This window comes from Pseudomonas putida, from assembly GCF_001636055.1.
Classification (GTDB): domain Bacteria; phylum Pseudomonadota; class Gammaproteobacteria; order Pseudomonadales; family Pseudomonadaceae; genus Aquipseudomonas; species Aquipseudomonas machongensis.
Genome location: NZ_CP011789.1, coordinates 3,654,226 through 3,708,635, shown reverse-complemented (window position 1 = coordinate 3,708,635; position 54,410 = coordinate 3,654,226). Strand labels below are relative to the sequence as shown.

Sequence of the window (54,410 nt, the reverse complement as noted above, 5' to 3'; positions counted from 1 at the left end):
GTTGCGGCTGCCGTTGGCGACATAGTCGTCGGCCGAGGTCACCACGCTGGAGTAGGTGGTGCCGTTGCTGGTGCCGCGGCCAGGCCAGGCGGGGCGTCCGTAGAGACCCAGTTGCAGGTTCCAGTCGCCTTGCTGGTGGATGTACTTGGCGCCCACCGCCTCGACGTCCTCCAGGCCAATCACGTTGCCGAGGGTCTCGTAGAAGGTGCTGCCGAAGTACGGCTGCAGGCCGAAGGGGATCTTGTTCAGGCCGACCTGGACCTGGCGGTTCTCGTCGAACTTGTAGCCGACCCAGGCGTACTCGGCGAACTGGATGTCGCCGATTTTGTCGGTGTACTGGTAGGGGTAGGCCTTGCCATAGAAGCGGTAGCGCACGGCGCCGATCCAGCTGTCCGAATCGTAGTTGGCGCGCAGCATGATGGTGTCCAGGCCGGCCTTGTCGATCTTGCGGTCGGGGTCGTGGTCGAAGCGTGCGCGGATCGCACCGCCGACGTCGAGGTTCTCGGTGATCGGCACGGCGTGGGCGGCGGCGCTGAGGGTCAGCAGGGCGGGAAGCAGGGTGTGACGCAACGGAAGTGCGGGCATGGGTGGAGGCACCTTTGGTGGTTTCTTGTCGTTATTGGGGCCGCTGTGCAGCCCAATCGCGGGGCAAGTCGCAGCGGCGAACCGCCCCTCCCACAGATACAGCGGTGCGCTTAGGAACGGCGCGGTACATGTGGGAGCGGGCTTGTCCCGCGATTGGGGCGACCCTATCCAACCCCCGTGCCCCGGCACAAACGAGCATTACGCAGCGGTAACCCGAGAAAAACGCATGTTTGCAGGCAGTCGCACGCCTGTAGAATCGCCCTACAAAAACAACGATCAGCAGAGCCCCACCATGCGCACCCTGCCGCCTTTGAACATGCTCAAGGTCTTCGAGGAAGTTGCCCGCCACCGCAGCTTCAATCGCGCCGCCGATGCGCTGAACGTCACCCAGGGCGCCATCAGCCGACAGATCAAGCAGCTGGAGGATTACCTGGGCGTGGTGCTGTTCGTTCGGGGGCCGCGCGGCTTGACCCTGACCGACGCCGGCAACGCCCTGGCCCCGCACCTGGGCGAGGCCTTCGATCGCATCGAGCGGGCACTGGAGGCGGTGCGCGTGCCCAATCTGCGCCAGCGTCTGCGCATCCTCGCGCCACCGACCTGGGCCACCCGCTGGCTGTCGCCACGCCTGCGCGGTTTCATGCAGCGCTACCCGGACATCAGCCTCAGCGTCACCAGCCAGCGTGACGACGAACACCCCGGCGAGCTCGATTGCCGCATCCTGTTCAGCCGCGAAGGCGAGGGCACGGGCAATCGCCGTTTGCTGGTGATGGAACGGCACATCGCCGTGGCCAGCCCCGAGCTGTTCCAGGACGGCAGCGAGCCGTGCCTGCGCGATCACCCGCTGCTGCACATTCTCCATGAAGGCCGCCGCCTGCGGGTGTGGGAGAACTGGCTGGCGGCCACCGGGCGCAGCGATGTCGATGCCGACAGCGGTATCGAGTTCAGCACCCTGGACCAGGTGATCCATACCGCGCTGGCCGGCGGCGGCCTGGCGGTGATCGACCGGCAGATGATCGAGCGCGAACTGGCCAGCGGCAGCCTTGTGCCGATCACCCCGGTGGAGGTGATCGGGCCTTATGGCTACTGGCTGGAGGTGCCGGGCGACAAGCGCGGGTTGTCCAAGGTGGAGCGCTTTGCCGATTGGCTGGCAGTGGTGAGCAATCCTTGAGACTGCGGCGTCCGATCAGACCGACGCCACCTTGCCCGCAGGCGCCGGGTTCTCCTCGCCGCGACAGGCCTCGGCCAACGACAGGCTCTTGGTCTCCGGTGCCCAGGCCATCGACACCAGCGCCCCGAACAGCAGGATCCCGGCGAGGATCGCCATGGTCGGGTTCAGGCCGATCCCAGCCACGCTCACCGGTAGCAGGAAGGTACTGATCGCCGATCCCAGCCGGCTTGCGGCGGTGGCCAAGCCGATGCCGCTGGCGCGCACTTCGGTGGGGAAGCTCTCGGCGGGGTACACCCCGACCAGGTTGCTCACCGCCGACAGCACCAGGGTGAACAGCCCGAACAGCGCCACCATCGCCCAGGCCATGCTGCTCGGCATCAGCACCAGCAGGAACAGCGCCGCCGCCAGGATCAGGAAGCTGTTGATCAAAAAGCCTCGGCGGCTGAACTTGATGGTGCACCAGATCCCCAGCAGCGCGCCGATGATCAGCAGGGCATTGAGCATCATCTCGGTGCCGAAGCCTTCGGCCAGCCCCATCTTCTGCAGGATCGCCGGCAGGAAGGTGTAGATGGCGAAGTAAGGCATGACGATGCAGATGAAGAACAGGCAGTTGAACGCTGTGCGCTTGCGGTACTCACGGCTGAACAGCGCGGCGAAACCGCTGTGGCTGGGGCGGGCGATTTCGTCGTCGAGCACCACGTTGGCACCCAGGTGCTTGCGCACGATCGCCCGGGCTTCCTCGGCGCGGCCCTGGTGCATCAGCCAGCGTGGCGATTCCGGCGTGCCGATGCGGGCGATGAGGATCATGGCTGCCGGAATGGCCGAGGACGCCAGCATCCAGCGCCAGGCGTCGTCGCCCAGCGGCAGCAGGGCGGTGCCGACGAAGGTCGCGGCGACATAGCCGAAGGTCCAGATCACGCTGAACGAGCCCAGCAGCACGCCACGGTGCTTGCGTGGCGAGAACTCGGCGAGCATGGCGTGGCCGACGCTGAAGTCGCCGCCAAGCCCGATGCCGATCAATACCCTGCAGAGGAACAGTTGCGTCGCCGTCTCGACGAAGAACTGCATCACCGAGGCGAGGGTGATCAGCACGAAACTGATCAGGAAAATTTTCTGCCGCCCCAATCGGTCGGAGATCCAGCCGAAGAACAGGCTGCCCAGAAACAGCCCGAGCAGCGCCGAGGCGCCGATCAGTCCTTGCCAGAAAGGGCTCAACTGCATCTGCGGATTGATCAGGGTAAAGGCGATGCCGATCAGGCCGAGGATATAGCCGTCGGTGAAATGCGCGCCGAAGGTCAGACCGGCGATCTTGATATGAAAACGTCCGATCGGCAGGTCGTCGATCTTGATTGTCTGTCCCGTCATGTTGACACCTCGTTGTTATTGTTTGGGTCAGGGGCGTTGCTCTGAGTCGCGCGCGATACGTGTAGACGCGGCACAAGGCCGCGTCTACAGGGCTGGATCAGCTGTTCAGCCCACCCATCAGCACGTACTTGATCTCCAGGTAATCCTCCAGGCCGTACTTGGAGCCTTCGCGGCCCATGCCCGACTCCTTGATGCCACCAAACGGCGCCACCTCGGTGGAGATGATCCCTTCGTTGACGCCGACGATCCCGGCCTCCAGGCCCTCGGCCATGCGCCAGACACGGCCGATGTCGCGGCTGTAGAAGTACGCCGACAGTCCATAGGGCGTGTCGTTGGCCAGGCGCAGGACCTGGGCTTCATCCTGGAAACGGAAGCAGGCAGCCACCGGGCCGAAGGTCTCCTCGTTGGCGATCAGCATCTCTGTAGTGGCTTCGGCCAGCACCGTCGGCTCGTAGAAGGTGCCGCCCAGCGCATGCCGACGGCCACCACAGAGCAGGCGTGCGCCGTGCTCCAGGGCATCGCCCACGTGCTGCTCGACCTTGGCCAGGGCCGCAGCGTTGATCAGCGGCCCTTGCTCGGTCTCGCCCTGCAGCGCCTCACCGACGCGCAAGGCCTGCACGGCTTCGGCGAGCTTGTGGGTGAAGGCTTCGTACACACCGTCCTGGATATAGAAGCGGTTGACGCATACGCAGGTCTGCCCGGTATTGCGGAACTTCGAGGCCATCGCTCCGCGCACGGCGGCGTCGAGGTCGGCATCGTCGAAGACGATGAACGGGGCATTGCCGCCCAGTTCCAGCGACACCTTTTTCAAAGTGTCGGCGGCCTGGCGCATCAGCAGCTTGCCAGTGCGGGTGGAGCCGGTGAACGACAGCTTGCGCACCACCGTGGAGGCCTGCAGGGCGCCACCGATGGCCGGGGCGTCGCCGGAAACGATGTTGAACACACCTGCCGGTACGCCGGCCTGTTCGGCCAGCAGCGCCAGGGCGAAGGCCGACAGTGGCGTCTCTTCGGAGGGCTTGAGGATCAGCGTGCAGCCGGCCGCCAGGGCCGGGCCGACCTTGCGGGTGACCATCGCCAGCGGGAAGTTCCATGGCGTGATCGCCGCCACCACACCGATTGGCTCCTTGGTCACCAGCACCCGCGCGTCGGCCTTGGGCGTAGGAATGACGTCGCCGTACACGCGTCGGCCTTCCTCGGCGAACCATTCGAGAAAGCTTGCTGCATAGGCCACTTCGCCCTTGGCTTCGGCCAGCGGCTTGCCTTGCTCGCGGCTTAGCAGGGTGGCGAGGGCGTCGCGCTGCTCGAGCATCAGCTCAGACCAACGGCGCAGGATCTGCGCACGCTCCTTGGCCAGCTTGCCACGCCAGGCGGGCAGGGCGCGTTCGGCGGCAGCGATGGCCGCCTGTGTTTCCTCGGCGCCGCCGCGCGGCACCTGGGCGAGGGTTTCACCGGTGGCCGGGTTGAGCACTGGATAGGTGGCAGCGCCACTGAGCCATTGCCCGTCGATGTAGTGACCCGCCTTGAGCAACGTACTCATGCCACCGCCTCCTGGATCGCGAAGTCGCCACGTGGCGGACGACCGATGCGCAGGATGCGCTTGCCGGCGGTGTAGTCGTTGATCAGGTCGCAGGGCGTGTAGTTGCGCTCCAGTTCGTACAAGTCTTCTTCGTCCAGGCGCATGTCCAGGGCCGCGAGGGCGCTGTCGAATTGCGCGGTGGAGTCGGCGCCGACCAGCATGCTGTCCACGCCCGGGTGTTGCAGGACCCAGGCCTGGGCCACCTGGGCGTTGGACACGCCGTGACGCTGGGCCACGCGCTGTACCGAACGGGCGATGGCGAACGAGGCTTCGTCGCTGTACATCTGCTGGGTGAAGAAGTCGGTCTGGTTGCGGGTCGACTGGGCGTCCCCAGTCAGCAGGCCGCGGGCCAGCGGGCTGAACACCGAGACGCCCAGGCCCTGATCGCGGCAGAACGGGATCATCTCGCGTTCTTCTTCGCGGTAGGCGCAGTTGAGCTGCAACTGCATGTTGATCGGTTTGGCCCAACCATGGCGCTCGCAGGCCAGGAGGATTTTCGCCAGTTGCCCGGTGAGCATGGTCGAGACCCCGATGTAACGGGCCTTGCCGGCGCGGACGATATCGTTGAGCGCTTCCATGGTTTCTTCGACGGGGGTGTTCACGTCGAAGAAATGCAGCATGTAGACGTCGAAGTAATCCATGCCGGCGCGCTGCAGCGAGGCGTCGATGCCGTCGAGGATGTGCTTGCGCGAATGGCCACTGGCGTTGATGCCGCTGCGTGTGCCGTAACCGACCTTCGTCGTCACTACCACGTCGTCACGCCGTACCAGACGCTTGAGGATACGCCCGACCACTTCCTCGCCGACGCCGGCGGAATAGAAGTCGGCCAGGTCGATGAAATTGACCCCTTTGTCCAGCGCGTGGCGCACGATCGGCTCGCTGGCCGCCTCGTCGAAGATCCACGGCTTCCACTGCGGGGTGCCCATGTTCATGGTGCCGAGGCACAGTTTGGAAACCTGCAGGCCGGAGTTGCCCAGACGAATGTATTGCATGATCGGACCTCAGGCTTTCGGGGTGTAGAAGGGGTTGGCGATCTGATTGACTACATCGGCCAACTGCGCACGCGCCGGCAGGCCCTGGAGGGCGGCGCGGATCGCGGTGCGGCAGGCGTTGTAGTTGTTCAGGTAGACGGCATCGAGATCGTCGCAGGCCGGGTTGACCCAGTTGGCGGTAACGATGGCCCATTCATCCTCGGCGTCGGCTGGCAGGGTGCCATCGAGCAAGGCTTCGGTGACCGCCTTGGCGATACCGGCCTGGGACGCCCCCCACGTGGCGTTGGCGTGCAGGTCGCCGGCGATCACCGCCTTGTTGACGTACAGGGTCATGGGTTTGACCGGGATGTTCGGCTGGGCGATGACCATGAACGGGCAGTGACCCTGGCTGGGAGACGCCAGGCTGTTGGCGAAGGCCTGGCCGGCCGGACCGTTGCGTGGCCCCATCATGATGTTGATGTGCGCGGCGTTGACGCCGGGACCTTCGAAACCTTCGCCGATGTACAGGGCAAGTTGCTTCATGACAAAACCTCGATCACTCACGGGATGAACGAAGCCTCGGCGGCGCCTGCCGCGCGAGGCGCGAAATCAGGTGCTCGGCACGCAACAAGGGCGAAGGGATAGCTGCAATGCAGGCATGGCGCGACGCTCTTTGTTGTTTTTGGGCGAGCAGTGCTGGCGGTCGCCAGTCGTGAGGATTTTTATCAGGCCGGCGCGGGGAGGCAGTAGGGAGAAGAAATCAAGAGGGTATGAGGGCAGGTCATAGCTGTGCAGCGGGCCTTGTACGAGCCATTGCCTTGAAGACCAGCGCAGGCCATTGGAGCTCCCACATGAGCTCCACATGGATTGCGCTGGTTTGCGGTTTTCGAGCTGCAGGCGGCGAAAGCGCTAGCTGCCGCTGCCGCCCGATCCGGAACCTCCAGATCCACCGGAACCCCCTCCGCCGATGCCGCCGCCGGTACCGCCACTGGTCGAGCCGCTGCGAGTGCCGTCGCCGCCAGTGCCATTGGTATCGTTGCGATCGGTTCCACCGCTGCCGGAGCCCATGCCGTCACCCGGCGTGCGGGAGCCACTGCCGGTGCCGGTGCCAGTGCCACTGCCGTTGTCCTGCATGGTGCCGCTGCCGTGGGGCTGTTGACCCGGTGCGCGCTGGTCGTTCATGTCGGTGGCTGCCAGGGCCAATGGGGCGGCCGTGGCCAGACACAGTGCGAAGAGACTTGCGTGTATGCGTTTGCCGATCATGGTCGATCTCCTGTCCAAAGGTTTACCCTTGTTAAGGCTTTGGCGCAGTGTCGATGTGCGGATGGATCGACCGGAGGTCGCAGTCACTGGGGTGCTTGAATATAGCGCTCGAAGAAATCCAGCGTGGCCAGGTTCTTGTGCTTGGCCTCGAACATGATGTCGAAGCGCTCGATGAACTGCAGAGCATAGCGATTGGTCCAGTCGTTCCACATACGTTCGCTGTGCTGGTAAAGATCGCGCTTGCTGACCTGCTTGAGCAGCAGGTTGATCGTCAGTTTTTCCCCGGCGCAAAAGCCCAGTTCCTGCAGGCGCTCGGGTGGTTGCGAGTAGTGCATGGTCGGCCGCACGCCGCGCCAGCTGTCGATGATCCGCGCAACCCGCGGGTCGTGCGGGTCGATGTAGTCATTTTCATGGATCCAGCAGTGATGGATGTCGAGCACCACAGGCGCAAGGTCGGCCAGGGCCAGGCAATCGTCCACGCCATAGGTCTTTTCGTCGTTCTCGAACGTGATGACATTACGCGCCTCCTGCGACAGTCGCGGCCAGGCGGCGCGCACGCCTGCTGCACCCAGGCGACCGGCGATATGGATATTGCACTTGAAGTCCTGGAAGCGCCGACCGTAGCCCATCATGCGGATCATGTCGGCGTGGTACTCGAACTCGGCCAGGCTGTTCTCGACCACTTCGGGGCGGTCCGAGCCGAGCACGCAGTACTGGCCAGGATGGAACGACAGTCGGATGTCGTGCGCTCGGGCGAAATCGCCGATGCGCGCGAAGCGTTGCTCCAGCATCGCCTGGACGGGGGGCTCGCGGTAGAAGGCGGCCACCTCGGGGTGGCTGTACAGCGGCAGCAGGTCGCTGGACAGGCGCACCATGTGCAACATCGGCGGCAGCTCGGCCACATAGTCGAGCAGGCGCAGTTGGGCATCGAGGTTGTGCTCCACCAACTCCAGCAACTTGGCACGTGCCGCTTCCTGGCTCGCGCCAGACAGCCACCGCAGCGTGGTGGTGCGCGGATTGAAGGCGCGTTCAATGGCCTCCAGCGTCTTGATCGATTGGTCGCGGTGAGGATGGCGGTACTGGCAAGCGAAACCGAGGCGCGGCATGGGACATTTCCTGAGGGGGTACGGTCAGCTTGGACAGCGGCATGGCGGCAAGCGATCCGCGCGATCAGGCCTGGCTCGCTTCCACGCGGTTGCGGCCGCTGCGCTTGGCGACGTAGAGGGCGCGGTCGGCCTGGTTCAGGGCCAGCGCCGGATCTTGTTCGTCGCTTGCACAATGCGCGACCCCCAGCGAGATGGTCACCGTACCCACCGGGGCGATCGGTGTTTCGGCGACGATCCGGCGCAGGCGTTCGGCGACATTCATTGCCACGTCCAGGCTGGCACCGGGCAGCAGCATGAGGAACTCCTCGCCGCCGATGCGGCACAGCACATCGCCTTCGCGGCAACAGGTGCGCATCAGCTCGGCCAGCGAGCGCAGTACCTGGTCGCCGATGTCGTGGCCATGCTGGTCGTTGATTCGCTTGAAATGATCGATATCCAGGACGATGACGCAGAAGCTGAGGTGATCGGCCTGCAGCAGCGACAAGCTCAGGTCCAGGTGGCGACGGTTGCCAAGGCCGGTGAGCGGGTCGGTCTGTACATCCCGGTTCAGGCGCCCGATGCGCTCCTGCAACAGGTTCAAACCGAACAGCAGGGCACGCTTGAGCTCGGCGGCCTCGAAATACCAGGCACGCACGGCATGGATGCGTTCGTGGGTGTCGGCCTTGTCCAGGCTGCGGGCGCCGGCAGCCAGTTGCCAGAGTGGCCGGGTGATGGTCAGCGCGAGCCACCACAGGGCAAGGCCGCCGAGCAGGGCAAGCGGTACGGAAATGCCGACCACGTTGAGGATCAGCCGCTGCGACGGTTGCACGGTCTGTGCCAGCGGCTGCTGGGCGACGATGCCCCAGCCGCTGATCGGCACCGTGGCGAAGCCTGCGATCATTTCCTTGCCCAGGCTGTTGGTGAACTGTTGGGTGCCGCTGCGCTTTTGGTGCAATTGATTGATCAGCGGGTTGTCATTCACCACCGTGCCCACCCGTTCGGCGTCGGGATGATAGAGCAGGCGGCGGTTGTGATCGACCACGTAGAGGTAGGAGCCATCCTGATAGAAATGTTCACCCAGCAGGCTGTTGAAGATGTTGTGCTGGCGTAGATAGAGGCTGCCGCCGACATAACCCAGGTAGCGCCCGTCCTTGGCGAAGATCGGCTGCGAGGCGACTACCACCAGGTTGTTGGCCTTGGAAATGAACGGCGTCGAGATCAGCGCCCGGCGCTCACGCAGCGCTTCCAGTGACCCCGGCGTTTCCAGGTGTTGTCCGAGCATGGTGCGCAGGGGCGCGGGCGAGATCGCTCGCAGGACACCTTCGCTGTCGACGAAGAAGGTGGAGTTGAAGGCATTGCTCTGGGCCAGCAGGCGTTCACTTTCGCGTTGCAGGCGGGCCGTGTCGTCAAGCGTCCCTCCACTGGTGTCGGCACTGAACGCGAGCTGCTTGAGCGCGCCTTCCAGGAACAGTTCGGTGAGCGAGGCCAGCTTGGCTGCATATACCAGGTTCGATTCCAGGGAGTGATCGATCAGCAATTGTCGCTGCACCCGATAGCTGGCGAAGTAGCTGGTCAGCAACATCACCACGGCGGTGAGTGTCGACAACAGAAGGATGAGCGTGCGCAGGTCCAGGCGCAGGCCTTTCTTGGCGTGTGGCAATCCGGAACTCACTGGCAAGTCGATTTGCGCAACATTACTCGGAATGCGTGCAGTCAGCTACGGGGCGAAACGAACGGGCCGCCAGCGGGTTTCATTTGCCGGGTGCGCTCAGCTCCGACAGCTCGTCTTCCACCTGCTGCATGCGCTCTTCAGCCAATGCCTGTACGTGTTTGTCCTGCGCTGTGGCGCGCATCAAACCGGTCAGTTTCTCGCTCAGGCGCTTGCCTTCCTCGCTCTCGCCCAGCTGCCGGGCTTTCTGCGGGTCCTGGGTGGCGGCAACGATGGTGTCGAACTCGGCATCGCTGAAGTTCTTCTCGCTGTAGAGCTTGAACAGGTCCTTGCGTTGGTCCTCGACGGTCAGGTGCTTGCGCAGCACGTCCTTGATCTTGTCCTGCGGCACCTGCGGGTGGGTCATCGCCAGCAGTTGGGCCATGCGCTCGATGTTGTGGTCGTAGGCTTCCTGCAACGGCAGGTTGGCCAGGATCCGCTCTTCGCGGGTGGGTTTCTGGTCGCAGGCGGCGAGGGTGGCGAGCAACAGCAAGGGCAGCAGCAGTTTCGGCAGGCGAGGCATGGGGGTGGCTCTGGAGGTTCGAGGGAAGTGAGTTTACTGCAAGGCCCGCAGGCGCGGCAGTGTGGGAAAGGTCGTGGGCAAGTGTCCTGCGCTGCCAGGTAGCGGCTCAACACCGCGTTTTTGACGTGGGGCCTGTTGCGCTCGGTTAATACGGGCCGTACCGACCAAGGAGACCTCCATGCATATCGACCACTTGATTGGTGGCATCGTGCCAGTTCTGCCCTTCGCTTCGTCCGAAGACGCCCAGGCGTTTCTATCGAACCTGGAGGCCGAGGATCAGATTGCCCTGATCTCGGCGCTGTACTTCGGCCGCTCGCATCTTCACAGCGATACCGTCAACGAAGACTACCTGCCCTACCTGCTTTCCGGTGACATGAACCGGTCCTGGGAACAGGGCAATGTCGCACCGAGCGACTTTGCCACCGTCCTTTATGAAAAGGGCAGCAACCTGGTCAGTTACTACGACGCGTTCATCCGCGCAACCGACGGATCGGGCTACGACCGTTCGAACTACTGAACCCTGGGTCGCCCGGGATCAGTCCTTCATCGGATTGCGCAAGCGCACCCAGACGATCGCGGGCAGCGCCATCAGCAGCCATTTGAGGTACTGGTTCACGCCAAAGTGTTCGCAGAGCGTGCCGATGGCCGTGCAGAGCACGACCACCACCACGAACTGAATCATCCTGTTCATCTCGGGGTTTCCGTCGTTGGGAGCGGCGATGGTAAACGATTCGGGCGCTTTCGCTCACAGATACTTGAGCCAGCGAATGTCTCGGCGGCGGGCCTTGAATCCGGCGAACTGCCGCACTGGCCAGTACAGGGCGGCGGCCAGCAACGCTGCAACCAGCCACACTGCGGCCACGCTATCGAAACCGAAGTACTCGCCCTGGTTGTGCCCGAACAGGCCGACGCTTGCCAGGTAGAGGGCTTTCAGCGCGTAAAGGTGCAGCAGGTAGAAGAACATCGGTGCACTGCCGAACACGGTCAGCACGCTGATCCAGCGTGCCTGGCCGGCGCGTTCGAAGGCTCGCAGCAGCAACAGGCCGACACCTAGTGTCAGCAGCAGGAACAGCAGCGACGGTGGGTACTTGGTGATGTTGAACAGGCTCATCAGGGTCTGCGTCAGAGCGGGGTAGAGCTGCCACTGGGCCTCGCCGTAGCCGTTGAGCAGACGCAGCGCGACGAAACCCACCAGCGCAGCGCTACCGGCGAACAGCAACTGACGCTGGCGCTTGGCGGTATCGCTGCCACGCGCGAACCATGGCCCCAATGCATAGCCCACTGCGATCACGCCGATCCAGGGCAGCAGTGGATAGGAGGTCCGCAGGCGCAGGTTCTGCGACACCTCGAGCCAGCCGCGATCATGCAGAATCGCCCAGGGTGCGTGCAGCAGCGTACCGGGGGCAAAGTGCAGGCCGTCGAGCAGGTTGTGGCCGGCGATGATGATTACACCCAGGGCCATTAGCAACGGGCGCGGCAGCCACACCAGCAGCGACAGGACGATCATGCTCAGGCCGATGGCCCAGATCACTTGCAGGTAGATCACGCTGGGCGGCAGCTGGAAGGTCCAGGCGAAGTTGACCAGGGTGAACTCCAGCACCACCAGGAACAGCCCGCGCTTGAACAGGAACGCCGAGACATCGCTCAGGCCCTGGTGCTTTTCGCCGTAGAGCCAGGCGCTCAAGCCGGTCAGCAGGACGAACACCGGGGCACACAGATGAGCGAGGGTGCGGCTGGCGAACAGTGCGGGCTCGGTGGCGTCGATGCTCATCGGGTCGCTGACCTGGCGATGCAGGAAGAAGGTTTCGCGCACGTGGTCCAGTAGCATGAACAAGATGACCAGGCCGCGCAGGGCGTCGATGCTGTGCAGGCGGGAAGAGGGTGGAGTGGATGGCATGGGGCTTTAGCTGAAGTTGAGTTGATTTTGGAATGTTATCTTATATCTCTATTGTTGGGGTGATTTGCCGGGCCCTATCGCGGGACGAGCCCGCTCCCACAGGTGCTCTACCAGTCTTTAGGAGGGTGGTTACCTGTGGGAGCGGGCTGGTCCCGCGATAGGGCCGGCGAGGCCTACGGCATCAGAAGCTGTAGTCCACCGTTGCGAAGTACGAGCGTGGCGCGCCCAACAGCCATTGTTCGCCACTGTGCGCGGCAACCACGTAGTCGCGGTTGAACAGGTTGTTCAACTGCAGGCCCAGGCGTACGTCAGGCAGTATGTGCCAGCCGAGATTGGCATCGACCACGGTGTAGCCGGGGACGCTGTAGGCGTTGGCGGTGTCGGCATAGCGCTGGTCGACGTAGCGCAGGCCGATGCCGGCGTCGACGGTCTGGCCGAAGCCCTTGTTGAGCCAGAGGTTGGCGGTGCGGCGCGGAACGTTGGCGGGGCGGTTGCCGGCGCGGTCCTGGGCGATGCCGCCGACGATCTCGTCGAAGTCATCGTACTTGGCGCGGACCACCGAGGCGTTGGCCGATACCTGCCATTGATGGCCCAGATCCAGCTCAAGCGCGGCTTCCAGGCCGTCGGAGGTCTGCTGGCCGGCCTGCTGTTTCTCATGGCTGATCGGGTCGTCGACCAACAGCTTCTTCTTGACGATGTGATACGCCGCCAGGGTCCATTCACCACGCCCATCCCAGAAGCGCTGCTTGAGCCCCAGCTCGGTCTGCTTCGATTCGGTCAGGTCGTAGTTGATCTGGCTCGGGCTGAGGCTGATCAGGTTGCTCACCCCGTCTTCGCTGGTGGAGTACTGGCCGTACAGCGACAGGTTGTCGGTTACCGCGAATACCAGGCCGGCGCGCCAGTTGCCGCCTTGCAGGCTGCGGTCGACTCGCGTGTCGTTGGTCAGGTTGTCACGGTCTATGTGGTTCTGGTCGCGGCGGATACCGGTCACCAGCGACAGGCGATCAGTCAGTTGGGTACGGTTCTCGGCGAACAGGGCGAAGGTGTGGGTGGTCGAGAGGGTCTGTGGACGTGTGACGTTCTGGCTCTGGAACCCGCCCGGTGCCGGACTCCAAGGATCGACGTAATCGCCGCCGACATCGTTGTACGGCGAGTTGCTGTCGACATTGAAACGGATCTTGTTGTACTCGGCACCGACCACGGTCTTGCTGTTCAGCCCGAATAGCGAATGATCGAAGGTGAAGCTCTGGCGGTCGCCGATCTGCTCCTGGTTGTGCTTGATCTCCAGGTAGCTTGCCCGCTCCAGCTGCTCGCGGGTCGGATCCCAGGTGTAGTCCTCGGCATTGCGCCAGTGCCGACGGCTCTTGATGTAGTACAGCTGGTTGCTGGCCGTGACGCTGTCGCTGAGGGTCCAGTCGGTGTTGAAGCGGGTCCATTCGTCGTGGTAGCGCTGCACGTCGTTCTGGATGTTGTAGTTCTTCTTGCGCAGGCTGTCGCGCAGGTGGCCGTCGATCAGCGGCGTGCCAAAGTAGTTCGAGGGCTGTGCGTCGCCACGCTCATGGGCGAGGGTGAAGCTCAGGTCGTCGGTGGCATCGAAGCGCAAGGCTGCACTCAAGGCCAGGCTGCGCGAATCGGTGCGGTCGACCCAGCCATTGCCTTCCTGCTTGTTCACGGTCACGCGGTAGCTGAGGCGCTCGCTGAGGCTGCCGCCGCTGTCCAGCCCCAGTTGCTGGCGATCCCATGAGCCATAGCCCAGGCGCAGGTGGTTGCGGATCTCGCCGGCGAAGGGTTTTTTCGGGATCACGTTGATCACAGCGCCCGTGGCGCCTTCGCCATAAAGCACCGAGGCGGGGCCGCGGATCACATCGATGCGCTCGACCATCCACGGGTCGACCGGAAAGGTCTGGGTGCCGGCGCCGGTGTACAGGCGCGAGCCGTCGAACAGGGTCATCACCGAGGCGTGTCCGGTGAAACCACGGGCGGAGAGGGCGGTGTTGCCGTTGCCCGGGGTGCCGACGGAGGTGATGCCGGGCGATCGGGTCACTGCATCCTGCACCGTGAGGTTGGCGCGCTGCTGGATCTGCTCGGCGGTGATGCTGGTGGTGCTGGCCGGGGTTTCCAGGGCGCTGAGGTTCAGGCGCGAACCGGCTTGGGTAGGGGTTGCCAGGTCGACGATCTGCTCGTCGCGGGTCTCGGTGATCGCCGTCGAGGGCAGGTCGAGGACCTTGCCTTGCGGCTGCTCGGCCAGCGCCGGCAGGGACACGGCCATGCAGGCGGCCAGGGTGTGAAGCTTGAAGTGTCGGGACATGTCGTTCCACGGGTTCAGGAATGAATGGATCCCGGTGGAAACAACGCAAAGACGAGCAGACACGCACGCAGGCGCGCACGCGAACACCGGCCTGCGCCCGCCCACCGCGGGTTTGCCAACAGAAGCGTCAGGCCGGTCTCCGGGCTTGCGAGGGTCGTGAAGCCTTCACCTTCCCATGCATGAGCACAGTGGTGTGTCGAAGGATTCGCTCGCTTACCGTTGCGGGGGCAGCGCCGGACTTGTCTGCAAAGACGCACCGGCTTCCCGTTTCACCCTGCGCACGGCGGCGCAGGACACCTGAAACTGGCGGCATCTGACCATCGAACGCAGGGGGAGTCAATCGTTTGGATAGGCGAAAAAACGTGATGGGCTGCAGGGTTGCGCGTTTTTATTAGATTTTTTTCGAACTTTTCCGACTGACGTTGTCTCGAACCGCTCGTTCGCCCTTTTTATTCAACGTCATGGAGACTTTTGCGAATGTTTACTGGAAAACTGCTGCGTCACACTTGCGCCCTGGCCCTCCTCGGCGCGCCGTTGGCAGCGATGGCAGCCCCCAGCACCGAGCCCCTGTTCACCTTCGGCCTGCTCGGTTCCTACGACAAGTTCAAGTTCGAAGGCGGCGGCGACTCCGACAAGGAGCACCTGGGCCAAGGCGGTGTGTTCGCCAACTTCGGCAACAAGATGACGGCCGAGTCCGGTTTCATCTACCAGATCGGTGCCGAAGCCAAGTATGGCAAGAAGAACGACAACAAGCTCAAGGAGGCGCAGGCCGACCTCGACCTTGGCTGGCGTGCCGCGCTGGATGCGCGCAACTTCGTCGACGTGATCGTCGGTGGCGGTTACAGCTGGACCCGTTTTGAGCCCGAGATCAACGACCTGGACACCAAGCTGACCTACAAGTCGCCGTTCGCCAAGGCCGCGCTGGGTTACAACCACCAGTTCGATGCCTCGACCCTGCGTGTCGAAGTCGGTGCTCGTCACACCATCGATGGCCGTGCGCGCTTGAAGGTCGACGACTTCGGCAGCGACAGTGTCGACATGAAGGACCGCACCAACCCGTATGCCGAAGTCACCCTGCTGATGAACCAGCAAGGCAGCATGCCGATCCAGGCGGGCGTGTACTACACCCGTACCGAGTACAAGATCGACGAGGACTCGCCGGTTGCCGACAACAACAAGCTCAAGCGTGACGAGTTTGGCGTGAAGGTCGGCCTGGCGTTCTGATGCCTTCGATGGTTGTACGCCGTTTGTAAGGGCAGCCTCGTGCCGCAATCTCGGCACGAGGATTCCCCTGCAGGCTCAAGGGCGCCTAGCGGCCCCGGCGCCGCGATACCCGCGCCTCGATGTTCTTGCGTCCGATCAGCAGCGCCGGTTTCTCGGTCACCGGCTCATCGGCCAGCCACTTGTACATCACCAGGCAATCCACCAGCCCCAGTGCTGCATGACGAAAAGCCTTGGGCAGGCGCCCGACGGTCTCGAAACCGAGCTTGTGCCACAGCCCCACGGCCACCTCGTTGCTCGCCACTACCGAATTGAACTGCAAGGCCAGAAAACCCTCCTGGCGCGCCAGCTTCTGCGAGTGCTCGCACATCAGCCGTGCCACGCCACGTCCGCGTGAACGGGGTGTGACCATGTATCCGCAATTGCCCACGTGCGCGCCCGGGCCGGCGGCATTGGCCTTGAGGTAGTAGGAACCGAGCAGCTCGCCATCCTCTTCGGCCACCAGGGTGTGCAACGGAAACTCCAGCCACAGCGTGCGCGCCTGCTCCTGCGACATCTGCGGGTCGTATGCGTAGGTTTCGCGCGCCTGGACGATGGCCTGGAAGGTCGGCCAGAAACGCTCGAAGTCTTCCGGGGTCATTGGGCGAATGTGGATCATGTCGGTTCCTGCTCGGGCTGGGCCGGCAAGTCTGGGTGGATGGGCGCCGTCATGCAAGGGCTGTGGCGCCCAAAAGCGTCAACTGCCGGCCTTGCCGACCGTATCCAGCGCCCGTGCCGAATACACCAGGGCAGCGCCCGCGTTCATGGCCACGGCCACGCCGAGGGCTTCGGCGATTTCCTCGCGGGTCGCACCGTGCTTGACCGCCTGCTGCGAATGCACGGCGATGCAGCCGTCGCAGCGAGTGGTCACCGCCACGGCCAGGGAAATCAGCTCGCGGGTCTTGGCGTCGAGGTGGTTGGTCTTGGCGCCGGCAGCGCTGGCGGTGGCGTAGCCGGCCACGGTGTCGGGGGACAGCTGCTTGAGATCGCCGATGCCGGCCATCAACTGCTTACGGTAGGCGTCCCAGTCCATCATGCTCATCGTCTTCACCTTGTCAGGTTGGCAACAGGAGCTTTCAGGCTAGTCGAAGATGGGGGGAAGGGCAGGCCTCGTCACCGAGGGGCAAGGAGGCCGCAGGACGTGTCAGATGTAGATGAACAGCAGCACCAGTGCCGCCACCACGGCCCATTTCTCGAGGTAGTAGCGGGTGCGGTTGCGCTTCTTCATGGCCTTGCCACGTTCACGGATCTTGTAGATGCGCGTGAACAGTCGATTGATGCCGCCAGTCTTGTCGTTGGCATCGTTGGGCGCGGCTGCCGCGGCCATGACGTTGCGGCTGAACCAACGGTTGAAGGCGCTTGCCCAGCGGTACTTCAACGGGCGCTCGACGTCGCAGAACAGGATGATACGGTTGTGCTCGGTGGTATTGGCCGCGTAGTGGATGTACGTCTCGTCGAAGATCACCGCCTCGCCGTCGCGCCAGGAATACTTCTCGCCGTCCACATCGATGTAGCAACCATCGTCGTTCGGTGTGTCCAGGCCCAGGTGGTAACGGTAGGAGCCGGCATAGGGGTCACGGTGACGAACCAGCTTGGCTCCCGGCGGCAGGGTGGCGAACATCGCCGCCTTGACCGTGCCGATACCTTGCAGCAGTTCGGTCGTGCGTGGGCACAGGGTCATCGCCGAAGGGTGGCTCTCGCCGTACCACTTCAGATAGAAGCGCTTCCAGCCGGTCTTGAAGAACGAGTTGAAGCCAACGTCATCATAGTTGTCGGATTTCTTGATCTCGCCGGCGTGCAGCAATTGCTGGGCTTCTTCGCGGATTTCCTGCCAGTGGTCCTTGAGCGGCTGCAGCTCAGGGAACGACTCGACGGGCAAATAGGGCTTGGCCGGGTGCTTGGAGAACAGGTACAGGAAACTGTTGACCGGGGCGAGGAAGCTCGAGTGGTCGCCCAGCTGGCGAGTCAGCTTGTGGCGAACGCGACCGCGCAGGTGAACATAGGCGATCGAGAGGACGAAGATCAGTACGAGTGCAATTTTCATGGACGGTTACTTGTCGAATAAAAATGGCCATGCGCCATGGCTGTAGCCCGCCAGCATAAACAATCGTGTCGCCAGTTTGTACTTATTGTTAAGTCATCGCTGATGGACGAAGGTGGAATACCCTGCAAGCTGCGCAAACGATTCAACCCTGGCAGCGTTTGAACCTGCATGCCCTTCAGCCCTCGAGGAGTTTCCGATGGTCCAGGATGTACGCCCAAGCGGCGCGCCCTTCAAGCGCCTGTTTTTCGCCCTGGCTTTGCCCGAAACCCAGCGCCGGGCCGTTGCCCAGTGGCGTCGTGAATTGGGGTTGCGGGCCGGCAAGCCGGTACCCGCCGAGAATTTTCATGTGACGTTGCTGTTTCTGGGCGATGTGGATGCCGCCCAGGTACCGGCACTGTGCGCGGCGGTAGACGGCATGACGCGCCCAGGGGCGCCGATACGCCTGTTGCTCGACCGTCTGCAGGTGTGGCGACGTGCCGGCGCGCTGGTACTCGAACCTGGCGATACCCCTGCCAGCCTGCGCCAACTGGTCTACGGACTGGAGCAGCGGCTACTGCCACTGGGCATCGCCGAGCAGGCCCGTGAATACCGTCCGCACCTGACGCTGTCACGGGATTTCCAGGGACAGCCACCAGAGGCGGCGCAGGCTCCGGAGTTCTTCCTCAATGCCCGCCGGTTCGGTCTCTATGAATCGCGCAAGGGCCGTTACTGTCCGCTGGCCGAGTGGACGCTGGACGAAGCCTGAGCGGCGAACAGACGTTGTCCGAGGGTGTAGGCGGTGGGTAAGTGCCTGGCGGTATCCGGGCCTTCGCTCTCGTCCAGAAGGATCGAGCTCGAGACCTGGGCGCCGCACCAGTCGAAAATGCCATGCTCGATCTGTACGCGCATTGCAGCGCCGTAGCCATGGCGGTCGAACAGGGCAGCGTCGGCGCCGCCGACCGCCACCAGGTGGACCTTCAGGTGGTTGAGCAGCTTGGTGGTCTTGCCGTCTTCGTAGCTGAAGGCCCAGCCATTGCTGAACACACGGTCGATCCAGCCCTTGAGCAGTGCGGGGAACGACCACCAGTACACTGGGTAGACCAGCACCAGGGTATCAGCCCGTTCGATGCGTGCCTGCTCGGCAAGGACGTCCGCCGGCGGCTTGGCCAGGTGACGATGGACATTGAGGTCGGGCAACTCGAAGCGCGGATCGAAGCCCTCTGCGGCCAGGTCGGCGATTTCGCTGGTATGGCCTGCTTGGGCCAGGCCGTCGGCGATCTGCCTGGACAATGCGTGGGTGAGTGATTGGGCGTCGGGGTGGGCGAGTACGATCAGGGCGTGCATGAATGCGTTCCTTATGGGATGCGGGAAGAGGCCGGGCGCTATATACTCGGCGTAAGTTACGGTTGGTAAGTTACTTTTGGTAGGTAAGCTATGTCAAGCGATGAGACGCGCCCTGTACGTAAACGCCTGTCCCGTGAGGATCGTCGGCGGCAATTGATAGCGGTGGCCTGGCAGATGGTTCGCGAGGAGGGCACCGATGCGCTGAGCCTGGGGCGCCTGAGTGAGCTGGCAGGGGTGACCAAGCCGGTGGTGTACGACCACTTCGAAACCCGCAACGGCTTGCTGGTGGCGCTTTACGAGGAATACGACGCGCGCCAGACCGCCATGCTCGAGGTCGTGCTGGCGGGCTGTCCTGTGGACCTTGAGGCGCGTGCGGCGGTAATCGCCGCAGCCTATGTCGATTGTGTGATGACCCAGGGGCGTGAGATACCGGGCGTCAGTGCGGCGTTGGCCGGTTCGCCGGAGCTCGAGGCGCTCAAGCGGGGGTACGAGGATCCGTTCCTGGACCGGTGCCGCCAGGCGCTGGCGCCGTTTGCGCCGGGCGGGGATATCGGATTGGCCGGCTTGCGTCTGCTGGTCGGCGCCGCCGAGGCATTGTCACAGGCGGCGGCGTCGGGGGAAATCGAACCAGGGCAGGCCAAGGCGGAACTGAGCGCCGGCATCGTGGCGATGGTCCGGCGCCAGGGCTGAGGGCTGGGTCATACCGGTAGGCTGCGGTAGGGCAGTTCGTCTCCCGGGCTGCGGGCGAATTCGCGCTTGTATTCGCGGCTGAACTGCGAGGTGCTCTGGTAGCCTACCCGGTGCGCCACCTGGGCCACGCCCAGGCTCTCGCCGATCAGCATCTGCTGCGCCTTGAGCAGGCGCAGGCGTTTGAGGTATTGCATCGGCGCCAGTTCGGTGCAGCGCTTGAAGTGTTCGTGGAAGGTCGAAACGCTCATGTTGGCACGGCTGGCCAGCGCTTCGACACTCAACGGCTCGGCGAAATGATCGCGCAGGTAGGCGAGCGCGACGCCGATCCGGGCAAAGTGCCCCTGCTGTTCGACCAGCGCCCGCAACACACCGGCTTGAGGGCCGCGCAGGGCCGTATACAGCACCTCCCGCACCCGTGCGGCTCCCAGCATTTTCGCATCCAGCGGGTCCTGCAGGCATTCGAGCAGACGCTCGACGCTGGCGCGCATTGGAGCACCCAGCGCCGCCGAGCTCATCGACTGCGGCGTCTGCGCCTGTACTGCCGGGTCCGGCGGCAGGGCCATGTTCTGCACCAGTTCGCTCAGCACGGTACGGTCGATGCTCACGGCCACGCCGAGCATGGGCGCCTGGGGCGTGGCGAAGGTTTCGCACATGAAGGGCACTGAAAGCGCCTGGATCAGGTAGTGCCCGGCACCGTATTCCAGCGTGCGCGGCCCCAGGCGCGCGAGCTTGCTGCCCTGGGCGATGATGATCAGGCTCGGTTCGTAGATCTGTGGGCTGCTCGCCACATAGTGGTCCCACGACAACACCTGGACCTGGGGCAGGTAGGTGTCGACGAATCCGGGGCGCGAGGCGAGGGCGCGGATCAGCGAGCAGAGAGGGGCATTGGCGTCGACGTGTTGGGTCAGGTGCATGGCAAACCAGGGACAGAGAATCAGACACTGGCATCTTCGCAGATTGACAGTCCAGCGCCAGATCGCTGCGGCCAATTCCGGAGAATCAGGCACGAATGCCGGAGGATCGGCTGTGGGCCGGGCCCGTTTCGATGCGCAGAATGCGTGGCCTGAATCGTTTCAATATTGCGAGGTCCAGAGCATGTACACCGCCATCGGTTATGCCGCCCAGTCTTCCACCGCGCCCCTGGCGCCCATGACCTTCCAGCGCCGTGGCCTGCGCCCGGGCGATGTCGCCATCGACATCCTCTACTGCGGCGTGTGCCACTCCGATATTCACCAGGCCCGCAATGAGTGGGGCATAGCCGTCTACCCACTGATGCCCGGCCACGAGATCGTCGGTCGTGTCACCGCTGTAGGTGAAAAGGCCGGCAAGTACCAGGTCGGTGACCTGGTCGGCGTCGGCTGCATGGTCGATTCCTGCCGCCATTGCGAGGCTTGCCGGCAGGACCTGGAGCAGTATTGCCTGGAAGGGCCGACCCAGACCTACGCCAGTCCCGACCGTATCGACGGCAGCAATACCCTGGGTGGCTATTCCAGCAACATCGTGGTCAGCGAGCACTTCGTCCTGCGTATTCCCCAAGGGATGGACCTGCCCAGTGCAGCACCGATTCTCTGCGCGGGCATCACCACTTACTCACCGCTCAAGCACCACGGCGTGGGGCCTGGGCACAAGGTCGGCGTGCTGGGCATGGGCGGCCTGGGCCACATGGGCATCAAGTTCGCCAAGGCCCTGGGCGCCGAGGTGACGCTGTTCACCCGCTCCCCGGCCAAGGCCGAGGAAGCCCGTCGCCAGGGCGCCGATCATGTCATCGTCTCCACCGACGAGGCGCAGATGCGCGAGGCGGCGGGTCGCTTCGACTTCCTGCTCGACACCATCCCGGTGCAACACGACCTGAATCCCTACCTCGAAACCCTGAAGTTCGACGGCGTGCACATCCTGGTCGGCCTGATCGAGCCGGTCGATCCGCCCGTGCATGCGGCCAACCTGGTGCTCAAGCGGCGGGTGCTGGCCGGCTCCTTGATCGGCGGGATCGCCGAAACCCAGGAAGTGCTGGATTTCTGCGCCGAGCACGGCATCAGCTGCGATATCGAGATGCTGGATATCCGCCACATCAACGAGGCGTACGAGCGGATGATCAAGGGTGATGTGAAGTACCGCTTCGTAATCGACATGGCGACCTTGAAGGCCTGATCCGGGCGTTGAACGCAATCGCGGGGCGAGTCCCGCGATTGCGGCCAGTACAGGCGCTACCAGACCATTGCTTTCTTCCACCCTTTCCAGAACAACCAGCGCCGCACCTCGGCGTGCTCGCCAGTACCGATCTGCCAGGCAGGCCGCTTGCTGTCCAAGGCGATCAGCGAGATGAATCCGGCATGGCTGGCTGCGACCAGGGTGCGGCCGTCGGCGCTGATGTCCATGGCGCTGATGGCCGACCCCAGATAATGCTGCCAGTGCGCGCGACCGTCTTCGCCGAAGCCACGCAGGTAACCTTGGGCATCGCCGACGATGTACTCGCCTTGACGTGCGACGCCGGCATGGATCTGCACGCCGTCCTGCAGCATCGAGATCTGAGGATCGGTTGCCAGATTGGCGAGCGTTACGCCAAGGCTGGCGCCGCCGTCGCCCTGGCAGGCATTGAGCAGCAACTGGTCGCCGCAGTGGTTGAACAGGGCGAAGTGCGGATGTTCCCCCGCCGGGACGATCTCGGCCAGCGGCTCCAGGTGCTCGTCGAGTACCTGGTGGTTGCCGCGCTGCTCGCCCAGCACGATCCGTCGGCCGTCCGGCGACAGTGCGGCATGGGCTTGGGTCAGGGTCAGCGCGATGTCGTCAGGGTCGGTGCCGTCGGCCAGTTGCGCGAGGATGTCCGCTTCGCGGCGCAGCAGGCGGGTGGCACCTTGAGGTGTGAGCAGGAAGATGCCCTCGCGGCTGACCAGCAGTACCCGTCGGCCATCCGGCAGGGGGAGCAGGCGGGTTGGGGTGGGTGGCAGGTCGAAGGGATCGAACGGGTAGCCAGGCGGCAGGCCTTCCAGGCCATGGGGCCAGGACAGCCGAGCGACCTGAGGGCCGCCCCAGCCGTCGGTGACCCTTACGCCCTCCGCATTGGCCAGGGCGAAGTAGCGTCGTCGCGGGCAGCGGCCGAAGTGCTCGACAGCGATAATCGGGGTCACCCCGTTGCGGTCGATCTGCACCACCTGGCCGTTGTCATGGGGCATGCCGATGCGTGCCAGCAAGCGGCCGTCATCGAGCAGCAGCACCTGGGCGATACCCTGGCCATGGCTAGGGAGCAGTGGCAGCAAGGGATCATGGGCGGGCGGCCAGGCTTCGCGAAACAACTGACGCTGGTGCTCGTCGATGCCAGGTCGGTTGATTGCGTGCAGGGCGAGCTGCCAGGCGTCGAGCAGGTGATCGATGGCCGGTGGGCAGGGCGCTTGTGCTGTGTCGTGTCCTTGTGCGCAACCTTGCGCAACATGGCGGTTGACGGCCTCGGCGTAGGCGGTGACCGCCTGTTGCCACTGCTGCTGAGGGTGTTGCGTGTCCATGAGCGGATCGGACTCCTTGTTCCGCATGTTGCTACAGTGCGTCATGGTACTCCGTGCGCGCGCGGTTGTGAGGCCTGGCCTTGACGCGTACCATGCCGAGTATTCCTACCAATAACAAACGTGCATCCGCGACCCGAACCTGGGCACGTGGGGCGCGTCCTATCGCTTTGCCTGCGGAGATTGCATTGGCCTCGATGAATGGACCCCTACCTGATTCCCTACCTGCACCGGCAGGCGGCGGCAGTTGGCTGAGCGTGATCGCGCTGGCGCTGGCGGCGTTCATCTTCAACACCACCGAGTTCGTGCCGGTGGCACTGCTCAGCGACATCGGTCGCAGCTTCGACATGACCACCGCGCAGGTGGGCCTGATGTTGACCATCTACGCCTGGGTGGTGGCACTGGCTTCGCTGCCGATGATGCTGATGACCCGTAACATCGAGCGGCGGCGCCTGTTGCTGTTCGTGTTCCTGGTATTCATCGTCAGCCACTTGCTGTCGTGGATGGCGCAGAGTTTCGCCATGCTGCTGGTCAGCCGCATCGGCATCGCCTTGTCGCACGCGGTGTTCTGGGCGATCACCGCGTCGCTGGCGGTGCGCGTGGCGCCGGCTGGCAAGCAGGCCAAGGCGCTCGGGTTGCTGGCCACCGGCACTACCCTGGCGATGGTCCTGGGCATCCCGCTCGGGCGTGTGGTGGGCGAGGCGCTGGGTTGGCGCATCACCTTCCTCAGCATTGCGGGCGTGGCGCTGGCGACCATGCTTTGCCTGATGAAGTCGCTGCCCTTGCTGCCGAGCCAGAACTCCGGTTCGCTGCGCAGCCTGCCGATCCTGTTCCGCAGGCCTGCCCTGGTCATCACCTATCTTCTGGTCACGCTGGTGATCACCGCACAGTTCACCGCCTACAGCTACATCGAACCGTTCGCCCTGCATGTGGCGCAGATCAGCGGTGAGCACACGACCCTGATCCTGTTGCTGTTCGGTGGGGCGGGTGTGCTCGGCTCGGTGCTGTTCAGCCGTTACAGCGATCGCTTCCCGCACGGTTTCCTGGTCGGCTCGATCGGTTGTCTGGCCGCGTGCCTGTTGCTGCTGTTGCCGCTGTCGGGGAACTTCGCCGCGTTCGCCGTGCTGAGCATGTTCTGGGGCGTGGCGATCCTGAGCTTCAGCCTGTCGCTGCAGTCGAAGACGCTCAAGTTGGCGTCCGACGCTACCGATGTGGCCATGGCACTGTTCTCGGGGATCTACAACATCGGTATCGGTGGCGGTGCATTGCTGGGCAGTATCGTCAGCAGCCAGATCGGTGTGGCCGATATCGGCCTGGTCGGCGGTGTGGTGGCGGTGCTGGGGTTGGGCCTGGCCTTGGCCAGCAGCCAGCGCTTTCGCGATGCCCTGGCCGCGCCCCCCGCGCCTTGAGCTTCACGCCAGTAAAGCCGACCACGCCGACACCAGCAGCAACACTGCCAGAAACTGATTGAAGCGCTGCAGGTGCCGGGGCGAACGCAACCAGCGGGCACTGCCGATCCCGAGCAGGGCCCAGGCGCCCATGCAGGGCAGGGCGATGATCAGAAATACCAGCGCCAGGTGCCACACCGGCAATCCTGGCGTGGCAAACACCCCGATCACTGCCACCGCCATCAGCCAGACCTTGGGGTTGACCAGTTGCAGCGAGGCCGCGCTGCCGACTCCGAAGCGCTGCCGCGCCGTGGCATGCAAGGGCTCGCCAGCGGCGCGGAACAACTGCCAGGCCAGGCGACTCAACCACAGCACGCCCACCCAGCTCATCACTTGCTGCGCCAGCGGGTGGCGCAGCAGCACCTCTCCCAGCCCTAGGCCTACCACCCAGACGATCGCCGCGGCCGCCGCACAGGCCGCGAAGATCGGCGCCAGGCTGGCACGCAAGCCGTTGTGCGCGCCGTGGACGAGAATCAGCAGGTTGGTCGGCCCGGGGCTGATGCTGGCGGCCAAGGCGAAAAGGATGAAGGGCAACAGCGATGACGACATGGTGAGGCTCCTGTGGTTCGGAACACCATGGTCAGGCGTGGGGGCGGTTCAGTCTGGAAGCTTTGAGCAGCGTCGGCGGTAGTCGGCCGGTGTCAGCCGGTAGGCACGACGGAACCAGCGCCCCAGGTGGCTCTGGTCGGCAAAGCCCAAGGCCATGGCCACTTCGCTGGGTGTGTCGCCGCGAGCCAGCAGGCGCCGGGCGCGGGCCAGGCGCAACTGGATCAGGTAGGCGTGTGGGGCCAGGCCGAAGGCGGCCTTGAAGGCGCGGGTCAGGCGAAAGCGATCGACGCCGCAGGCCTGCGCTACTTCGTTCAGGCCGATGTCCTGGTCGATATGGGCGTGCAGGTAGTCGCGCGCTCGCTGGGCGCACAGCGGCAGGCGTGGATCGGGGTCGAGGCGCTTGCGCCAGTGCAGGTGCCGGGTCAGGCAGGCCAGCAGGTCGTCCATGGCGGTCTGGCGCACGATTCTTAGTTCGCCGCCGTGCATGACCTGGAAGGCGCGCAAGGTGGTGCCCGCCAGTCGCGGGTCGGCGCACAGGGTGTCGGCGAAGGCCGGCAGGCAGCCTGCCGGGGCCTGTTCGAACAGCGCATGCAGTTCGTTTTCCAGCCACTTCGAGTCCAGGTACAGCGTGGAGTAGGTGAAGCCTTCGCGCGTGGGAGCGTCGCCATCGTGAAGGTCACCGGGTTCCAGCAGGAACACCTGGCCCGGCGTGCTCTGGTGCCGAACCCGGCGGCAATTGAACTGCTGCACACCCTGTTCGGTGACCCCGACCAGGAAGCTGTCGTGCCAGTGCGGGTCGTAGGCATGGCCGACGAAATGCGCGCGGACCGACTCGATGCCGGTGTCGGCGTCTTGCTTGAGGTCGATCCAGTTGGGCATGGGCGGGGCCTGCGGAAGGGAGTCTTCACCTTAGCCTAAAAGCGCTTCGGATTTTAGAACGGATGTGCATGGGATGGCCTGGGTAATGGCATTGAGCCGGTATACTGGGCGTTTTTGCAGGAAGCTGTTGATCTGATGAAAAAGACATCCGGAAATTGGCTGCGCGCGTTGCTGGTCACGATCGTCGCTGCGGTGATCGCTCAAGTGGTAGCGATCTTGGTACTGATTCCCTTGGTCCAGAACATGGGCGCTACGAGCACCTCGCTGTTGTTCGTCTACCTGGTGTTCGTCGGCTTGTGCTCCCTGGCGAGCGGAGCTCTATCCTTCCGAGCGCCGACGGTGGGGTTTGCCCATGACTGGAAAATCATGTCGCTGATCGCCTCCAGCAAACTCATGCTTCTGGTGACTGTGGCCCTGAGCGTCGTGCCTCTGGCGGTCGAAGGGTTCAAGCTGGCGGGATATATCAAGCAAATGCCCTTCAGCTTGTTCATGTATTGGCTGAGCGGTTTGAGCCTGCTGGTTTTTTCCGTGCTGTATCACCTGTGCGCACCCGTCGCGTATCGGTATCCGACCTTTGAAGACCTGATCAGGCGTGAAGGCAGTGCCAGGGTACTCCGTGGCGATGCCGGCAAGATCTTGGAGGGCTTGCGCGCCAGGCAAACGGCGAGCGAGGCTCCTGGTGCGGCGCCCTTCACGAGCCAGGACGAGCATGTTCTGGAAGTGCTCGCCCAAGGCCGTGTCATTGACGATGCCCAGTGTTATTTCGTCATGCGCGTGCATAGCGCCAACGCCAATTGGAAGGTGCGTTTGGTGCTGACGCTGGCGCTGCTGATTCCCGCCTATGTCATTCCAACCGTGACCGTGGGCAAGATGTTCGCGGTGGTGGACACCGCTCGACAGCAGGTGCACGAGCGGGGTGGCTGGTTGTGCGCCATCTATGGCAACGTGCTGATGCTTGGCAAGGATGCCAACGAGAGGGCCGAGTCTTCCTGCAAAGCGCACTAACCAGGGTCGGGCTGCAACTGCCCAAACTTGCCCTGCAACCACTGATGCAAGCGCGCCACCGCCGGCGACAGCTGCTTGCGGTGCGGGCACACCAGGATCAGGGGGCGCAGGTCGCCGGGGAAATCCGGCATCAGCACCTCGAGTTCGCCGGCCGCGACATTGGCGTGCACGTCCAGCCATGACTTGAAGGCGATGCCTTCGCCGGCCAGTGCCCAGCGCCGTACCACATCGGCGTCATCGCAGAACAGCGGCCCGCTGACCTGCACCGTCTGCTCACCCAGTTGCCAGCGGTCGAAGACCCGCGACTGCTGCAGGTACAGCAGGCAATCGTGCTGTTGCAGGTCTTGCGGGGTGTGCGGGCGGCCGCGGCGGGCGAGGTAGGCGGGGGCGGCGACCAGTACCCTGCGGTTCCACGGCGCCAGTGGCAGCGAGATGTAGTTGGCAGCGTCGTCGATGCCATAGCGGATGCCGACATCCACCGGGTCGCGGTACAGGTCGGCGAGTTCGTCGGAGAGAAAGAAGCGCAGGCTCAAGCCCGAGTGTTCGCGGCGAAACTCGGTGAGCCAGGGCAGCACCAGGTTGCGTCCGACATCCGAAGGCGCCGACACCTGCAGTACACCGCGCAGTTCACTGTGGTCGCCATGCAGGCTCTCGCGCCCGTGACGCAGGGTCTCCAGCACGCTGTGGGCGGTGGGCAGGTACAGTTCACCCTCGGCGGTCAGGCGCAGGCTACGGGTGGTGCGGGCAAACAGACGCACGTCCAGCTCTCGCTCCAGGCGCTTGATCGCTGCTGCGACCTGGCCCGGTAGCAGGTCGGCCTCCAGGGCGGCGGCGGTGAAGCTGCCCAAGGCGCTGGAGCGAATGAACAGTTGTAGATCGTCAAGGCGCAGCATTTTCACTCCTGGAATGAAAGTGTTGCTGCATTGTGCTGGTTTTTCTTTCCTGTGGGAAAGATAAGATACGCGCCATCACCTTCCCTGACAGGAGCAGTTCCGATGGATACCGTCACCCTGGCCAAGCGCCGCTACACCACCAAGGCCTACGACGCCAGCCGCAAGATCCCGCAGGCCACCGTCGATGCACTGCTCGAGCAATTGCGTCATAGCCCGTCCTCGGTCAACTCGCAGCCTTGGCACTTCATCGTCGCCGACAGCGCCGAAGGCAAGGCACGCCTGGCCAAGGCCACCGAAGCCTTCGCCTACAACACACCCAAGATTCTCAACGCCTCGCACGTGATCGTGTTCGCCACCCGCACCGAAATGACCGAGGCGCACCTGCACGCCGTGCTTGACCAGGAAGCGGCCGACGGCCGTTTTCGCGATGATCAGGCCCGTGCCGTCCAGGACACGACGCGCCGTGGCTATGTGAACCTGCACCGCTACGACCTCAAGGATGCGCAGCACTGGATGGAAAAGCAGACTTACCTGGCCCTGGGCACCGCTTTGCTGGGCGCTGCCGCCCACGGGCTCGATGCGACCCCGATCGAGGGCTTCGACAGCAAGGCGCTGGACGCCGAGCTGGGCCTGCGCGAGCGTGGCTTCACCAGTGTCGTGCTGCTGAGCCTGGGGTACCGCAGCGAAGATGACTTCAATGCCGGCCTGAGCAAGTCGCGGCTGCCGGCCGAGACGGTGTTCACCTTCCTCTGAAAAAAACCGGGGCAGGCCTCTACGGTCTGCCCCGGCTTTCAATCCTCCTCCAGCGCCTGCTCGACCACGTCGCGGCTGGCGTCCAGCACTTGCTGCTGTACTTCCTCGCTGGCCAACATACGCCCGACCACCAGAGCACCGACGCACTGGCTGATCAAGGCCCAGGCCCTGCGCTCGTCCCCAAGCGTTTCACTCCACGCGGCCTGCAGTTCGAGCAGCCAGTGTTCGGCCTGCTCACGGACCGGTCGCTCGGCGCGAGCGATCTCGACCCCCAGCGGCGGCAGCGGGCAGCCACCTTCGGGATTGTGCAGGTGGGCCAGGCTCAAGTACTGCTTCAGGCAGCGGCGCAGACGTTCGCGGTCGGCGCCCTGGCTGGCCAGGCGAGCGAACGGGCTATTGCACAGCTCGCGTCGCACCACCTCGCTGAACAGGTCATCCTTGGACGGGAAGTGATTGTAGAAGGCGCCACCGGTAAGGCCGATGGCCTTCATCAACTCGGCGACGCCGGTACTGGCGAAACCACCACGCTTGGCCAGGACGCCGCTGCTGGCCAGCAGCTTCTCGCGAGTCTGTTGCTTGTGATCGGTGGAGTAGCGCATCCGTGACCCTCGGTGTGCTGGCTTGACGGTGCAGCGATCATAGCATAGCGTTCGTTTACTAAATGATCGTTCATCAATGGAGGTGCCGATGACAGAACAACGAAAAGCGGTCCTGGTGATAGGGGCGGGTGATGCCACCGGCGGCGAGATCGCCAAGCGTTTTGCCCGCGAAGGTTATATCGCCTGTGTGACCCGTCGCGACGCTGACAAGCTGCAACCACTGGTGGACGAGATCCGTGCGGCTGGCGGTCAGGCCTACGGTTTCGGCTCCGATGCACGCAAGGAAGAGGCGGTGGCCGAGCTGATCGAAACCATCGAGCGTGATATCGCCCCGATCGAGGCCTTCGTGTTCAACATCGGCGCCAACGTGCCCTGCAGCATCCTCGACGAAACGCCGCGCAAATACTTCAAGATCTGGGAAATGGCCTGCTTCGCCGGCTTTCTCACTTCTCAGGCAGTGGCGCGGCGCATGGTCACCCGCGAACGCGGCACCCTGATCTTCACCGGCGCCACGGCCGGCACCCGCGGCGCCGCCGGTTTTGCTGCCTTCGCCGGTGCCAAGCACGCCTTGCGCGCCCTGGCCCAGAGCATGGCGCGCGAGCTGGGGCCGCGAAACATCCACGTGGCGCACGTGGTGGTCGACGGCGCCATCGACACGGCGTTCATTCGCGATACCTTCCCTGAGCGCTACGCCCTGAAGGACCAGGATGGCATCCTTGACCCGGCGCATATCGCCGACAGCTACTGGTACCTGCACACCCAGCCCCGGGACGCCTGGACGTTCGAACTTGACTTGCGCCCCTGGATCGAACGCTGGTGATCCGCTGTGCCCAACCACCTTCCGCCACAAGGAGTGCTGCATGAGCAAGTGCGTCGAGTTCTACTTTGATCTGGGCAGTCCGGCCAGCTACCTGGCCTGGACCCAGTTGCCCGCCCTGTGTGCCCGCCGAGGCGCCACCCTGGCGCTGCGGCCAATGCTGCTGGGCGGCGTGTTCCAGGCCACCGGCAATGCCTCGCCGGCGACGATACCGGCCAAGGGGCGCTACATGATCGGTGACCTGAAACGCTTCGCTGCCCGTTATGGCGTGCCGTTCAGCCTCCCGCCCGGGTTTCCGATCAATACCCTGAACCTGATGCGGGGCGTGCTCGGCACGCAGATGCGTTCGCCCGAGCGCCTCGAACCCTTGCTCAAGGCGTTGTTCGACGGGCTGTGGGTGCAACAGCGCAATCTGTCGGAACCTGAGGTGCTCGATGCGACGCTGCGCGAAGCAGGCATGGACCCCGAGGCGTTTCGTGCCCTGGCGGCCGACGTCGAGGTCAAGGAGCGGCTCAAGCAGGTGACCCAGGAGGCGGTCGAGCGGGGCGTGTTCGGCGCGCCGATCTGTTTTGTCGGCGGGCAGATGTTCTTCGGTCAGGACCGCTTGGACTTCATCGAAGAAGCATTAACCTAACAGCCGCTCCAGTTGCGTGCGTTCCCATACGCTGAGCAGCTCGACCGGGTCGGTGCCATAGCGCTGCCAGTGGCCGCGCTCGGCCTCGCGGCCATCGGGGGCGCGGCATTCGCTGCAATGGGCGAGGCCTTCGTCGTCGAGGGTCAGGATCAGTTGCCAGTGGCCGATCTGTACCCTGACCCGCCCGTCGCTCAGGTGCTCGTGCACGTCCAGCGCCTGGACGCCGAGGGCGGCGTCACGCAGGCACTGGTAGATCTCACGGCTGTTGGGGGCGGACATGAACGATCAGAAGTTCGCCGGGGTGTTGGCACTGATGATTTCTGCTTCGTCCGGGCCGATGTTCTTGAAGCTGTGCGGCAGCGTGGTGGGGATGTAGTAGCCGTCGCCCGAGTTGAGCACGCTGACCTGGCCATCGACCCACAACTCGACCGTCCCCCGGGTGACCAGCCCGCATTCCTCGCCTTCGGCATGCACGATCGGCTCGCCCGAGTCGGCACCCGGTGCGTAGAGCTCGCGCAGCATGCGCATCTGTCGGCCTTCGACACTGGCGCCGACCAGCAGCATGCGCAGGCCGTTGCGACCCAGGTCAGGTTGCTCGCTGCCGCGGAACACGTAGCGCTCTTCGCGTGCAGGTTCATCGAAGCTGAAGAACTCGGCGAGGCTCATGGGGATGCCTTCGAGGAGTTTTTTCAGGGAACTGACCGAGGGGCTGACGCGGTTCTGCTCGATCTGCGAAATCGTCGAGTTGGTCAGGCCGCTGCGGCGGGCCAGCTCCCGCTGGGAGAGGTTGTTGCGTTCACGCACCAGTTTGAGTCGTGTCCCCGTGTCCATAGCCGCCTTGAGTAGTGAGTGATCAGAGGTGTCAAAAATAATGGGCAGCGCATTAAAACACACTCTGACCGGCAACGCGCTGTGCTTGTCAGGTGCGCTGGACGGCGGGGGCAGGCCACAGCCCGACCAGCAGCAACAGCACGGCCACGGCCACGAACGGCAGGCGCGGATCGACGGCGTAGACCAGCGTCCCGGCCAGCGGCCCGATCACCGCTCCCATGCCTTGAGCAGCGCTGATCGACCCCGCGGTGGCCCCTTGTTCGCTGGCTTGCATGGCATTGGCGGCCAGCGCCGAGAAGGCAGGGAAGACGAAACCCATGCCGGCAGCGGCGACGAAGAAGCACGCCCACAATGCCGGAGCAGTGGTGGCCAAGGCCCCGGCGGCAAAGCCCAGCGCGCTGATGCTGGCGCCCACGCGGATCATCTTCAGCGGTGGCCACTCCAACTGGCGCAGCAGAATCTGCGAGCCAATCAGCGCCACGCCCACGGCGGTCAGGGCGATGCCTGCGGCCTGGGCGGCATCGGCACTGTTCAGTTGCAAGCGATCGAGGGCGAAAAAGCCCACGGTGATCTGCGACACGGTCACGCTGAGCATGGCGCTGAAGGCCACGATCAACGGTCGGCGCAGGCGCGGGTCACCCAGGCGCACAGGGCTTGGCGCATGGTTGTGGGGCAGCGGCTGAGGCTTGAGCTTGAACAGCAGCACGAGGAATGCGCTGGCCGGCAGCAGCGACATGATGAAGAACGGGGCGCTCAGGCTATGGCGCGCCAGCAACGCGGCCAGTGCCGGGCCGAGCACCAGCCCTACGGCATTGGCTGCGCCGAGCAAGGCCATGGCGCGGGCGCGGCGCTCGGGCTCGACATGGTCGGCGATCAGCGCATTGCCGCCCACCGGCAGCGCGGCATAGAAGGCGCCGATCAGGCCGCGGGTCAGCATCAGGCCGAGAAAGGCCAGGGTCGCGCCCGGCAGCCAGCGCAAGGCGCCATCGATGAACAGGCACAGCAGCCAATAGGCGACGGTGAAGCCGGCACTGCCCATCAGCAGGATGCGTCGCCGGCCCAGACGGTCGGCGGCCCGGCCCCATGGGCGTGCAAGAATGACCCAGACCACGCCTGCCACGGTGACCGCCGCACCGGCTTGCCAGGTGGCCATCCCCAGCAGGCGGGCGATGGGGCCGATCAAGGCGACGAACGCCATCATCGACATGGTGCAGGCCATGTTCACCAGCAGCAGCGGGCGCAGGTCCAGGGCGGGGGCTTGGGGCGGGGTGGGAGATGCAGTGTCCTTCGCGGTGGTCATTGAAACATCCATGGCAGGCGGAAAGGTATCGGCCCCATTCCGCCTGCAGGCGTTTTTCAGTCGCTGCGGCGCAAGGGCCCTGGCCACATGCTACGCAATACGCCATCGCGACGCACGAGTGCATGGAACAGCGCTGCGCCGAGGTGGGCCAGGATGGTGACGAACAGCAGGTAGCCCGCCCAGCCGTGCGCTTGGCGCAGCACGGCATACAACTGCAGGTCGTGAGGCATGATTGCTGGCAGTTGCAAGGGCCGTGGGTAGCCGCCGGCCGAGAGCATCGCCCAGCCGAGCAACGGCATGGCCAGCATCAGCCCGTACAGCGCCAGGTGCGAGGCGCCGGCAGCGAAACGCTGCAGCGGTGGCAGGTCGGCGGGCAGTGGCGGGTGCGGCAGGGTCAGGCGCAGGATGATGCGCAGCACCACCAGTGCCAGCAGCGCCAGGCCCGTAGCCTTGTGCAGCTCCACCAGCCAGGGGTGACGTGGCGACAGGTCGCCGACCATGCTCACGCCGATGAACAGCATCGCCAGGATCAGTATCGCCATGAGCCAGTGCACCAGGCGGGCCACGGGGTGGAAGGCGGACGGTTTCATGGGCGGGCTCCTGCGCCGAGGCTTTCACGGCTGCGGCGGTTGAACGATTCCGAGTAGGCGGCCGAACGCGCGGCGAGGATCGGATCGGCGGAGGCTTCGATGCCGCTGGGCAGAATCAGCGGGTCGAAGTTGAGGTCGCGGCAGGCGCCTTGTTCCGGTGCATCGACGTGGTCGATCACCAGGGTGCCGGCATCGATGGTGCGGCGCGAGTCGGGCCATTGGCTGGCCGGGTCGTCGATGGCGTCGCCGGGTTCGGCGAGGGTCAGGCGCAGTGTCCAGCGCAACGGCGCCTGGCTCAGGCGTTGTTGCAGGTCGTGTTGAAGGTACAGGTTGTCCTCGACCTGGGCGGGCAGAGGGGCAAAGGGTGTTTGCGCGACCATGCGCCAGCGCACGGCTTGCGCCTTGCCGCTGGCATCGATCAGGCGAAAGGCGTTGATGCTGTTGTAGTCGGTGTTGGCGAAGCTGTCGCTGGGCTTGGCGCTGGCGGCCCATTGGCGAAAGGCTGCGCTCTCCGGGTGGGCGGCGAAGAACTCCTGCAGCTTGGCCGGGTCCGGTTTGCCGGTGGCCGGGCTCGGGCCGCTGGCCACGACCAGTTCATAGAAACCTTGCGGGGTGCTTACCGCCAACACGGGTGGATTGTTCATGCCGGTACGCCAGACCTGGCCGTCGTCGGTACTCAGCTGGACCGCCAGGCTGCGGGTCGGTACGCCGGCGTCGGGGCTGTAGGGGTTGGCACCGCCGATGGCGAAGCGGCCGATCACCGGCACCCGTGCCTGGCTGAATACCCGCGCACTCGACAGCGCCTGCGCCTGGCCGCTGCTTTCGAAGTAGCCGCTGACGCACAGGCCCTTGGCGTGGTTCTTGCGGTAGCCGGGATGGTGGCCGGCCTGGGCTTCGAAGGTGTCGATGATGCGCTGTGGCGTCAGGGCAGGGGTGCCGATCCATCCGGCGGCATAGGCGAAGCCCGCACCCAGCGCCACGACCGTGGCGCCTATGGCGGCCAGGCGCAGGGCCTTGGCAGGGCCTTGCAGGGGTGTGTTCATGGTGACGTTCCGAGTCAGTGAATGAGCCGGTATGACGTGGGAGCGAAAAATTTATTCCCCCGACGGGAATAGATTTCGTCGCGCCCCGTCTGCCCATTACACTGACAGCCCATGGGGCCGGGGCCTGACCATGCATGACCTGGATGAACAACAATGGCGCGAACTGCTGCAGAGCCTGCGGCGCTTCGCCCTGTGGCTGACCCGCGAAAGCGGCAGTGCCGACGACCTGGTCCAGGCCACCGTCGAGCGTGCGCTCACCCGCAGCGGTCAACAGCGAGAGGAACAGAACCGGCGTGCCTGGCTGTTCACCATCCTCTATCGGCTGTTTCTCGACGGCAAGCGCCGCGATCGCCTGCACTCGCGCTGGCTGAACTGGTTCGGTCGTGGCGGGCAGGCCGAGGAGCCGCTGGGCTACGAGACCGAGAGCATCGTGCTGGCCCAGGCCGACCTGCAGGCCTTCGCCCGCCTGCCCAGCGAACAGCGCGCGCTGTTGCTGCTGGTCAGCGTCGAGGGCTTGAGCTACAAGGAAGTCGCCCAGGCCCTGGATATACCGATCGGCACCGTCATGTCGCGCTTGTCGCGCGCCCGTGCCGCGTTGCGTGAACTGACCGAGGGCAAGCCATCGTCCCCGGCCTTGCGGAGACTGAAATGACTCGCCTGATCCCCACCGAGCAAGAGCTGCACGCCTTTGTCGACGACCAACTGGAGCCTGTACGCCGGGCCGAGGTCGAGGCCTGGCTTGCGGCCAATCCGGAGCAGGCCGCGCGGATCGAGGCCTGGCGCAGCGATGCCCGGCGCCTGCGCGCGGCGCTTGCCGGTTTCAACGACATGCCCCACAACCCGCAACTGGAACTGGCCCACCTGCGACGACGGGTGCGTCAGCGTCGCCAGCAGCGCTTCGCGTCGGCCGCTGTCCTGCTGCTGGCGTTGGGGCTTGGCGGGCTAGGGGGCTGGCAGGCACGTGAATCGACGATGCTGGCAGGCGATTTGCCGATGGCCGACGCGGTGCAGGCACACAAGCTGTTCGCCGATGCCACGGCCCTCGATGTCCAGGCCGATGACCCTGCGCAGTTGCAGTCGTGGCTGGGGCGGCATTTCAACCGGGTCGGCCAGGTGCCGGATCTCAGCGGATACGGCTTCCAGCCGGTGGGCGCACGCCTGCTGGCCAACGAGGACGGCCCGGCGGCATTGTTGGTGTTCCAGGACAAAAAAGGCGAACGCATCAGCCTGTTCATGCGCTCCCCAGGCGGGCGCTACGACCAGATGCCCAGCGGGCAGCGCGTCGATGGGCAGCTCGAGGCGCGCTACTGGTCCCATGGTGACTACAACTTCGCCCTGGTCAGTGCGGCAGACGATGCTCGCGCGGAACAGGTCAGGAGGACCTTGGGCGTCAGTCTCTAGCGACGATTTCCAGGGGAGGCGAACTTTCATTTGAAAGCGCTATGCTTGGCCCATGTCCAGCACACCTGCCTTGCGCCAGCCTTGCCCTCCCGGCGCCTGTGATTGCGGGCGCGAGCAGTTGCACGCGCACCCACCCCAGGCCCAACGCATTCTTCTGCTCAACCGCCAGGAGGAGAAGCGCTTGCTCGAACGTCTGGAAAACCTCCAGAGCCTGGAAGACCTGCAGCGCCTGCAGTCACGCCTCTACGAGCAATTGGGCATTCGCGTGCATATCGCACCAGGCTACAACGAGGTGCGTACCATGCGCGGCTTCGTCATCGAGCTGGACGACCAGCCGGGGCTGTGCCGCAAGACCCGCCAGTCGATCCCCGCCGCCATTCGCAAAGGCCTGGAGCGCAACCCGGAAGTGGCCTTCCGGCTGCTCGATGCCCACGACCTGCTTGGCGGTGCCTGAGTCTCAGCGCATTGCCGCCAGCTTGATGCCAAACCCGACCAGACAAGCTCCGGCCAGCCGCTCGAGCAGGTTGGAGACCCGCGGGTTGGCGCGCATGCGCTCGGCCAGGTGGTGGGTCAGCAGCACCGCGAACAGGCCGTAGAGAAGGGTCAGCCCGGCGACCGTCACCGCCATGAAGGCGAAAGTGATGAAGCCCTGATGCTGTACCGGATCGATGAACAGCGGGAAGAAGGCCATGTAGAACATGATCGCCTTGGGGTTGAGCAGGGTGATCATCATGGTCTGGCGCAGGTAGTGACCGCTGTCCATGCGGCTTTCACGCGGCCCAGTGCCGGGCTTGCTCAGCACCATGCGCAGACCGAGCCAGGCCAGGTAGGTGGCGCCAGCCCACTGCACGACGTGGAAGGCGGCCGGGTAGGCGGCGAGCAGGGTGGCGACGCCTGCAACGGCCAGCCACATCAGCACCTGGTCGCCGAGGATCACCCCGAGGGTCGCCGCCAGCCCGCCCTTGATACCGCCCTTGCCGGTAGCGGTGATCAGGGCGAAGTTGCCGGGGCCGGGAATGGCCAGGAGGACGATGAAGGCGATGACGAAGGCGCCGTAATCGGTTACGCCGAGCATGGGAAAGTTCTCCTGGGGGAATGCCAGGATATATGCCACGTTCCGCCCGCCTTGCATAACGGCCCATCATGAATGCGCTGGAACCTGCAGAAGCGGATCTTGCCGGTCAGAACGTCGCCTTGACCTGCAGCCCCACGACCAGTGCGTTGTCGATCGCTTCGCCGGAGAAGGCGCCCGGCTCGATGATGTACTGCACATCCGGGCGCAGGTTCAGCCACGGCGTGGCCTGGTAGCCATAGCTGAGCTCGATCAGTTGCTCGGCGCTGTCCAGGCCGGGGAAGTCACGCCCGGCATCCAGCGCGGTGGTTTCCAGCAACTGACGGCTGCGCGGATTCGGCACCGCCCGCCCGTAGCCCAGCGCCAGGGTGTCGCGCGGTCGTCCTTCGAAGGGCTTGTACAGCACCACACCGGCGCCATACCAGCGAGTGAAGGGCGAGGCGGCCTTGCTCGACGCTGAATATTGGCCGAACGCATGCAGGCTGCGACCCGCAGAGGCTGGGTCGTTCCACAACGCCTGGTCGACCAGCAGGTAATGGCCACTGCGTCCGGCCACGTCCTGGTCGCTGCCGATGCGCTTCACGTTGGAGCTGTCGTAGTAGTAGCCCAGCTTGTACTCGCCCGGCCGTTCGCCCTGCACCTTGTAGACCAGCTCCACAGGCACCACGGTGCCGGTGCTGTGCTTGGGCCCCAGGTGCCAGGCGCGGCTGGAGTTGCCGTTGCTCTGCGGATCGACGTTGAAGGCCGCCACGCGCAGTTGCCAGGAGGGCGAGAGATCGTATTTGACCCGGGCGCCGAGGTGCGCGTTGGGGTAGTTGGTCCAGCCGCTGCCACCAGACATGTTCAGCGGGTGGCCGCAGAAGCCGGCATTCATGAAATTGCACAGGATGCCGCTGTCCAGGCCGCCGAGGTCGTTGCCCATCGCCATGTAGCCGAGCTTGAGGTTCAAGGCCGGAGTGAACAGGCTGCGCTCGTAGCTCAGTTCGGTGAGGCGGGTATACAGGCCGCCGTAGTTCTCCTGGATCGGCAGACGGTTGCCGACCAGGTCTTCAGAGGCGCTGTTGCCACGACGGTCGTTGACGGTGAGCTGGACCTTGCCGCCGTTGTCCAGGCCATACAGTTTCGACAGGTCGAACTGCACGCCGAACTTGAGGTTCTGCGAGTAACGCGCCGAGCGGTGCAGGCCACCGTGGGCGTTGTAGGCGGTCTCGCCGCTGTAGTCGCCGGTGATGTGGATGCCGTCTTCTTCCAGTTGCTGGCGCAGGCCGCCCCAGTCACCGGTCAGGGTGTTGTCGGCGGCGAGCGAAGCGGTGCTGGTCAGGGCGAAGACAAGAGGGGTCAAGCGAAAAGCGGGGGACATTGCAGGGTCTCGGATGGTCTGTGAGGGCCCCTTCGCGTGCAGGCCGCAGCGACTTGCACGCGAAGGGAGCAACGCGGTCTATGGCAAGGCGTACGAAATCACATAGTCGCCACGGTCAGTCGACTGTCGCGCGCCACCGGCGGTGATCACCACGTACTGCTTGCCGGTCTTGGGCGATACGTAGGTCATCGGCCCGCCCTGGCTGCCGACCGGCAGGCGCGCCTTCCAGATCTCGTTGCCGTTGCTGCTGTCGTAGGCACGCAGGTAGAAATCCTGGGTGCCGGCGATGAACACCAGGCCGCCTTGGGTGGACAGGGTGCCGCCCAGCGTCGGCAGGCCGATCTTGATCGGCAGGTGCATGCGGATACCCAGGGGGCCGGTGTCCTCGACGGTGCCGACCGGCACCTGCCAGGCGATCTGCCGGGTCTTCATGTCGATCGCGGTGAGGGTACCGAACGGCGGCGCCTGGCAGGGGATGCCGGCCACCGACAGGAAGCGGTTCTTGTTCACCGCGTAAGGCGTGCCCTTGAGCGGCACGGCACCCATGCCAGTGTTCAGCGCCTCGCCACCGGAGGCTGCCTGGCCACTGTTCTGCGAAGGGATCATCTGGATCCACAGGCCCAGGCGCATGTCGTTGACGAAAATGAAGCCGTGCACCGGATCAGTCGAAAGGCTGCCCCAGTTCATGCCGCCCAGCGAGCCGGGGAAGCTCAGCGACAGGTCAGTGCCGGGGGCGGTGTACAGGCCGTCGTAGCGCATCTTCTTGAAGTCGATGCGGCACAGCAGTTGATCGTACGGGGTGGCACCCCACATGTCCGACTCGGTCAGGGTCTGCGCGCCGATCTGCGGCATGCCGACGGATTTGGGCTGGGTCGGCGAGTAGGGCTCGTTGGGGATGTTGCTCGGCTTGACCGGTACTTCATCGACCTGGGTCAGCGGTGTACCGGTGGCGCGGTCGAGCACGTAGATCTGCCCGGCCTTGGTGCCGATCACGACTGCCGGCACCGTGCTGCCGTCGTCCTTGGTGAAGTCGATCAGGCTTGGCTGCATCGGCAGGTCGAAGTCCCAGAGATCGTTGTGCACGGTCTGGTAGACCCACTTCTGGTTGCCGGTGGTGGCGTCCAGGGCCAGCACCGAGGCACCGTAGGTGTGGTCGAGCTTGCTGCGCTCCACGCCGTAGATGTCGGTGGAGGAGGAGCCCATCGGCAGGAACACCGTATTCATCGCCGGATCGTACGACATCGGCGCCCAGCTGTTGGGGGTGCTGCGCACGTAGGTGCTACCGTCGGCGGGGGCGTTGCGGTCCTGCGGATTGCCCGGGTCGAAGGCCCAGCGCATCTGCCCGGTCATTACATCGAAGCCGCGCAGTACGCCGCCGGGCATGTCGGTCTGGACGTTGTCGGCGACCCGCCCGCCGACCACTACGGTGGTGCCAGCCATCAGTGGCGCCGAGGAAAGCTGATAGTAGGAATCCGGGACGTCACCCAGGCCGGCCTTCAGATCGACCTGGCCGTTGTTGCCGAAGCCTTCGCAGAAGGCACCGGTGTCGGCATCCACCGCGATCAGGCGACCGTCGATGGTGTTGGTCAGCAGGCGGCGCTGGCAGTTGGCGCCCGCCGGCAGCGCGGCAACGGTGATCGGCGAACTGTGCGGTTGGGTCGGCTGGACGATTGGCGCGGTGGCATCGAAATAGGCCAGGCCACGGCAGCGCTGCCAGACCTTGGATTGCGCGTTGATGGCGTTTTTCCAGAGCTCCTTGCCGGTGTCGGCATCCAGGGCGATCAGGTTGTTGTGCGGGGTGCAGATGAACACCTTGTCGCCGACCTGCAGCGGGGTGAGCTGGTCTTCGGCGCCATTGCCGTCGCTGATCGCGACATCACCGGTGTGGTAGGTCCAGGCCACCTTGAGCTTGTCGACGTTGGCGCGGTTGATCTGGTCCAGCGCGGCGAAGCGGCTGCCGCCTTCGGTGTTGCCGTAGTGCGCCCAGTCCTTCTGCTCTTTGCCCGGCTCCACGGCGGTCAGGCCAGGGCCGTTGCCGGTCGGTGCGACGCTGGGGTGAGCGACGAACATATTGCCTGCGGCGATGGCCAGTACCACTGCCAGTGCTGCAGCCAAAGCATAGGCGCGACGGCCGCTACTGCCGCCGTTGGCAAGCACCAACAGGGGATAGACCAGCGCGACCACCAGGCCGATGGCGCCGAACATGAACAGCCGCGAGAACAGCGGCCAGAACACCAGGCCTGCATCGGCCAGTGCCCAGATAACGGTGCCGAGCAGGAACACGGCGTAGAGCCATGCCCCGGCAGGCTTGCGACGGGCGATGAACAGGCCGGCGATGGCCATCGCCAGGCCGCCGATCAAGAAGTACCAGGAACCGCCCAGGCCGACCAGCTTGACGCCGCCTGCGGCCAGGAGCAGACCGAGCAGGGCGATGATCACGCCCAACCCGACCAGGAGGAATGTGGAGGCGCCAGAAGCGCGGGGTGTGTCGTTCATGCCAGGGATCTCGCAGGTGGAATGCGTGAAGTCTAAGCCCTTAGCAAGCTAATTAACAAGTTAGTACATTTTATTGGGTGACGGATTGTTGCAGGCGCCTAACAGCGTATTTCCGGGAATTCTCACGAAAATTGCGACTAAATGTAGCCAAATGGAGGTGAACAGCATTACTTGCGCATGCGACCAATGTCGTATGCGCAAGGTCGCGCTACGTCGAAATCAGCGCTTGAGTTCGTGTTGCTTGCGGTAGGCACCCGGTTGCATGCCGATCGCTTTTGCGAATGCTCGGGTGAAGGCCGCCACGGATTGATAGCCCGCCTGGGCGCCGACCTGTTCCACGGTATTGCCTGCGCGCAGCAACTGGCAGGCATGGCGCATGCGCAAGGCCAGCAGCACCTGGCCCGGCGACTGCCCGGCGAGTTCGTTGAAACGCTTGAAGAACGCCGAACGCGAAAGCCCGGTGCAGGCCGCCATGCTCTCCAGCGACCAGCTCTGGCCCGGGTCTTCGATCAGGCGTTCGAGCAGGCCGGCAAAGGCCGGCTGGCGGGCGAGGGCGATCAGCCCGCCCAGCGATTGGCCGCCATTTGCCTGCTGGCGCAGCACATAGAGGAACAGCAGGTGGGTCAGGCGTTCGAGCAACGTCTGCGACGGTGTCGGCTGGCGGCGGCACTCTTCCAGGATCAGCTCGAACAGCGCTCGCGCGGCGCTGCCGGCCGGATCGTTGGCCCGCAGCAGGATCCAGTCGGCCAGCCCTTCGACGATCAGCGATGACAGCCCCGACTGGAACTGGAAGAACCCGCACACCAGGCCCACGCCATCCCCTGCGTCGAGGTCCAGCGCCTGCATGGTGCGCCTCGGCTGGGCGCAGGCATCGACGGGATCGGCGTCGCTGGAGAGCCTGTAGGCCAGGTCGCGCAGCAGAAACACCGCATCACCGCTGTCCAGACGGATCGGCTCCGGTTGCCCGTCGATGTGCAGCCAGCAGTGCCCCTGAACCACTAGGTGGAAGCTGGCCCGGCCCATGCCCTGGGTGCTGGCGTGCCAGCCGCCGCAGTAGCGGCCGACATGAAAGAGGCTGGCGTCGAGCTCCAGGCCCTCTAATAACCAATCGACAAGGTGGCAGGACGAAATCATCTAATGCAAAGACTCAGGAGCAAGGAAAGGCGACTGATGAATATGGATGCTATTTCTTATAACCAACAGACTGTATGGACACACATCAAAGGAGACTACTCCATGTCCTCGCGCATTACTCTACACACTCTGCAGAGCGCCCCGGAAGCGGCACGTCCCTTCCTTGAAAACGCCCAGAAGAATTCCGGCTTCATCCCCAACCTGCTGGGCATTCTCGCCAACGCCCCGGCGGCCCTGGAAACCTACGTCACGGTTTCGGCCCTCAACGGCAAGTCCGAACTGACCCTGGCCGAGCGCGAAGTGGTGCAACTGATCGCCGCCACCCAGCACGGTTGCGACTTCTGCGTTGCCGGCCACACCGCAGTGGCCCTGAACAAGGCCAAGCTGCCGCAGGAGGTGGTCGATGCCCTGCGTGCGCGTGGCGAGCTGCCTGATGCGCGCTACGAAACCCTGGCCGAGTTCGCCCGCGAAGTCATCGCCACACGCGGCAATGTCAGCGATGCCACCTACCAGGCCTTCCGCAATGCAGGTTTCAGCGAAGGCAATGCTCTGGAAGTGATTCTGGGCGTGAGTCTCGCAACCCTGTGCAACTTTGCTAATGTGTTCGCCCAGACGCCGCTCAACGACGAGTTGAGCAAGTACCGCTGGCAGCCTTCGGCGTAATCCACGCCTGGTGCCGGCGCGCCGGCGTTTTCAAAGGAGTAGGGACATGCTTGATTCTGCATTTCGACAATGGCTGGATGCCAATGCCGAGGCAATCGACCAGGGCCAGTGCGACCCGCACCTGGTGCTGGCCCATATCGCCGAGTCGCAGTTGCTGCGGGTTGGCGTCGATCCGGCACTTGGCGGCTCGGGCGGTGACGTCACCGACGCCGTAGAGGCCATCGCCGCCATCGCCAGCCGCTCGCTGGCCTCGGCCTTCGTCTGCTGGGGACAGCGGGCCTTCATCGAATACCTGCTGCACAGCCCCAACCAGGCCTTGCGCGAGCGGTTGCTGCCAGACCTGCTGACCGGCGAACTGGCCGGCGCCACTGGCTTGTCCAATGCCATGAAGTTCCTCTCCGGTATCGAGGCCCTGCAAGTGCAGGCGCGTACCGAGGGCGAGGGCTGGACCCTTGAAGGCCGCCTGCACTGGGTGACCAATCTGCGCAAGAGTGGCTTCGTGGTAGCGGCGGCGATCGAGGCTGAAGCGGGCCAGGCACCTTTCGTGATGGCGATCCCGTCCAGCAGTCAGGGCCTTGAGCGTTCCGACGACCTGCAACTGATGGGCCTGCAGTCGAGCAGCACCGCCGCGCTGGCGTTCCACCAGGTCGCTCTGGACCGGACCTGGCTGCTGCACGAGAACGCCCGCGAGTTCCTGCCTCGGGTGCGGCCGGCATTCCTGGCGCTGCAGTGCGGCATGTCCATCGGCCTGACCCGTCGCGCCCTGGATGAAGTGCGCGAACACCTGCAAGGGCGCGGTTCGTTCCTCGCCGAAGCGGAACAGGTGTTGCGCGAGCGTCTGGAGAATACCGTCGGCGAGCTCAAGCAGGGTCTGCTCGACGGGCGTTTCCTCAACCAGCCCGCGGCACTGTTCAAGCTGCGCATCACCCTGGCCGAAAGCGCCGCCGATGCGGTGCAGATGGAGCTTCAGGCCAGCGGCGGCAAGGCTTATCTCACTGCCTATGGCGAAGGCTTCGCCCGGCGTTGGCGCGAGTCGGCCTTCGTGCCGATCGTCACGCCGAGCCTGGTGCAACTGCGCGCCGAACTGCAACGCCAGGCGGCGAACGTATGACCGACGTGTTGCTCGAAGCCCGCGCCATCAGCCTGGGCTACCCCCGCGAGGGCGGCTGGCAGGCGGTGCTGGAACAGTTCGACCTCAAGCTGTCGCCGGGCGAAGTGGTGACCATCCTCGGCCCCAGCGGTGTCGGCAAGTCCAGCCTGCTCCGCGTGCTGGCCGGTCTGCAGCAGCCTGGTGGCGGTGCGGTGTCCCTGCACGGCGAGCCCCTGCAGGGGCCGCACCCGCGTCTGGCCGTTGCCTTCCAGGATCCAAGCCTGCTGCCCTGGCTGAGCCTTGAAAAGAACGTTGCCTTTGGCCTCGACTTCGCCCGTCAGCCTGCGCTGGCGGCGGCCGAGCGTCGTGCCCGGATCGACCACGCCATCGAGGCAGTGGGCCTGAACCATGCGCGCAGCCAGTACCCGGCGCAGCTGTCGGGCGGCATGGCCCAGCGCACGGCACTGGCCCGTTGCCTGGCGCGCCAGCCCGAAGTGCTGCTGCTGGACGAACCCTTCGGCGCACTCGATGAAGTGACCCGCGCGGACATGCAGCAACTGCTGCTGCAACTGATCGCCACCCACAACACCGCGGCGGTGCTGATCACCCACGATATCGACGAAGCCCTGCTGTTGTCCGATCGCGTGCTGCTACTGGGCAACCACCCGGCGCGCACCCTCGGGCAATGGCACATCGACCTGCCGCAGCCGCGCGCGCAGCGGGTCGAGGAGCTGGGCGCGCTGCGCATCGAGATTCTGAAAACCCTACGGCAGGCGAGCCGCCCCACCTCAACATCTTCTTCCCCCCTGTCGTCGGAGCCTGCCCATGTGCATGGATGATTGCTGCTCTTCCACGTCGCGTCGCGATTTCATCAAGCTCAGCGCCATGCTCACCGCCGCCGGCGCCTTGCCGATGCTGTCGAGCCTGCAGGCGCGCGCTGCCGCCGAGCCGGACGCGCCGGTACGCATCGGCTACCTGCCGATCACCGACGCCACGCCCTTGCTGGTGGCGCACAACAATGGCCTGTTCGAGGCCGAAGGCATCAAGGCCGAGCGTCCGGTACTGCTGCGCAGCTGGGCGCAGGTGATCGAAGCGTTCATCTCCGGGCAGGTCAACGTGATTCACCTGCTGTCACCGATGACGGTCTGGGCCCGCTATGGCAGCAAGGTGCCGGCCAAGGTCGTGGCCTGGAACCACGTCGGTGGCTCGGGCCTGACCGTTGCGCCGGACATCACCGACATGAAACAGCTCGGTGGCAAGACCGTCGCCATTCCGTTCTGGTACTCGATCCACAACGTGGTGCTGCAACAGATGCTCAGTGACAACGGCCTGACGCCTGTGTCCAAGCCTGCCAACGCGCAACTGGCGGCCAACGAGGTCAACCTGCTGGTACTGCCGCCTTCGGACATGCCGCCAGCCCTCGCCAGCAAGCGCATCGCCGGCTACATCGTCGCCGAACCCTTCAATGCCCTGGCCGAGAATCTCAAGGTCGGGCGCGTGCAGCGCTTCACCGGCGATGTCTGGCGTAACCATGCGTGCTGCGTGGTGTTCATGCACGAGCATGACCTGAACAATCGCCCGGAGTGGTCGCAGAAGGTGGTCAACGCCATCGTCAAGGCGCAGCAATGGACCCGCGATCACCGCGCCGAGGCCGCGGCGTTGCTGTCCAAGGCCGGTCCCAACAAATACACCCCGCACGAGCCTGCGGTGCTGACCAAGGTCCTGGCGCCTTCGGCCGAAGACCGTGCCGCCTACATCGCCAGCGGTGCGATCCAGCATCAGCAGTGGGACGAAAAGCGCATCGACTTCCAGCCGTACCCGTTCCCCAGCTACACCGAGGAGCTGGTCAAGCGCTTGAAGAACACCCTGATCGAGGGCGAGAGCGGCTTCCTCGCCGGGCTGGATCCGGCGCAGACCGCGCGCGACCTGGTGGACGACCGCTTCGTGCGCAACGCCATCGCCGCCGTGGGTGGCCCGTCGGTGTTCGGCATCGCCGACAACTTCGAGCGTAGCGAGGAGTTCGCGGTCTGATGCGCAAGCATGTCGTACATGGCGCCCTGGGCCTTGCCGGGCTGGCGGTGCTGTTGCTGTTGTGGTGGGCGGGGGTGCAGGTGTTCGGCGAGGCCGACGGCCTGTCGGCGCGTTTCTCGCCCCAGGCGACGCTGGAGAGCCTGGTCGAGCTGCTGGGCCATGGCGAGGTCTACGGGCACATCTGGGTGAGTCTCAAGCGTATTCTCATCGGCCTGCTGCTGGCCCTGCTGATCGGGGTGCCGCTGGGTTTGCTGGTGGGCAGCTACCGGCATCTGGAGGCGGCGACCACGCCGGCGTTCCAGTTCCTGCGGATGATCTCGCCGCTGTCGTGGATGCCGGTGGTGGTGATGCTGATGGGGGTGGGCGATCAGCCGATCTACTTCCTCCTGGCGTTCGCCGCGCTGTGGCCGATCCTGCTCAACACCGCCGCAGGCGTGCGTCAGCTCGACCCGCGCTGGTTGCAGCTGTCGCGCAGCTTGAGTGCCACGCGCTGGGAAACCCTGTGCAAGGTGATCATCCCGGGGGTGATCGGCCATGTGCTGACCGGCGTGCGCCTGGCGATCGGCATCCTGTGGATCGTGCTGGTGCCGTGCGAGATGCTCGGGGTCAGCGCGGGCCTTGGGTACTTCATCCTCGACACCCGTGACCGCCTGGCCTATTCGGAGCTGATGGCGATGGTGCTGCTGATCGGTGTGCTGGGCTTCATGCTCGATGCCCTGGCGCGCGGGCTGCATCGGCGCTGGGTGCATGCCTGAGGTGTTGCTGGCGCCCGCAGGTTGGGCGCCGCACATCGGGCAGCGCCCCACCTGTGGCGGCGCTGACGGTCAGCCTGTGACGCGGGCCTGGCGCCGCCGCACTTCTTCTCGGACCGCCGGAATCACCCAGCGTCCATAGTCCACGGTGTCGTACAGCGGGTCGTAGCCACGGTTGAGGAAGGTGGTCACGCCCAGGTCGACATAGTCGAGCAGGGCCTGCGCGACCGTTTCCGGTGTGCCGACCAGCGCGGTGGTGTCGCCATAGGCACCGACTGCGGTCGCGGTCGGCATCCACAGTGCACGATCATGCCGGTCTGCACGTGCTGCAGCGGCGAGCAGGCGCTCGGAGCCGGTGCCCTTGATGCGCTTGCTCCATGGGCTGTCGGCGGCGAACTGTGGGTTGGCCTTGATCTGCGCCAGGATCTGCTCCGCTCTCTGCCAGGCCAGCTCCTCGGTGGCGCCGAGGATCAGGCGTACCGACAGGCTTACCCGCGGCGCCGCCACCCCGGCGCTGCTGGCGGCCGCCTTGAGCTTGGCGATCTGCTCGGCCACGCCACTCAACGGCTCGCCCCACAGGGCGTAGAGGTCGGCGTGCTTGACCGCGATCTGGTAGGCGATGTCCGACGAGCCGCCGAACGAGATCGGGATGTGGGGCTGTTGCAGCGGCTTGACCGGCGAGAACGCGCCCTTGATGTTGAAGTAGCGCCCCTCGAAATCGAACGGCGCTTCGGCGGTCCAGGTGCGGCGGACGATTTCCAGGTATTCGTCGGTGCGCTGGTAGCGTTCGGTCTTGTCCAGCAGGGTGTCGCCTTCCTGGGGTTCGGCGGTGATCCCGGTAATCGCGTGCAGGCGGATACGCCCGCCGCCGGTGGTGTGGTCGAGGGTGGCGAAGGCGCGCGCCGCCACGGTCGGGGCGGTGAGGGCCGGGCGGTGGGCGATCATGAAGCCCAGGCGCTCGGTGTGCGCGGCGGCGTAGGCGGCGATCTGCAAGCTGTCGGCGCTGCCGGGGCCGCTCGCGATCAGCACCCGGTCGAACCCGGCGTGCTCGTGGGCGCGGGCATGATGACGAATGAACGGCAGGTCGAAGTCGGGCGTGCGTACGCCGCGGGTCTCGGACCACTGGCGGGGAAAGATCATACCGACGAATTCGATGGACATGGCAAAGCCTCCCGGGTGTGGGGTTGAGGGTCAGAACTGGTAATCGACCTGTGCCAGCAGGGTTCGGCCCGGCATGGGTTGCAGGAAGGTGTTGGTGGAGCCGGCCAGGCCGCTGACGAAATTCAGCTCATCGGTGACGTTGAGCATGCGCAGCGTCACCCCCCACTGCGGCTGGCGGTAGTACACGGCCAGGTCGAGGTTGTATTCGTCGGGCACCTTCACCGTCTTGCTCAGGTTCAGGTACCAGCTGCTGGTCCACCAGCCGGACAGCTCCACGCCAAAGCCTGAGTCGAAGCGATAGTCCACATAGCCCCCGGCGTTGTACTCGGGGATCTGTACGGCATCGAACTTGCCCGAGGGGCGCTGGTTGAGGCTGTTGTTGTCGCCGAACACGGTGCCGTTGTCGGGAATGAATCCGGCAGAGGCGAAGCCGGCCTGGCTGGTGAACTCGTTGTAGGCGCTGATGCGGCTGAGATTGAGGCCACCGCGCAGGTGTTCGTCCTGGTAGCGCAGCGTCGCTTCCAGGCCTTTGACGATCAGCCGGGCGATGTTGTTGTTGCTGTCCGGCGCCTGGTCGCGGGCCTGGCGATAGGCCGCCAGGGTCAGGAACAACTGGTCGGGCACGGCTTCGACCTTCAGCCCAAGCTCGTGCAATACGCTCAGGCTCTGGAACGCCAGGGGGTTGAGCTGGTTGGCGCCGGTGCCGCTGCCCCAGCCCAGGCCGTTGGTGAAGAAACCGGTGTTGACCGCCAGCGAGCGGTCGAAGGTGTAGTACAGGGTGCTGTTGTCGGTGGGCTTGACGTAGGGGCTGACCTGGACCGAGAACAACCGGTAGTTGTTTGCGTCCTTGCGCTGGCTGGCGCCATTGACCACGAAGGGGTTCTCGATGCGTGCGTCGATCCAGCTGCGGCTGGCGCCGATGTTCAGGCCTGCACGTTCGCCCAGGCGCAGGTTGTGCTGGCTGAACAGGGTCTTGGTGGTCCAGGTGCTGTCGGCGGTGTACGGCGCGATGGATTCGGCGTACAGGCCATGCCCGGCCGGGTACATGGCCGGCAGGTTGAGCCAGCCGTAGAGATTGGAGAACTGCGCCACACCGGGCTGGCCGATCCAGGCCGCGTTGCCGCCGGCGGGGTTGCGACCGGCGAGGCCGAGCAGGTCGCCTGGGTTTTTCAGGCGCGGGTCCTGGGTCAGGTCGTAGGCGTTGATGGTCGAGCCGAAGCTGTTGTTGGCGGCGATCGACTGGTTCGATTCGCGGCGATAGATCAGGCCGCTGTTGCTGTCGTCGACCAGGGTCAGGCCGCCGAGCTGCCATTGCCCGCGGGCGCGGAACTCGAAGCGGTTGTCGAAGATGTCGTCCTTGCCCTGGACCTGGAAGGCGCCTACCGCATCGGTGGTGTCGGTGGAGTGCTGGTAGAAGGTGCTGTTGGTCAGGGTAATCGACGGTGTCAGCTCTCCTTCGATGCGCAGTTGCGTGGTGAAGCGTCTTGAGCGGTTCTCATCCTGGGCGCGCTGGCCGGTCTGCGACGACAGCGAGGTCAGGCCGTTGCCTTCCAGCGACGGGTCGTAGACCCAGCCGCGCAGGCTGCCGGGGTTGGCCTGGGTGTTGGGCGACGCGCCCTGGAAGCTGCCGTTGACCACCGAATACTGCCCTTGGGCATTGCGCTGGCGTTGCACCCAGCCCAGCACCTGGGCGTCGCTGGCACCGGAGGACAGCACCGGCGACCACAGCGTATTGCCGTTCTGGATGATCGGTGTGGCGCGGCCGGCGTAGTACTTGCCGTGGTCGACCAGGTCCTGGGTGGCGCGGTTCCAGCCGTGGGTGATGTTGTAGTCGTAGTAATCGTCGTAGGCGGCGTTCCAGTCCACCCGCACATGGTCGTTGCGAAAGGCCAGGGCGCCGTAGAAGGCGTCGAAGTTGTTCTCGACGTTGTCGTAGAAGTCTTCCTGGCGCTGGCGGGTGATGCTGACCCGGTAGGCGAGGTTGTCGCTGATTGGGCCTGTGTTGTCGATGCTGAATTTGGTCGCATCGCGCGATTCGCCGTCGGGGATCCAGCTGCCGATTTCACCGGAGAGCTTGGTGCGAAAACGTTCGAAGTCGGGCTTCTTGCTCAGGTAGTTGACGTAGCCGCCGCTGCCGCTGACCGAGCCGTAGGTGACCGACGAGGGGCCGGCCACGATGTCGGCGCCCTCATAGGCGTTGAAGTTGGCAGGGTGGCGTACGCCATAGGCGCGCTGGCCGTCCTGGAACACTTCGCTGTTCTGGCCGCGCATCTGCGGGGCGATACCGGCGTTCTGGCCGCCGCCGCGGGTGATGCCGGGGGCGTACTTGACCAGGTCGTCGGCACTGCGGATCGGGTCGCGAGCCAGTTGCTCGGCGTTGACCTGGGTGACCGAACGTGGGGTGTCGAGCACCTTGGCTTCGAGGCCGCCGTAGATCGATGAGGGTGGGCGAGTGGGCAGGGCGTCGTCGTCGGGTTGTTCGGCCTGGACGGTGACGGTTTGCAGGACCGTGTCGTCGGCCAGCAACGGGGTGCTGGCCAGGGCCAGCAGGGCGAATGCAGGGTGCAGGGCTGCGCGGGGCATGGAGTGGGCCTCGTTCGGGTAGGGTGGAATGGAGGTGGGGCGCAGCCGCGCCTGCGGTTGTTTTTGGGGTTATGTGGGGGGTGTGCCGGCCCTATCGCGGGACAAGTCGGCGCGCCAAACCGCCGCTCCCACAGGTACCCCGTGGTCTGGGAGATCGGTGGGGTATCGGTGGGAGCGGGCTTGTCCCGCGATAGGGCCGGCCCAGACAGCGCGTGATCATGACTTGAGCCACAAACTTTCGAACCGCCAGGTACTGAACAGCGAGCGCTCCGGCTGCGCCCCGCCGACGCGGTTGCTGACGCTGTCGAGCAGGTCGGCGTAACCCCAGATCAGCATCCCGCCGCGCTGGTACTGGATCTCTTGCGCGCGGTGCACCAGCACTTTGCGCTTCTCCAGGTCCGGCTGGGCCATGGCGGCGAGAAACGCCTCGCTGAATTGCGCGTCGTGGAAGTGGGTCTTGTTGGTCACCGCGAACGGCGCATCGGTATGGATGGCGCTGGCCAGGAACGGCGCACCGATGCTGCCCCCGGTGCTCAAGGTCCAGTCGTCGCGCTGCGGCCCCTGGAACGTTGCCAGGTCAACCTGGCGCACCTTGAGGGTGACGCCGATGCGTTTGGCCTGCTCGGCCAGTACCAGCGCCGAGGCGAGTCCCGGCCCGGGTGTGGTCACCAGCTCCACCTCCAGCTGTTCGTGGCCTGCCTCGCGCAGCAACTGCGCGGCCCGCTGCGGGTCGTGCGGCCGCGGGCCGAGGGCGTTGTTGAAGGTTGGGTCGAAGGGGGCGTACAGGTCATTCGCCACGCGACCCTGACCGTTCAGCGCACGGCGTACCAGCTCCTCACGGTCAGCCAGCAGGCGGAAGGCCTCGCGTACCCGTGGGTCGTCGAACGGCGCCTTGGCGGTGTTCATGTCGAACGACAGCCAGTTGCCACTCACCGACTTGAGCAGGGTCAGCCGCGGGTCGGCCTGCAGCACCTGCAGGTGCTCGGTGGACATGACATTGGCCATGTCGATCTGCCCGGCGCGCAGGGCCGCCAGGCGCCCGGTCTGATCCTTGAAGTCGATGATCTCCAACTCGTCCGCGTAAGGCTTGTTCGGCTTGAAGTAGTTGTCGAAACGGGTGAACAGCGAGCGTTGCCCAGGGGTAAAACTCTTGAGCTTGAACGGCCCGGCGCCGACTGGATTGCTGACCGGATGGTAGTCCACCGGCACGATGCCGCCGAAATTGACCCAGGTCTCGGGCAGCGGCAGGTAGCTACGGCCTTCGCGAAAACGCAGGCGCACAGTGCGCTCGTCGAGCTTCTCCAGATGGTCACGATCGACCCAGTGCAGCAGCGCCGCATAGGGCGAGGCCAGTTGCGGATCGGTGAGGCGGCGGATGGAGAAGATCAGGTCGTCGGCATCGATGGTCTTGCCATGGTGGAACTCCAGGCCCTGCTTCAGGCGCAGGGTCCAGCCGCTGGCATCGGCGTTGGGCTCGGCGAACTCGGCCAGGGCCAGGCGCGGCTGCATCTGCTCGTCCCATTCCCACAGTTTGCTGTACAGCGCAAAGCCTCGCACGATGCCGCTGCCGATGGGCTTGTGGGCGTCGAGGTTGCCGCTCTGGTTGCCGTCGATGATACCCAGGCGCAGGCGCCCGCCGTGGCGTGGCTGGTCGGCGACTGCGGTGGCCGGGCTGTCGCTGGGGCCGCAACCGACCAACAGCCCGCCCGCTAGCACGCCGGTATGGCCGAGGAAGCTGCGCCGGCTCAGGGGGTAACCGTCCCTGGTCATGGGCTCAGGCTCCGTTGGCCGCGTGCAGTTGCACGGGCGTTTCAGGCAGGCGGGCGAGGGCGGCGCGCTCGCCACGGAAGTGCGGCAGGATGTGCTCGCCGATCCGATAGGCCTCTTCCAGGTGCGGGTAGCCGGCGAGGAAGAACAGGTCGATGCCGATGGCGTTGTACTCGCGGATCCGCGCCACCACGTTCTCGTAGCTGCCGACCAGGGCGCAGCCGGGTGGGATGCCGATGTAGCCGAAGCCGGTCCAGACATTGGGATGGATGAAGAAGTCGTCGATGCCGGGGGTATCGCCCTTGTCGGTAAAGCCTTGCTCGTAGCTGAGCTTGCGTGCCGTGCGCAGGCCAGCGTGGGCGGCCCTGGCCTTGACCGCGCCCTTGGCGATGCCTTCGTCGAAGAAGCGCTGCGCCTCGGCGCGGGCCAGGGTCTCGGTCTCGCGGGCGATCACATCGATCGATAGGCCGAAGCGGATGTCGTTGCGTCCGTACTTCAATGCGCGGGCGCGGATGTCGGCGATCAGCGCGGCGATTTCGTCCGGGTGCTCGGCGCGCATCAGGTAGAAGTCGGCATGCTTGGCGGCGAACTCACGCGCCGCGACCGACGAGCCGGCGGTGCAGATCAGCGGCAACTCGGCCTTCCTCAGCGGCCCGCGCAGGCCACCGCCGTCGGCGTGGTAGTACTTCCCGTCGTAGTGGAACTGCTCGTTGTGCCAGTAACCCCTGACGACATCCATGAACTCGGTGGCGCGCGCATAACGGTCATCGTGGCTTTCGTAGTCGCCGACCTGGCGCTGGATCGCGTCCGAGCCGCCGTTGATGATGTTCCAGACCAGGCGGTTGCCGGTGGCTCGCTGGTAGGTCGCCGCCTGCTGCACCGCGACCCAGGGCGTGTAGTGATAGGGCTGGAAGGCTGTGACGAACTTCAGTGTCCGGGTCTCGCGGGCCAGCAGCGAGCACACCGTCCAGGGCTCCTCGCCGCTGGGGGCGTTGACCATCAGCGCGCCGCCGAAGCCGTTGATCTCGGCGGCGCGGGCCACCTGGCCGAGGTAGTCGATGTAGGTGAAGTGATCACCCACGGCGAACCCCGATACCGCGCCGGTGCTCGGCCCGCCCGGGTGCCAGTCGCCGCGGTTGCGGCTGTCGCCGGGAAGAAACTGCGTTTCGCCATGCAGTGGCAGGCGGGTGAAGAACTCGATGCTCATGTCGGGCCTCCTTTACTGGACTGTCGGTTTGCAGATCGGGGTGATGGGTTCGCCGTTGATGACTTTGTGGGCGAAGGGGATCGAATCCTTGAGCGAGGCGTTGACGGTCTCGCTGTGGCCCAGGCCCTTGTACAGGTGGCCTTCGACGATGGAGCCGGCGTCGCAGGCGTCCTGCATCAGCTTGGCCTGGCTGGCGGCGGTGGGGGTCTGGTCCTCGGCGCCGGTGCCGATGAAGATCGGCTGCGCCAGCTTCAGCGTCGGGTAGGAGACCTGCGCCAGCCATGGCTTGAGCTTGTCGCCCTGGTAGTCCTTCTTGGAGTTGGCGGTGGTAAGGCCGGTACCGACCACGTCGCTGACCAACGATGACAGGCAGCTGCTGCGGGCCTGCTCGAACAGTGGCAGGGCCTTGTCGGTGTAGTGATCGCGAGGGTCGATGCTCGGGTCGTACTGCTGCGCGGCGAGCAAGGTGTAGAAGCCATAGGCCAGGGATGGGTCGACCTTGTTGTTGTCCCGTTCACCGACGTTCTTCGAGCCGACGGTGTAGATCACTCCGGTGCCGATGCTGCCTCTGACGCCCAGCTCCGGCGCGTAGGTGGCGGCATAGGCGCCTGCGGCGAAGGCACCGGCGCCGCCCTGGGACTGGCCGACGATCAGCACCTTGTCGGCCAGGCCCGGCACGCCGTGCACCACGGCACGCGCGGCGTCGAGGATGCCGTAGGCCGCGGTGCGGTTGTTCAGCAATGGGTGACCACCGGGCACGCCCAACCCTTGGTAGTCGGTGGCGACGATGGCGAAGCCCTCCTTGAGCCAGCGGTCGAGGTATTGCACGTCACGGTAGGAGCGCCCGGCCCAGGATGGCGCGCAGATGTCGGCGACGCCGACCGTGCCGTGGCCCCAGCTCAGCACCGGCCAACCGCCGGCGGGAGCCTTGCCCTTGGGGATGAACAGCGCCCCGGAAACCACGACCGGGGTCTTGCCGTCGCGTCCGTCCAGCGAGCTGTAGAGAATCCGCTGGGCGCTGGCGGCGCTGGGCAGGCTCAGCGTCTGCTCCAGCGGCTCGCTGCGTAGCAGCTTGCCGGGGGCGGCGGGGAT

The 54,410-nt window shown here is 65.0% G+C and carries 55 protein-coding genes and 1 riboswitch (2 of these 56 only partly in view); of the genes, 19 read left to right on the top strand and 36 right to left on the bottom strand.

Annotated elements, in window-relative coordinates; all coding sequences use genetic code 11:
- Nucleotides 1–585, bottom strand: the 5' end (the start) of a protein-coding gene (locus AB688_RS16395; protein WP_063545144.1) for a porin. Its footprint begins 585 nt before the window's first position; 585 of the gene's 1,170 nt are visible here — the first part of the coding sequence; its start codon is at nt 583–585; its stop codon lies beyond the left edge, outside the window.
- A 292-nt stretch (nt 586–877) separates the two neighbouring features.
- Between AB688_RS16395 and AB688_RS16390 the strand changes: the two genes are divergently transcribed.
- Nucleotides 878–1,753, top strand: coding sequence for a LysR substrate-binding domain-containing protein (locus AB688_RS16390; RefSeq protein WP_063546755.1), 876 nt, complete (start codon nt 878–880; stop codon nt 1,751–1,753).
- A gap of 15 nt (nt 1,754–1,768) precedes the next feature.
- On the opposite strand, the gene AB688_RS16385 is transcribed toward AB688_RS16390, so the two are convergent.
- The 8 genes from AB688_RS16385 to AB688_RS16350 form a co-directional block, all read right to left on the bottom strand.
- A complete protein-coding gene (locus AB688_RS16385; protein WP_063545143.1) occupies nt 1,769–3,118 on the bottom strand; it encodes an MFS transporter in 1,350 nt (449 codons plus the stop codon).
- Between the two features lie 97 nt (nt 3,119–3,215).
- Entirely contained in the window at nt 3,216–4,655 is a 1,440-nt protein-coding gene (locus AB688_RS16380; protein ID WP_063545142.1) for an NAD-dependent succinate-semialdehyde dehydrogenase, read from the bottom strand.
- Nucleotides 4,652–5,686 (bottom strand): aldo/keto reductase, encoded by a 1,035-nt coding sequence (locus AB688_RS16375; RefSeq protein ID WP_063545141.1) that lies wholly within the window; start codon nt 5,684–5,686, stop codon nt 4,652–4,654. The genes AB688_RS16380 and AB688_RS16375 overlap by 4 nt, the downstream gene beginning before the upstream one ends.
- 9 nt (nt 5,687–5,695) lie before the next feature.
- Entirely contained in the window at nt 5,696–6,208 is a 513-nt protein-coding gene (gene fae, locus AB688_RS16370) for a formaldehyde-activating enzyme (protein WP_063545140.1), read from the bottom strand.
- A 366-nt stretch (nt 6,209–6,574) separates the two neighbouring features.
- A complete protein-coding gene (locus AB688_RS16365) occupies nt 6,575–6,928 on the bottom strand; it encodes a hypothetical protein (RefSeq protein ID WP_063545139.1) in 354 nt (117 codons plus the stop codon).
- 83 nt (nt 6,929–7,011) lie between these two features.
- Nucleotides 7,012–8,034, bottom strand: a complete 1,023-nt coding sequence (uvsE, locus tag AB688_RS16360; RefSeq protein ID WP_063545138.1) for a UV DNA damage repair endonuclease UvsE — start codon at nt 8,032–8,034, stop codon at nt 7,012–7,014.
- 64 nt (nt 8,035–8,098) lie between these two features.
- Nucleotides 8,099–9,673: a diguanylate cyclase gene (locus AB688_RS16355; RefSeq protein WP_063545137.1), complete on the bottom strand. Its 1,575-nt coding sequence runs from the start codon at nt 9,671–9,673 to the stop codon at nt 8,099–8,101.
- A gap of 91 nt (nt 9,674–9,764) precedes the next feature.
- Entirely contained in the window at nt 9,765–10,244 is a 480-nt protein-coding gene (locus tag AB688_RS16350) for a hypothetical protein (protein WP_063545136.1), read from the bottom strand.
- 178 nt (nt 10,245–10,422) lie between these two features.
- Here AB688_RS16350 and AB688_RS16345 point away from each other — a divergent pair, with 178 nt between their 5' ends.
- Nucleotides 10,423–10,761, top strand: coding sequence for a hypothetical protein (locus AB688_RS16345; protein WP_063545135.1), 339 nt, complete (start codon nt 10,423–10,425; stop codon nt 10,759–10,761).
- Nucleotides 10,762–10,779: 18 nt separating this feature from the next.
- On the opposite strand, the gene AB688_RS26830 is transcribed toward AB688_RS16345, so the two are convergent.
- The 3 genes from AB688_RS26830 to AB688_RS16335 form a co-directional block, all read right to left on the bottom strand.
- Nucleotides 10,780–10,935: a hypothetical protein gene (locus AB688_RS26830; RefSeq protein ID WP_153773843.1), complete on the bottom strand. Its 156-nt coding sequence runs from the start codon at nt 10,933–10,935 to the stop codon at nt 10,780–10,782.
- A 54-nt stretch (nt 10,936–10,989) separates the two neighbouring features.
- On the bottom strand, nt 10,990–12,141 hold the full coding sequence (locus AB688_RS16340) for a DUF1624 domain-containing protein (RefSeq protein WP_063545134.1): 1,152 nt from the start codon (nt 12,139–12,141) through the stop codon (nt 10,990–10,992).
- 181 nt (nt 12,142–12,322) lie between these two features.
- The gene (locus AB688_RS16335) at nt 12,323–14,449 is read right to left on the bottom strand and encodes a TonB-dependent receptor (RefSeq protein WP_063545133.1); all 2,127 of its coding nucleotides are present in this window, start codon (nt 14,447–14,449) and stop codon (nt 12,323–12,325) included.
- Nucleotides 14,450–14,561: 112 nt separating this feature from the next.
- A riboswitch (cobalamin riboswitch) is annotated at nt 14,562–14,765 on the bottom strand.
- 161 nt (nt 14,766–14,926) lie between these two features.
- Between AB688_RS16335 and AB688_RS16330 the strand changes: the two genes are divergently transcribed.
- On the top strand, nt 14,927–15,673 hold the full coding sequence (locus AB688_RS16330) for an outer membrane beta-barrel protein (RefSeq protein ID WP_054890880.1): 747 nt from the start codon (nt 14,927–14,929) through the stop codon (nt 15,671–15,673).
- A gap of 85 nt (nt 15,674–15,758) precedes the next feature.
- Here AB688_RS16330 and AB688_RS16325 read toward each other — a convergent pair whose 3' ends face one another.
- The 3 genes from AB688_RS16325 to lpxO form a co-directional block, all read right to left on the bottom strand.
- A complete protein-coding gene (locus AB688_RS16325; RefSeq protein ID WP_054890879.1) occupies nt 15,759–16,328 on the bottom strand; it encodes a GNAT family N-acetyltransferase in 570 nt (189 codons plus the stop codon).
- 78 nt (nt 16,329–16,406) lie between these two features.
- The gene (locus AB688_RS16320; RefSeq protein ID WP_063545132.1) at nt 16,407–16,751 is read right to left on the bottom strand and encodes a carboxymuconolactone decarboxylase family protein; all 345 of its coding nucleotides are present in this window, start codon (nt 16,749–16,751) and stop codon (nt 16,407–16,409) included.
- A 102-nt stretch (nt 16,752–16,853) separates the two neighbouring features.
- On the bottom strand, nt 16,854–17,753 hold the full coding sequence (gene lpxO / locus AB688_RS16315) for a lipid A hydroxylase LpxO (RefSeq protein WP_054890877.1): 900 nt from the start codon (nt 17,751–17,753) through the stop codon (nt 16,854–16,856).
- Nucleotides 17,754–17,949: 196 nt separating this feature from the next.
- Between lpxO and thpR the strand changes: the two genes are divergently transcribed.
- Nucleotides 17,950–18,498 (top strand): RNA 2',3'-cyclic phosphodiesterase, encoded by a 549-nt coding sequence (gene thpR, locus AB688_RS16310; protein WP_063545131.1) that lies wholly within the window; start codon nt 17,950–17,952, stop codon nt 18,496–18,498.
- Here the strand turns inward: thpR and AB688_RS16305 are convergent.
- On the bottom strand, nt 18,459–19,076 hold the full coding sequence (locus AB688_RS16305) for an NAD(P)H-dependent oxidoreductase (RefSeq protein WP_063545130.1): 618 nt from the start codon (nt 19,074–19,076) through the stop codon (nt 18,459–18,461). The genes thpR and AB688_RS16305 overlap by 40 nt on opposite strands.
- Nucleotides 19,077–19,166: 90 nt before the next feature.
- Here AB688_RS16305 and AB688_RS16300 point away from each other — a divergent pair, with 90 nt between their 5' ends.
- A complete protein-coding gene (locus AB688_RS16300) occupies nt 19,167–19,766 on the top strand; it encodes a TetR/AcrR family transcriptional regulator (protein ID WP_063545129.1) in 600 nt (199 codons plus the stop codon).
- Between the two features lie 8 nt (nt 19,767–19,774).
- On the opposite strand, the gene AB688_RS16295 is transcribed toward AB688_RS16300, so the two are convergent.
- Entirely contained in the window at nt 19,775–20,680 is a 906-nt protein-coding gene (locus AB688_RS16295; protein ID WP_054890873.1) for an AraC family transcriptional regulator, read from the bottom strand.
- A 181-nt stretch (nt 20,681–20,861) separates the two neighbouring features.
- Between AB688_RS16295 and AB688_RS16290 the strand changes: the two genes are divergently transcribed.
- Nucleotides 20,862–21,914 (top strand): NAD(P)-dependent alcohol dehydrogenase, encoded by a 1,053-nt coding sequence (locus tag AB688_RS16290; RefSeq protein ID WP_063546753.1) that lies wholly within the window; start codon nt 20,862–20,864, stop codon nt 21,912–21,914.
- A gap of 56 nt (nt 21,915–21,970) precedes the next feature.
- On the opposite strand, the gene AB688_RS16285 is transcribed toward AB688_RS16290, so the two are convergent.
- Nucleotides 21,971–23,263: a hypothetical protein gene (locus AB688_RS16285; protein ID WP_063545128.1), complete on the bottom strand. Its 1,293-nt coding sequence runs from the start codon at nt 23,261–23,263 to the stop codon at nt 21,971–21,973.
- Nucleotides 23,264–23,457: 194 nt separating this feature from the next.
- On the opposite strand from AB688_RS16285, the gene AB688_RS16280 reads away from it, so the two are divergent.
- On the top strand, nt 23,458–24,669 hold the full coding sequence (locus AB688_RS16280; protein WP_063545127.1) for a sugar transporter: 1,212 nt from the start codon (nt 23,458–23,460) through the stop codon (nt 24,667–24,669).
- A 3-nt stretch (nt 24,670–24,672) separates the two neighbouring features.
- On the opposite strand, the gene AB688_RS16275 is transcribed toward AB688_RS16280, so the two are convergent.
- Entirely contained in the window at nt 24,673–25,257 is a 585-nt protein-coding gene (locus AB688_RS16275) for a LysE family translocator (RefSeq protein WP_063545126.1), read from the bottom strand.
- A 48-nt stretch (nt 25,258–25,305) separates the two neighbouring features.
- Complete coding sequence (locus AB688_RS16270; protein WP_063545125.1) at nt 25,306–26,136, bottom strand: AraC family transcriptional regulator; 831 nt, start codon at nt 26,134–26,136, stop codon at nt 25,306–25,308.
- A 135-nt stretch (nt 26,137–26,271) separates the two neighbouring features.
- Here AB688_RS16270 and AB688_RS16265 point away from each other — a divergent pair, with 135 nt between their 5' ends.
- Nucleotides 26,272–27,141 carry a hypothetical protein gene (locus tag AB688_RS16265; RefSeq protein ID WP_063545124.1) on the top strand — a complete coding sequence of 290 codons (870 nt, stop codon included), beginning with the start codon at nt 26,272–26,274 and terminating at the stop codon, nt 27,139–27,141.
- Here the strand turns inward: AB688_RS16265 and AB688_RS16260 are convergent.
- Entirely contained in the window at nt 27,138–28,034 is an 897-nt protein-coding gene (locus AB688_RS16260) for a LysR family transcriptional regulator (protein ID WP_063545123.1), read from the bottom strand. The two genes, AB688_RS16265 and AB688_RS16260, sit on opposite strands and share 4 nt — an antisense overlap.
- Before the next feature lie 102 nt (nt 28,035–28,136).
- Between AB688_RS16260 and nfsB the strand changes: the two genes are divergently transcribed.
- The gene (nfsB, locus tag AB688_RS16255) at nt 28,137–28,787 is read left to right on the top strand and encodes an oxygen-insensitive NAD(P)H nitroreductase (protein ID WP_063545122.1); all 651 of its coding nucleotides are present in this window, start codon (nt 28,137–28,139) and stop codon (nt 28,785–28,787) included.
- Nucleotides 28,788–28,825: 38 nt separating this feature from the next.
- On the opposite strand, the gene AB688_RS16250 is transcribed toward nfsB, so the two are convergent.
- Nucleotides 28,826–29,386: a TetR/AcrR family transcriptional regulator gene (locus AB688_RS16250; RefSeq protein ID WP_054890865.1), complete on the bottom strand. Its 561-nt coding sequence runs from the start codon at nt 29,384–29,386 to the stop codon at nt 28,826–28,828.
- Nucleotides 29,387–29,474: 88 nt separating this feature from the next.
- On the opposite strand from AB688_RS16250, the gene AB688_RS16245 reads away from it, so the two are divergent.
- Entirely contained in the window at nt 29,475–30,206 is a 732-nt protein-coding gene (locus tag AB688_RS16245) for an SDR family oxidoreductase (RefSeq protein WP_063546751.1), read from the top strand.
- A 40-nt stretch (nt 30,207–30,246) separates the two neighbouring features.
- Entirely contained in the window at nt 30,247–30,837 is a 591-nt protein-coding gene (locus AB688_RS16240) for a 2-hydroxychromene-2-carboxylate isomerase (protein WP_063545121.1), read from the top strand.
- Here AB688_RS16240 and AB688_RS16235 read toward each other — a convergent pair.
- The 5 genes from AB688_RS16235 to AB688_RS16215 all read right to left on the bottom strand — a co-directional run bounded on the left by AB688_RS16235 (nt 30,829) and on the right by AB688_RS16215 (nt 34,601).
- Nucleotides 30,829–31,116 (bottom strand): DUF7693 family protein, encoded by a 288-nt coding sequence (locus AB688_RS16235; protein WP_063545120.1) that lies wholly within the window; start codon nt 31,114–31,116, stop codon nt 30,829–30,831. The two genes, AB688_RS16240 and AB688_RS16235, sit on opposite strands and share 9 nt — an antisense overlap.
- Before the next feature lie 6 nt (nt 31,117–31,122).
- The gene (locus tag AB688_RS16230) at nt 31,123–31,668 is read right to left on the bottom strand and encodes a cupin domain-containing protein (RefSeq protein WP_063545119.1); all 546 of its coding nucleotides are present in this window, start codon (nt 31,666–31,668) and stop codon (nt 31,123–31,125) included.
- Nucleotides 31,669–31,756: 88 nt separating this feature from the next.
- Nucleotides 31,757–32,968, bottom strand: coding sequence for an MFS transporter (locus tag AB688_RS16225; protein WP_063545118.1), 1,212 nt, complete (start codon nt 32,966–32,968; stop codon nt 31,757–31,759).
- A 56-nt stretch (nt 32,969–33,024) separates the two neighbouring features.
- The gene (locus tag AB688_RS16220; RefSeq protein ID WP_063545117.1) at nt 33,025–33,558 is read right to left on the bottom strand and encodes a cytochrome b; all 534 of its coding nucleotides are present in this window, start codon (nt 33,556–33,558) and stop codon (nt 33,025–33,027) included.
- Nucleotides 33,555–34,601, bottom strand: a complete 1,047-nt coding sequence (locus AB688_RS16215) for a catalase family peroxidase (protein WP_063545116.1) — start codon at nt 34,599–34,601, stop codon at nt 33,555–33,557. The genes AB688_RS16220 and AB688_RS16215 overlap by 4 nt, the downstream gene beginning before the upstream one ends.
- Before the next feature lie 130 nt (nt 34,602–34,731).
- Between AB688_RS16215 and AB688_RS16210 the strand changes: the two genes are divergently transcribed.
- The 3 genes from AB688_RS16210 to AB688_RS16200 are packed head-to-tail and all read left to right on the top strand — an operon-like array spanning nt 34,732 to nt 36,456.
- Nucleotides 34,732–35,253, top strand: coding sequence for a sigma-70 family RNA polymerase sigma factor (locus tag AB688_RS16210; protein WP_054890858.1), 522 nt, complete (start codon nt 34,732–34,734; stop codon nt 35,251–35,253).
- Nucleotides 35,250–36,002 (top strand): anti-sigma factor family protein, encoded by a 753-nt coding sequence (locus AB688_RS16205; protein ID WP_063545115.1) that lies wholly within the window; start codon nt 35,250–35,252, stop codon nt 36,000–36,002. Before AB688_RS16210 ends, AB688_RS16205 begins: the two co-directional genes overlap by 4 nt.
- A gap of 52 nt (nt 36,003–36,054) precedes the next feature.
- Entirely contained in the window at nt 36,055–36,456 is a 402-nt protein-coding gene (locus AB688_RS16200) for a hypothetical protein (RefSeq protein WP_054890856.1), read from the top strand.
- Nucleotides 36,457–36,459: 3 nt separating this feature from the next.
- On the opposite strand, the gene AB688_RS16195 is transcribed toward AB688_RS16200, so the two are convergent.
- The 4 genes from AB688_RS16195 to AB688_RS16180 all read right to left on the bottom strand — a co-directional run bounded on the left by AB688_RS16195 (nt 36,460) and on the right by AB688_RS16180 (nt 42,064).
- Complete coding sequence (locus AB688_RS16195) at nt 36,460–37,077, bottom strand: LysE family transporter (RefSeq protein ID WP_063545114.1); 618 nt, start codon at nt 37,075–37,077, stop codon at nt 36,460–36,462.
- 106 nt (nt 37,078–37,183) lie between these two features.
- Complete coding sequence (locus tag AB688_RS16190) at nt 37,184–38,434, bottom strand: carbohydrate porin (RefSeq protein WP_063545113.1); 1,251 nt, start codon at nt 38,432–38,434, stop codon at nt 37,184–37,186.
- 78 nt (nt 38,435–38,512) lie between these two features.
- Nucleotides 38,513–40,930 (bottom strand): glucose/quinate/shikimate family membrane-bound PQQ-dependent dehydrogenase, encoded by a 2,418-nt coding sequence (locus tag AB688_RS16185; RefSeq protein WP_063545112.1) that lies wholly within the window; start codon nt 40,928–40,930, stop codon nt 38,513–38,515.
- Nucleotides 40,931–41,149: 219 nt separating this feature from the next.
- Nucleotides 41,150–42,064 (bottom strand): AraC family transcriptional regulator, encoded by a 915-nt coding sequence (locus AB688_RS16180; RefSeq protein ID WP_063545111.1) that lies wholly within the window; start codon nt 42,062–42,064, stop codon nt 41,150–41,152.
- A gap of 102 nt (nt 42,065–42,166) precedes the next feature.
- Here AB688_RS16180 and AB688_RS16175 point away from each other — a divergent pair, with 102 nt between their 5' ends.
- Genes AB688_RS16175 through AB688_RS16155 form a run of 5 tightly spaced genes read left to right on the top strand, consistent with a single transcriptional unit; the run spans nt 42,167 to nt 46,603 of the window.
- Entirely contained in the window at nt 42,167–42,727 is a 561-nt protein-coding gene (locus tag AB688_RS16175) for a carboxymuconolactone decarboxylase family protein (RefSeq protein ID WP_063545110.1), read from the top strand.
- Nucleotides 42,728–42,773: 46 nt separating this feature from the next.
- Nucleotides 42,774–43,838, top strand: coding sequence for an acyl-CoA dehydrogenase family protein (locus AB688_RS16170; RefSeq protein WP_054890850.1), 1,065 nt, complete (start codon nt 42,774–42,776; stop codon nt 43,836–43,838).
- The gene (locus AB688_RS16165) at nt 43,835–44,656 is read left to right on the top strand and encodes an ABC transporter ATP-binding protein (RefSeq protein WP_054890849.1); all 822 of its coding nucleotides are present in this window, start codon (nt 43,835–43,837) and stop codon (nt 44,654–44,656) included. Before AB688_RS16170 ends, AB688_RS16165 begins: the two co-directional genes overlap by 4 nt.
- A complete protein-coding gene (locus tag AB688_RS16160) occupies nt 44,643–45,848 on the top strand; it encodes an ABC transporter substrate-binding protein (protein WP_063545109.1) in 1,206 nt (401 codons plus the stop codon). Before AB688_RS16165 ends, AB688_RS16160 begins: the two co-directional genes overlap by 14 nt.
- Nucleotides 45,848–46,603, top strand: coding sequence for an ABC transporter permease (locus tag AB688_RS16155; RefSeq protein WP_054890847.1), 756 nt, complete (start codon nt 45,848–45,850; stop codon nt 46,601–46,603). The genes AB688_RS16160 and AB688_RS16155 overlap by 1 nt, the downstream gene beginning before the upstream one ends.
- Nucleotides 46,604–46,672: 69 nt before the next feature.
- Here the strand turns inward: AB688_RS16155 and AB688_RS16150 are convergent, their stop codons facing one another.
- The 5 genes from AB688_RS16150 to AB688_RS16130 all read right to left on the bottom strand — a co-directional run.
- Entirely contained in the window at nt 46,673–47,761 is a 1,089-nt protein-coding gene (locus tag AB688_RS16150; RefSeq protein WP_054890846.1) for an LLM class flavin-dependent oxidoreductase, read from the bottom strand.
- Nucleotides 47,762–47,791: 30 nt separating this feature from the next.
- Nucleotides 47,792–50,344, bottom strand: a complete 2,553-nt coding sequence (locus AB688_RS16145) for a TonB-dependent receptor plug domain-containing protein (protein WP_063545108.1) — start codon at nt 50,342–50,344, stop codon at nt 47,792–47,794.
- Nucleotides 50,345–50,560: 216 nt separating this feature from the next.
- On the bottom strand, nt 50,561–52,114 hold the full coding sequence (locus AB688_RS16140) for an ABC transporter substrate-binding protein (RefSeq protein ID WP_063545107.1): 1,554 nt from the start codon (nt 52,112–52,114) through the stop codon (nt 50,561–50,563).
- 4 nt (nt 52,115–52,118) lie between these two features.
- Nucleotides 52,119–53,318, bottom strand: a complete 1,200-nt coding sequence (locus AB688_RS16135) for an LLM class flavin-dependent oxidoreductase (protein WP_063545106.1) — start codon at nt 53,316–53,318, stop codon at nt 52,119–52,121.
- A 12-nt stretch (nt 53,319–53,330) separates the two neighbouring features.
- Nucleotides 53,331–54,410, bottom strand: partial view of a lipase family protein gene (locus tag AB688_RS16130; protein ID WP_063545105.1) — the 3' portion only. Its footprint extends 144 nt past the window's final position; only the last 1,080 of its 1,224 coding nucleotides appear in the window; its start codon lies beyond the right edge, outside the window; it ends in the stop codon at nt 53,331–53,333.

What these genes read in the sequence shown, in the direction of transcription:
- AB688_RS16390 (WP_063546755.1), top strand. Translation starts at nt 878, where the DNA reads ATGCGCACCCTGCCGCCTTTGAACATGCTCAAGGTCTTCGAGGAAGTT.
- AB688_RS16385 (WP_063545143.1), bottom strand. Translation starts at nt 3,118, where the DNA reads ATGACGGGACAGACAATCAAGATCGACGACCTGCCGATCGGACGTTTT.
- AB688_RS16380 (WP_063545142.1), bottom strand. Translation starts at nt 4,655, where the DNA reads ATGAGTACGTTGCTCAAGGCGGGTCACTACATCGACGGGCAATGGCTC.
- AB688_RS16375 (WP_063545141.1), bottom strand. Translation starts at nt 5,686, where the DNA reads ATGCAATACATTCGTCTGGGCAACTCCGGCCTGCAGGTTTCCAAACTG.
- fae (WP_063545140.1), bottom strand. Translation starts at nt 6,208, where the DNA reads ATGAAGCAACTTGCCCTGTACATCGGCGAAGGTTTCGAAGGTCCCGGC.
- AB688_RS16365 (WP_063545139.1), bottom strand. Translation starts at nt 6,928, where the DNA reads ATGATCGGCAAACGCATACACGCAAGTCTCTTCGCACTGTGTCTGGCC.
- uvsE (WP_063545138.1), bottom strand. Translation starts at nt 8,034, where the DNA reads ATGCCGCGCCTCGGTTTCGCTTGCCAGTACCGCCATCCTCACCGCGAC.
- AB688_RS16350 (WP_063545136.1), bottom strand. Translation starts at nt 10,244, where the DNA reads ATGCCTCGCCTGCCGAAACTGCTGCTGCCCTTGCTGTTGCTCGCCACC.
- AB688_RS16345 (WP_063545135.1), top strand. Translation starts at nt 10,423, where the DNA reads ATGCATATCGACCACTTGATTGGTGGCATCGTGCCAGTTCTGCCCTTC.
- AB688_RS26830 (WP_153773843.1), bottom strand. Translation starts at nt 10,935, where the DNA reads ATGAACAGGATGATTCAGTTCGTGGTGGTGGTCGTGCTCTGCACGGCC.
- AB688_RS16340 (WP_063545134.1), bottom strand. Translation starts at nt 12,141, where the DNA reads ATGCCATCCACTCCACCCTCTTCCCGCCTGCACAGCATCGACGCCCTG.
- AB688_RS16335 (WP_063545133.1), bottom strand. Translation starts at nt 14,449, where the DNA reads ATGTCCCGACACTTCAAGCTTCACACCCTGGCCGCCTGCATGGCCGTG.
- AB688_RS16330 (WP_054890880.1), top strand. Translation starts at nt 14,927, where the DNA reads ATGTTTACTGGAAAACTGCTGCGTCACACTTGCGCCCTGGCCCTCCTC.
- AB688_RS16325 (WP_054890879.1), bottom strand. Translation starts at nt 16,328, where the DNA reads ATGATCCACATTCGCCCAATGACCCCGGAAGACTTCGAGCGTTTCTGG.
- AB688_RS16320 (WP_063545132.1), bottom strand. Translation starts at nt 16,751, where the DNA reads ATGAGCATGATGGACTGGGACGCCTACCGTAAGCAGTTGATGGCCGGC.
- lpxO (WP_054890877.1), bottom strand. Translation starts at nt 17,753, where the DNA reads ATGAAAATTGCACTCGTACTGATCTTCGTCCTCTCGATCGCCTATGTT.
- thpR (WP_063545131.1), top strand. Translation starts at nt 17,950, where the DNA reads ATGGTCCAGGATGTACGCCCAAGCGGCGCGCCCTTCAAGCGCCTGTTT.
- AB688_RS16305 (WP_063545130.1), bottom strand. Translation starts at nt 19,076, where the DNA reads ATGCACGCCCTGATCGTACTCGCCCACCCCGACGCCCAATCACTCACC.
- AB688_RS16300 (WP_063545129.1), top strand. Translation starts at nt 19,167, where the DNA reads ATGTCAAGCGATGAGACGCGCCCTGTACGTAAACGCCTGTCCCGTGAG.
- AB688_RS16295 (WP_054890873.1), bottom strand. Translation starts at nt 20,680, where the DNA reads ATGCACCTGACCCAACACGTCGACGCCAATGCCCCTCTCTGCTCGCTG.
- AB688_RS16290 (WP_063546753.1), top strand. Translation starts at nt 20,862, where the DNA reads ATGTACACCGCCATCGGTTATGCCGCCCAGTCTTCCACCGCGCCCCTG.
- AB688_RS16285 (WP_063545128.1), bottom strand. Translation starts at nt 23,263, where the DNA reads ATGGACACGCAACACCCTCAGCAGCAGTGGCAACAGGCGGTCACCGCC.
- AB688_RS16280 (WP_063545127.1), top strand. Translation starts at nt 23,458, where the DNA reads ATGAATGGACCCCTACCTGATTCCCTACCTGCACCGGCAGGCGGCGGC.
- AB688_RS16275 (WP_063545126.1), bottom strand. Translation starts at nt 25,257, where the DNA reads ATGTCGTCATCGCTGTTGCCCTTCATCCTTTTCGCCTTGGCCGCCAGC.
- AB688_RS16270 (WP_063545125.1), bottom strand. Translation starts at nt 26,136, where the DNA reads ATGCCCAACTGGATCGACCTCAAGCAAGACGCCGACACCGGCATCGAG.
- AB688_RS16265 (WP_063545124.1), top strand. Translation starts at nt 26,272, where the DNA reads ATGAAAAAGACATCCGGAAATTGGCTGCGCGCGTTGCTGGTCACGATC.
- AB688_RS16260 (WP_063545123.1), bottom strand. Translation starts at nt 28,034, where the DNA reads ATGCTGCGCCTTGACGATCTACAACTGTTCATTCGCTCCAGCGCCTTG.
- nfsB (WP_063545122.1), top strand. Translation starts at nt 28,137, where the DNA reads ATGGATACCGTCACCCTGGCCAAGCGCCGCTACACCACCAAGGCCTAC.
- AB688_RS16250 (WP_054890865.1), bottom strand. Translation starts at nt 29,386, where the DNA reads ATGCGCTACTCCACCGATCACAAGCAACAGACTCGCGAGAAGCTGCTG.
- AB688_RS16245 (WP_063546751.1), top strand. Translation starts at nt 29,475, where the DNA reads ATGACAGAACAACGAAAAGCGGTCCTGGTGATAGGGGCGGGTGATGCC.
- AB688_RS16240 (WP_063545121.1), top strand. Translation starts at nt 30,247, where the DNA reads ATGAGCAAGTGCGTCGAGTTCTACTTTGATCTGGGCAGTCCGGCCAGC.
- AB688_RS16235 (WP_063545120.1), bottom strand. Translation starts at nt 31,116, where the DNA reads ATGTCCGCCCCCAACAGCCGTGAGATCTACCAGTGCCTGCGTGACGCC.
- AB688_RS16230 (WP_063545119.1), bottom strand. Translation starts at nt 31,668, where the DNA reads ATGGACACGGGGACACGACTCAAACTGGTGCGTGAACGCAACAACCTC.
- AB688_RS16225 (WP_063545118.1), bottom strand. Translation starts at nt 32,968, where the DNA reads ATGACCACCGCGAAGGACACTGCATCTCCCACCCCGCCCCAAGCCCCC.
- AB688_RS16220 (WP_063545117.1), bottom strand. Translation starts at nt 33,558, where the DNA reads ATGAAACCGTCCGCCTTCCACCCCGTGGCCCGCCTGGTGCACTGGCTC.
- AB688_RS16215 (WP_063545116.1), bottom strand. Translation starts at nt 34,601, where the DNA reads ATGAACACACCCCTGCAAGGCCCTGCCAAGGCCCTGCGCCTGGCCGCC.
- AB688_RS16210 (WP_054890858.1), top strand. Translation starts at nt 34,732, where the DNA reads ATGCATGACCTGGATGAACAACAATGGCGCGAACTGCTGCAGAGCCTG.
- AB688_RS16205 (WP_063545115.1), top strand. Translation starts at nt 35,250, where the DNA reads ATGACTCGCCTGATCCCCACCGAGCAAGAGCTGCACGCCTTTGTCGAC.
- AB688_RS16200 (WP_054890856.1), top strand. Translation starts at nt 36,055, where the DNA reads ATGTCCAGCACACCTGCCTTGCGCCAGCCTTGCCCTCCCGGCGCCTGT.
- AB688_RS16195 (WP_063545114.1), bottom strand. Translation starts at nt 37,077, where the DNA reads ATGCTCGGCGTAACCGATTACGGCGCCTTCGTCATCGCCTTCATCGTC.
- AB688_RS16190 (WP_063545113.1), bottom strand. Translation starts at nt 38,434, where the DNA reads ATGTCCCCCGCTTTTCGCTTGACCCCTCTTGTCTTCGCCCTGACCAGC.
- AB688_RS16185 (WP_063545112.1), bottom strand. Translation starts at nt 40,930, where the DNA reads ATGAACGACACACCCCGCGCTTCTGGCGCCTCCACATTCCTCCTGGTC.
- AB688_RS16180 (WP_063545111.1), bottom strand. Translation starts at nt 42,064, where the DNA reads ATGATTTCGTCCTGCCACCTTGTCGATTGGTTATTAGAGGGCCTGGAG.
- AB688_RS16175 (WP_063545110.1), top strand. Translation starts at nt 42,167, where the DNA reads ATGTCCTCGCGCATTACTCTACACACTCTGCAGAGCGCCCCGGAAGCG.
- AB688_RS16170 (WP_054890850.1), top strand. Translation starts at nt 42,774, where the DNA reads ATGCTTGATTCTGCATTTCGACAATGGCTGGATGCCAATGCCGAGGCA.
- AB688_RS16165 (WP_054890849.1), top strand. Translation starts at nt 43,835, where the DNA reads ATGACCGACGTGTTGCTCGAAGCCCGCGCCATCAGCCTGGGCTACCCC.
- AB688_RS16160 (WP_063545109.1), top strand. Translation starts at nt 44,643, where the DNA reads ATGTGCATGGATGATTGCTGCTCTTCCACGTCGCGTCGCGATTTCATC.
- AB688_RS16155 (WP_054890847.1), top strand. Translation starts at nt 45,848, where the DNA reads ATGCGCAAGCATGTCGTACATGGCGCCCTGGGCCTTGCCGGGCTGGCG.
- AB688_RS16150 (WP_054890846.1), bottom strand. Translation starts at nt 47,761, where the DNA reads ATGTCCATCGAATTCGTCGGTATGATCTTTCCCCGCCAGTGGTCCGAG.
- AB688_RS16145 (WP_063545108.1), bottom strand. Translation starts at nt 50,344, where the DNA reads ATGCCCCGCGCAGCCCTGCACCCTGCATTCGCCCTGCTGGCCCTGGCC.
- AB688_RS16140 (WP_063545107.1), bottom strand. Translation starts at nt 52,114, where the DNA reads ATGACCAGGGACGGTTACCCCCTGAGCCGGCGCAGCTTCCTCGGCCAT.
- AB688_RS16135 (WP_063545106.1), bottom strand. Translation starts at nt 53,318, where the DNA reads ATGAGCATCGAGTTCTTCACCCGCCTGCCACTGCATGGCGAAACGCAG.